Below are 57671 nucleotides of genomic sequence, written 5' to 3'. Positions count from 1 at the left end.
TAAATTTTGGGCACGAAGATTACTTCTGATTGTTGCTTCCTTAGCGTTAAACAGCCAACGCTTGCACTTACTATCTGTGAATAGGATATGTTCAAAATCTGCAATCGTATCTAGCTGATTTCTGGACAAGTCTATTTCTATTGTTGACAACTGACGATTCTCAAACGATGTAAGCTTTTTGGTTTCGGTCTTTTTCGTAAACAAGATTTCGAGCAATAATTCGCGACCACGACTATGGAGCACTAAATCTGGTCTAGCGTTGTGACTACGTTTTTCAAATTGAATCGAATCAACAATCACTTTCTTGCATGGAAAAATTTCCCGATTTTCAATCTCTCGAAGAGGGCCTTGAGTAGATTCGGAGATCGTCAGTTCTGGCGTGACAAAATATCTTTGAGCGGAAATTAACTCCTTAACTAACCAAAGCAGCATTGTTTCGACCGCATACGGACATTCCGTACCGGATTCGTGCGCAAAAGAGTGTGCTTTGAGTTCTCCTTGCCTAGCGATTAATGACTCACCGCATGACAAGCATTTGCACTTACATGCCTTGCCTCGAGATACAGTATTGACATGCGTTAGCTCCTCTGTCTCGTTCAAAGCATAGACCACCATACGCTGATGGATTGCGCTTAAAGAAATTGAAGAATTTAAAGCTTTGAATTTTTCTGTAATCATTTACGAGCGTGTATTTCTTAAAGGTGCTGCACTAATTCGGCATACGACGCCACGATGCGCCCAGCTACGCCTGCTGAATGTTCATGTATTTCCGACGTATGGAAAGTGCCCATGTGAACACCACGATAAGTGATTTGCACAAGCTTTTCACTTTCCGGGAAAGTTCCTATAGCATCTATCAAACATTCCGCAATAGAGGCGTCTCCTGTTTCCCTATTTATTTCTTCTTGGCCGAACTGTAATGACCATTCATAAAGGCCAACGTCATGGCGATGAATAACGATGTGCGGTGCATTCATGTGTTTCCTTTATATGGGAGTGAAGTCAAATACTCAATTGCATCATATGAAATAGTGCTTAGTAAGGTTTTCAGGAAGCTTCTTCACAGCTACTTAATAATTAATATGGTGGCACATGCAACCGTACTAATCACGCGCTTTTAAAATTTATGTCGAATATTTTAGTAGAAAAATTCGCGACCTCTCTAATAAGCTCAAGAACACTTCATCCCCCCGTGTCCCCTTTGCTTGCCATGCTTTGAGAAGCCAGCGGCTGCGAATGGTGCGCTTGTTTGGCCGAGTACGCATATGCATACGACGCCTACATAATTCAGGTTGTAAACGATGGCCTCACAATGAGGTGGTGACTGTACGAAATGGAACGGATAAGTACAGGGGCAAATCAACATGTACGAAAGTAAGCTTGTAAACGATTCGGACATACTTTATTATTCGGACATCCAATTCGTACACAAGGAAAGAACAATGTCCCGAGTCTTCGCTTACTGCCGAGTATCCACCGCCGACCAGACTACTGATAATCAGATTGTTGAAATTAAGGCGGCAGGGTTCAACATAGAAACACATCGCATCGTGCGAGAAACTATTAGTGGTTCTGTTGCTGCATCTGAACGCCATGAGTTCTCCCGCTTGGTAGACAAGATGGAAAACGGTGATGTGCTAATTGTTACGAAGCTAGACCGCTTAGGGCGTAACGCTATGGATGTCAGAGCAACAGTCGAGCAACTTGCAAAGCTTGGTGTCCGTGTTCATTGCCTAGCTCTGGGTGGTGTTGATCTGACTAGTCCAGCGGGGAAGATGACGATGCAAGTTATCAACGCTGTGGCTGAGTTTGAGAGGGACTTATTGATTGAGCGGACGAATGCAGGTATTAGCAGGGCGAAGGCCGAAGGGAAGGCGTTTGGCAGGCCGTCAGCGCTTTCAGACACGCAGCAACTTGAAGTGCTTCACAGATTATCTAAAGGGGATGCAGTGGCATTACTCGCTCGTGAGTACGAGACGACCCGGCAAACAATTATGCGTGTACGCAGCAAGGTGCTGTAAGCGGCTGCTAATGACCGAGTGGGCTGTTAGAGTGCTGATAAACTTCTACACTTCAGTCGTCACCTTCGTGAGATATCAATGATTACTCTGACTCCTATGTTGGTTCAATATTTGACTGGGTTATGTTGCCTTCGCACGACTCCAGAGGCGGTCGATATCATTCTCGGAGATATGGTACTAGACCCGGCTGCGGAGAAGAAGAGAGACGTCGATATTACTGTGACAATAGCAGGATCTGAAGGTTTAACACATGCTTTCAAGGCTTATGAAGTGAAGCGTGAGCGCACACCCCTCGATGTTTCTACTGTTGAGAAGTTGTGCATAAAATTGGCAGATATGCCCTCGGTCACACACCGAGCAATTGTTTCAATTTCAGGATTTTCAGAGGGAGCTAAGAAGAAAGCCGCCCATCATGGTGTAGAGCTTTACGAATTTAAGCCTTGGACTCGGCCACTTCAGGAGCAGTTTCCTGAACTTACTATGCAAGAGAGCATAGAGGAGCACTTCCAATTTAAAAAGGCACTTCTTTGTTGGATTGAACCCAGTTACGCGTTGGTATCGCACAGTGCAAAGAATGGCTTCTTGGTACAAAGTAGTGATAGGCTATTTGATAGCGAAGGGAAGCAACACGGAAAGTTTCAGACATTTGGCGAGTATCAGCACGAGTTACTACTGCGTTCAACTGAAATTTTATTTCCATTGGAGCCAGCAGCGACTGTTCTTAAAACCTTTCCAATTCCATTCTCAGTAGCTGAAGGAGCACGGTCTATGAGTCCGGCGTGGCCTCACACACATACATTCGATGTGGCGGGCGATGCGGTGTATATCGATGCGGGTGGCGACATCTGTCGACTCGATATCGTGACTATTAATGGACACCTTCAATGGCAGCGTAGTAACGACAAGCCGCTTTACTACATTCTTGAGAATGTAAAGAATGGTGAAGCTTTTGCTGGAGCCATTATTTCTGAAGAAATTCGTGATGGACATATGACCGCTCTTGTATTTTCGCCGCATACGCGCGAAATCGGCGTTCACTTTGTTCGACTCGCAGAGAAACATCTAAACTGCATTAGAAATCTCAAGCTTAAACTCCCAGAGGAGCCATCAGAAAGGGAGGCCTGATTAATTCTTTGTCGAAAACATAAAAATTAATATTAACATTCGACACGATAGTTGTTTTCTCTAGTGACGAAATCCAATATATGCTCTCTGGAGTTTCGATTCGAGACTTATTTTTGATGGGAGAAAGTCAGTACGAGCTTGATTATTTATTCAACACTTTTTATTCAACACTTGTAAACGGTAAACTGCGCTTGTATACTTTGTGCTTCACTACAATTAGTGAACGGGTTTAGCAGCCTGAAATTCATTCACAGCGCACTGATACATGATGTGTGATTACCCGTTGCTGTACCTTCTATGGGCGGCGATGGTGGGGAGGCTTCGGCCTGCTGGTTTTGCTGTGATGTTCCAGTCTGCTAACCCCGCTATCTGCTGCCCTCCTCATTTAGCAGTGGGGGGGAAGTGGCTTAACCACTCGATACAAGGTGCTTCTACATCATGGCAACACTACAAATCCGCAATATACAATTCACCATTGAACACTCTCAAGACCTTATATATATCCGCGTGGGTCGCCTTGAATTCTGCATAGAGCCAACACAGCACAAGCCATCAGGTAGCGGCTTTAGTCGCCTTATAGAGGCTTGGCGGGAACCTCATAGCAATAATAACGGCTACCACTCAGCTCAATATTTCACCTGCGGTAAGCGCATATTCTGGAGTGTTGCCTCATGCTGATATCTTTAGGAAAGTATGAAATATTTGCTTGCCGTGACAATTTCATCCGTCATTACGTACCAAATAGATTTATCGAAATATGCAAGGGCGAGGACGCAGGCCACTATGACATTTTGTTGTTGAGACGCTGGCAAATAATCCTCTCATACAAAGACGAAGAGCATGCATGTGACGTGGGGTGCTACCCGTACTAGCAGTGTAGATTGTCCGTAATAAAATAGTGATAAGTAAAAAATAGGTGCGTCAGGATGTCGCTGGATATTTCAGCGAGTTACTGATTGCACCTATTTTTGCTTGTGGCGCATCGGTTTCAGGTAAGCCCTAAAACCACACTAACGCAGTCAAACTCAAAATCAAGAAAATAGCGTCTAAACCCCGACTAACGCTACATCAAATTCTCTCGCCTCATTCTACTGGCGTTTGCTGACTGATATCTCATTCACTCCCTGTGTCACAGCACATCTGGAGACCACAATTTACCAACTTTAAGGAAGCTTATGGGCATATGCAAAGTCCCGGGGTGCAGTCTCGTCACGAACGGGTACAGCACCTACTGCGGAACACATAAACGATGTAATCGAAGGCAAGGTCATCCACAACAAAAGAGCGTTACGTTATATACACTCAGACCGTACATGGAGCGGGTGACAGCACGAATAGAGAAGAATCCAAGTAACCCAACTTGGTCGATTCTATGTGACCGCTGGGATGCTCTTATCGCGTCTGCGCAGGCGGCTGATGCTGAGTATCAGAGTGGCGTAGCGTTCAGTCGTAATGAGCGAGAAGCATGGAGCAACATCGAGAAAGTGGGTAATAGCGCAAATGCTATTCAGGTCGTTACTGCCATGCTTGCGATGTATTTAATGCGCAATGATTGCCCTCATCAATTTAAATCTGAAGAGGGATTTGATAGACAACTAGTGCGGCGATTGCGAGCATTAGCACCTCATTATTCAGGCGAATATTACGACCTGCACACAGGGAAAACTAAGCGTGTCTACCGTGACACCAGACCACGTACTGCGGTGATACTTACGAAGCTTATCAAGGATACTTTTGGCGCTGCGGGTTTGGTTGTGGCGAGGCTTGAGCAGCAGGAAATCAACAAGCGTCAAAACGACCAGAAGGCGCTACAAGAGGCGTTGCATGCACTTGCCTGAGTTGGTTATTGATAATGACAGCAATACGCGTGATGGCTGGTTTACGCCTTTCAGAATAACTACGTCGGCAAGCCTTAAATTGCTAATCAATGATGTAGCTAATGAGATTGGGAGTTACGAATCTGAACAAGGATTACGTAGACGTAAGCGAAAGCCAGCAGACCGCATGGTGTTTATGATGCAGATCGAAGCATTCATTTGTGACGCAGCATTGCATCATCTTGAAAAGCCGGGCGGTTATCTTAGTGTGACGCGCTCTAAGCGTAAGTTAGGCATCCGTGACCGCTACCGTTCCAGCGTTATGTCAGAGACGTTGCCTGACCTCCTAGACCGCTTAGGACAGCTAGGCTTGCTAGAAGTACATATAGGGGCGGTGAATGTCTTTGACCCTGTCAAGAATAAACAGACCACTTTCAGGGCAAGCGCGTTGTTGCTGGCAAGGTTAGCACCGCTGCAATTGAGCATTGCTGATTTTAGTGTTCATCAAGAAAAAGAGGTGATTGTATTGAAGCAGAGGCGGCTTAACTCGTTTGAAGCTGGCGCACCATTGCAGTATGCAGACACATCACTGACCGTCTCATATAGACATAACATGAACTTAATTAATGCATGGATTGGCGCAGCAGATATTGACTTCCTAAATGGGCATGGCGTGCTCAGACTGAATGAACGCAGACTACGCCGTGTATTCAATAACGGCAGCTTCACTCAGGGCGGTCGATTGTTTGGTGGATGGTGGCAAGATATGAAAAAGCTAAACCGCCGTGATATCTGTATTGAGGGTATCTCCGCTGTTACTTTGGATTTCTCGCAAGCGGGAGCAAGGATTATGTATGGTATCGCTGGCGCTGCGTGTGACCATGACCCGTATGCAGTGTCAGGATATGAACATCACAGAGACGGCATTAAGCGGTTGTTTGCTGCAATGGCTTTTTCATCTACACCGATAAAACGCTTTCCGAAGAATACGAAGAAACTGTTCCGTGGTGATATGAAAGTGAAGCAAGTAACCGAGGCCATACAAGCCCACAACAAGGAAATCTCACACCTGTTTTATACCGGCGTGGGTTTTGATGTGATACACCGTGAAAGTGAAATCATGGTGGAAATGCTGCTGACCCTGCAGGCGTTGGGAGTTGTTGCACTACCTGTGCATGATGCTTTGATTGTTGCTGAGGACAGAGTGGCAGAGGTCAAAGCTGTGATGTTGTCAGTGTTCCATGCTCAGACTGGGGTGGAGGGTAGTGTCGAAGTAGAGTGTCAATAGCTGCTAGGCCACTGCGTACCACTATCAAGATAAGCAAGCAGGACTCACCACAAGATAGCCAGTGGAAGCACTACTGTACATGCTTTAGCTTCATCACTGGTTAGCTTGTGTAGTGTCTATGGTGTTATGTCTTGTGGTGAGAGTGTAGGTCATACCACGTTGTACCACAGGCAGGATAGCCATAGATACACTATAGATATCTGCTGGTTACCTTTAGAGGGGGTCATAAGAATCTTTTCAGCAGCACATGTACCATCGAAAGCACTAACAAGTAATCACACATTCAAAAGGTCGCTTTCTCACGGCTGACCGCCAAAAACACCTCCTCATCAAGCAGCAGCATCCCGAACTAGACATTCGGTTCGTATTCTCACGTTCAAAAACAACCATCTCGAAAACCAGTAAGACCACTTATGGCGACTGGTGTTTGAAGTATGGGTTCAAGTATGCGGACAAGAGTATTCCTGATGCTTGGCTGAAAGAGAAACCAAAAATTAAGTAGTACACCCTTAAAGGAATCAACAACATGAACACAACTCAAGCAACTTTCACTTTCGTACCGGGATTGACTCTACGTGTAGTAACAGGCACTGACAACAACCCGTGGTTTGCCGCTAAAGATGTCTGCATGGCGCTTAGTGTAGACAACCCGACTAAGGCATTATCCCGTCTTAAAGATGATGAAAAGGGTCTTACTTTAATTCAGACCCTTGGCGGCAAACAGAAACTAACTGCCGTTACTGAATCTGGTCTGTACTCTTTAATCATGACCAGCCGCAAACCTGTTGCTCAAGAATTCAAAAAATGGGTCACATCTGTGGTCCTGCCTGCAATCCGCAAGGATGGCGCTTACATCATGGGTGAAGAAAAAGTGGCCACTGGTGAAATGTCCGAAGATGAATTGATCTTTAAAGCATTTACCGCTCTCAAGACAAAATCGGAACGCTTGATGCAAGAGTTAGCAGCCGCGCAACCCGCTGTTGAATTCCATGAAAATTACGTTGGCTCTGCTGGTACACAGACGCTTACTGAGGTAGCAAAGGGGCTGGGGATAGCTCCTAAGATGTTCTTCGATTTTCTTCAAAGTGACGGTGTTTTATACCGACGTAGTAAACACATGCCGTTGCTTCCTAAATCTTTGCATGCAAAGCGCGGCTACTTCGAAGTTAAGCAGGATGTAAGTAATTTAGGTTTCTCTAAGCCACAAACGCGTGTTACTCCTGCTGGCTTCGTATGGCTTTCGGAGCGCTATGGACACATCGGGCGTCAGCATTAAGTAACTGTTAGCAGAGGCGCTTTTGGCATGTGCTGGAGGCGTTTCTTTCACATATTATCCGAGCGTCCATGATGAGGTCTGGAAGGCCAAGATGCTTCCAGGTGACATACAGAAAATTGTGGAAGTCGGCCTTGAGTGGGTCAAGTGTAGTTTCCACAGCGAGTGCTATGGGGGTCTTACTGAGATTGCTTATAGATGAATCCTTTAGAGGTGGAGGGATTGCCGAACATCAACGTTGCACGTATTAAAAATATAATGGAATATGTAAACCGCATAGCAATAACTATAAAGAAGGATGACTGCGTATGGAACGGTATTTTATTGTCCACGGCGACAAAACTACAGTGGATGGCGTAGTGCTAGCGCTCCTTAATCCTGCAACAGACAGCGGTAGAAATATTGCCGTTGCCGGTGATAGTGTCCTCTGCCCAAAATGCAATACCACCGGGCGTATTTTCCCTACAGGGCCAAGATTGCCGCTCACCTTCTACGGTAATGAAGTCGCGCTTCATGGTGATTTGTGCCTGTGTAAATGTGAACCGCCACCACGGTTAATTGCTTCCCTTGGCAATGCACGCATGATTACAGAGAGTGAGGGGATTGGCTCTCAGGGAACTGGCCCGCGACCGAGTGACATAAGTACGGCTCAGGATACTCATCCCAAAAAATTTGATCAACATTTTCAACTTCATGATGAAAAAACTGGTGAGCCGCTAAAAAACCGGTTCTATAAAATTCATTACTCAAGTGGTGTGATTGAAGGAAATACGGATGACTCTGGCTTCACCAAAAAAATTGCATCTGATAAAGCTGAAGAAGTGAAAATTGAAATATTCGGGGAGGGTGTTTAAATGCCGTTACCATTAGCTCCTGTCGCCGTCGTAACAGCAGTAATGACTTTACGAAGCGATACCAAGCCTGTAAAGGTATATATCAAGAAGCCAAGAGGCACACTGTATTGGGGTGGTGCTGGACTTAACGGGCCGTATATTACAGATCAAATTCAAGCACTATTGAATGCTGGAATTCAGCACGTCTATCGAGGAGTCAATACAACAGGCAACGAAAAGACAGACGCCTTATGGACAGCAACTACTCTACGTTACGAGGACACCGATGAATGGACTATCAGCCGTGGCCTTGATAATCCAAGTGGGCAGTTCAATCTTATCGGCTACTCTTATGGTTCGTTACTTGCCGCCCAAACTGCAAATTTTTACGCGAATAACGGGCATGTTGTCGATCACCTAGTATTGATTGCTTGTCCAATAGACTCTAGATTTTTGAATTCGCTCATAATGAACAAAAACATTAAGAGTGTTATTAAAATTAATCTGACAGATGCTGATGACCCGCTCTATGCAGGAATGTCCGAAACAGAGTTAGTTACAAGTGCGAAAATTTTGATGGACCAAGACGCTGCTTCAGGTACTACCAAAGGGATTGGACATTTTTATTTTCGTCCAGACAGCCCCGAAGGTAAGGAGCGCCGTACACGGCTTGCAAAATACTTATATGATCAGGGACTGAGATGATGGCAATGATGAAATATTTCCTTTTCATTTTCCCAGCATTCATGCTCTATTCTCTAGAGAAATACAACCATCGTCCAGATTGGGGCTTCGGCTTTCTTTTTTTACTGGAAATCATAGCGTCTCAAGTTGTTATTTCCGCTATCGTTTTGGCTGGCATATACCTTACCAATAAACAGCAATTCCCCCCATTTCGAAAATTTAGTATTTGCTCGTTACTTGCATCTACCTTAATTGTTTTGTTGTCGTTTGTTTGAAATGTATTAACCACGTAGATTGTGCGAGAAATTATTTGAATAAACCTACGAAATATATAACTCTCACAGTCATTGCGGTGTTCGTATGGTTATTTTGTGGCTCAGTGATGATTATTGGTGAAAATGAAACCAACAAGGAACTGTTCATTAAAAAATACCCTACTTTTCAAATTTCATTTTTTGACCCATATAAATCTGAGCCAACAGGGGAGGAGCATGAATACACGAAACGGATGGACGCGAATGGAGATTGGCTTCCCGGTACAGAGGAACTCAACGAGTTTCTGACGTATTGTAAGTACCGTTATGGGATTACGGGTGATGACCCAATACAGGTGCGTTCACTGTGTAAAACTGCGAACTCAAAAAAATAATGAGCGTCTTCAAATACAGCTTCTTAGTGGCGTTGCTTTTCTTCTTCCTGACTGCCGTAGCTATCACTATTGATGGTTTTAATGATCAATTAAAAATCAGCGATGTTGCTATTGTCTTTGGCAATAAGGTAAATCCAGATGGTAGCGTTTCCCCTCGTTTAGCTGCTCGCTTGAACAAAGCAGTGGAGCTATACAATAGTGGCATTATCCCCAATTTGATAGTGAGTGGGGGTATTGGCAAGGAGGGTATAGACGAAGCAATCGCCATGAGGAAGTATCTAGTTGATCGAAAAATTCCTAGCACATCAATCTTGGTTGATAGTCAGGGGAATACAACAGCAGATACCGCCAAGAACAGCGCCGCCATGATGCGTCAACACGGATTTAAAAGCGCCTTGCTCGTGTCTCAGTATTTCCACATATCGCGTGCGCGTTTGGCGTTTAAACAATGCGGAATTTCAACGCTCTCCAATGCGCACCCTCGATTCTTTGAGTGGAGGGATATCTATTCACTAGCGCGGGAAGTTGTTGGCTTTTATTCCTACACTTTGAAAAATGACCAGTGCCGTAAACCATAAAAAATTGGTAATTATGACAAAAATTATTAAGAAGAAAGTTGCAGGAAAAACGATCACGGAAAAAGTGGAAATTGGTAGGTATGATCATGTTTATGAATCAACTGCGGCAAGTGGTGGGCCAATATTTTGGAAGCAAAGTGATGACTATTTAAATCTTACGAAATCGAAGCCATACAAATGAAGAAACTTATATTTTTCAGCCTATTATCTTTGTCGCTTTCTGCCTTTGCGGATATTCCTCCTGAAGCAGTACGCCACGCCTGTGTAACCGGCACATCTCAAAGTGGGGTGAAAATAAGCGCCATACCGTTTGGAGAAATAACTGAAGACGACAGTTATGCTGGTAAATACAGGGCCAAATACAGCACCTTTAAAGGGGTAGAAATTGGCTATGCAAAAAAAGATGGATTGACTTCGATTTTTTATGGGAAGCGATTTTCTCCGGTATCGGCTGCCGCTCTGATTAATGTAAGTAAAGTCGAATATAAAGGCATGCTTGAAAAAGGTGACGTAGAACTTGACCAGAATACTAATTGGTCATTGATAGCAACTACGGATAAGAAGCAGTATCTTTGTGCGGTCTTAAGCAGGCAAATGGAAAAAGCGCCACCGATGGCTTACATGCTTTCTATATCAACGAAACCACACCACCTGTACTTTCAACTAGGGCAGTAAACGGGAAAAATGAAATTCTTATTGGTGATTTGTTCAATGCTAATACTAGGTTGCAGTGAAAATCCAAGTGGCAAATGGATTGCGACAAAGGATATTCAAGCCTATTCGAGTGTCAATGGGCCGAAATTTTTTGTCATCAGCAAAGGTGAAATTTGTGCCAAGGGGAAATACTCATATGGAAAAGTAGATAGATACACCGAGGTCTCGTGCGTGAAGGGCAAAGGATGGATTACCGATGATGAGAGATTGAGCCAATCTTGACAGCAACTAAAGAGTAATTACTCCAAACGATAAATGAAGAAACGCTATTTCACGTTAGCCCTTTTTCAGCTCTTGCTTATTGTTTTAGCAGCTATTTTAAGAAGGTACTCTTGGGCGGAAATTGACTCTCAAGCGGAAGACGGAATGGGTGCTTATTCATTAACCATGAAATTTTCGATGTATATGCTTTTTGCATGGCTAGCGACAATTTTTATTTCGATGGTTTTTGCGATAAAAGACACTAAAAATAGAGCAATGATTATTTTATTTCTTGTCTTGCTCTTGCCATTTTTCGAGTTTTGGGGATGGTTCTTTTATTCATTTTGAGCCAGGCAAACTCTTTATTCCAAACAAAGCAATGAAGAAACGTTATTTCACGTTAGTCCTTTTTCAGTTCTAATTTAAATCGAGATAAATATGCACGACGGGCATGATGATAAAGACCATTTTTTCCATAGTAATCTCACCAGTAGCTACGTTCTAATTAAGCGTGATCAACATAATAATCGTTACGGTGCGCTCCTTTGCTACAACCTATCTGTGGGTGGGGCTGAGAAGCAAGAGGGCATTGCTGTTTTCCTCAGTCCGATTGATGCACACATTGAAGCACTTTCTTTGAACAAGGATTTTAATGAATGGGAGGTTACTCCCTTCCATCAGGCGTGTCCGAGAGAATTCATACAAACACACGACTTCAAACTAACCATTTATCTAGTCTATGCAATGGCCGCTACCAACGGAAAACTTGTCGGTTTCCGGGATGGTGGTTCTTACCCTTCTGGCTTACTTAAACCCTATCAATTTGATGTGTCACTGGAAGTAGTCAAGCAGGAATGTTTTACTGTAGTGTGCAACAACTTAGACGCTGTAGATGAAATTTACGGTAGATCGGGCATCCACAATTATTATGGAACGTTACTTGATATTGCTGAGTGGTCATATAGCGAGAAACTTGCAGCGGCAGAGCATGCCGTGAAGCTGTGTGAAATTACCTCTGATACGTCTGATATTAATCAATGCGGCTTGTATGACCCACTTGAAAAGAAGTGGGTATTTGTCGGTGATAAGGAAACTGAGTTATTAAATTGATGACGGATTCAATGAAAATCTCCAGCCTCACTACCAGCAAACGGCGGTGAGTCAGTTAACTTCGCAATAGGCGACCCCGGCACAACATTAGCTTCGATATTGTTATCCTTCAAAAACTGCCGAATCTGCGTGAGATAAGCAGGTGAGGCCGGAGCATCATTTCAAAACCGAGGCCGCCACCGCACCATCACCCAAGCCGTGCCAGTAGATCAGCAGGCCTCAGGTGCGTATAGCGCTTCAGCATCTGCATAGACTTATGACCTGTTATAGTCGCCACTTCCATCATGTTGAAGCCTTTTTCAAAGAGGCGAGAGGTGGCTTCGTGGCGCAGGTCATGAAAGGTCAAGCCTTCTATGTGACATCCTCTGCGGGCGGCTAAGAATTCTGCGGAGATATTATCTACATGCAAATTAAAAATAGGTATCTCGCTCTTGGATGAGTTCTGAGAGGCTGTGGCCGAAGTGATGGTACGAGTGTCTTTGATATCCTCTAGTGCTTTGAAAGCTCCCAGAGCACGAGATGATAGCGGAATGGTGCGCGACTCCCCGTTCTTTGTGTCATCTAAATAAATCATGCGAGTTGAAAGATTTACGTCCTGCCACGTAAGACCTGCCAACTCACCACGACGCATAGCAGTTTCAATTGCAATGATGACAATGTATTTAAGACGTAAGTTTTCATTTTGCTCACACCAATTTAATAAAGCCAGTTCTTCACCGTTGTATAGGCGTCTAGTGCGTCCTCTAGGTAGCTTGGGTTTGTGGATGACTTTGACCGGGTTGACTAGATGCTCTAGTCCCCAGTCCTTCCGGGCTACTTCGTATAGATGAGAAATAACAGCAAGTTCTAAACGAATAGTGTTGCCGCTAGCTGAAGCGAGGATACGGCTATCCCGATATTCGGCTAAATGTTTGCCACGAATGGAGGATAGAGTAAGGGAGGCTAAGGGCTGGCGTAACCATACCTTGATGCGGTTTAGCTCGCTATGAGCGCTTTTCTTGCGTGGAGTAACTGTTTCTGCGTAACGAGTCAGTGCGACGCTGAGAGGCAATGCATCGGCTTCCTTCAGAGCTTCGCCTAATCCTTGGAGTAGCTGCTGCTCTCGCTGTGCCGCCCATAGGACAGCCGCTGCATTTGATGAGAAGGTACGGGCTACCTCTGGATAGCCTTTGATGCGGACACGTGCTTGATATTTTGATGTGCCACGCTTACGGATTCGAGCCATGTTTAAGCCTCCTAGTTGGAGACCCAATGGGACAAAAACGGGACAAACTCTGGAGAATCAGCAATAAAAAAGCGGATTACATCGCTGTAACCCGCTTCAATACTGCTTATTCCTGGTGGCCCCCCGCAGAGTCGAACTGCGCACCAACGGATTATGAGTCCTGACATAAATTGAATATTCATGCGGGTTTGCGGCGATTTTTGCTCCGCAAATGACAAAAATTAGCCCTCTTGAAAGTTAGTGTTAGCGCGGCTCCGGGAATTTTTGCGGAGCAAATTTTCATAACTCCGCAGTACATATAACTGACTTAAACTTATTAAGTATGCAATTGGATAAGAGGATTTTTTTGAGGGCTGCAATGGGCTTTAATGGAATGGACGCTCTTTTCAGTTAAGCGGGATATCCCCGCTATTTTGGCACTTTGATGCCGTTTTGAAAGAGGGCGTCCATTCCATTAAAGCCGCTGCAATGTAGAGATTGCTGTCATTGGTTTTAGCCGTGGTACATATGATTGGCTCCAAAGGCATGAGAATACGATAATATTTGTTTATTCCTTTCTGTGCCAGCTCCCCCCTTTCATGGTCGTAATGTTCAATATGTATTCATTTGGCAGCAAAATTCACAATAAAATCAACAATTGGAAAGGCATCGTACCCTATTATGAAATGGATAAATGCAACTCAACTAGCGGAGTGGTCAAAGCAAATTAATGCTCGTGCTTCATTCATTGATATGGTCGCAGACCTAATAAGAGCTGGCGTACCTGATGCAGATCATTTTCGATTTCCAGGTGGAGACAAGGCCCAAGTACGGGGGTTTGATGGTGATTTAGAATGCGCGACTCAACTTCCTTACATTCCAAAGGGCTCTTCAAAATGGGAATTCGGGGTCTCGCCCGGTTCAGAGAAAGTGGAAAAAGATTATGTCAAGCGGACGACGAATACTCCGGAGAATATTCGTAAAGAGAACACTTTAGTTTTGGTAAGTCTACATACATGGGATAACGGGAATAAAAATTGCGCGATATGGCTTAAAGAAAAAAAAGATGAGAATGCGTGGCATGACGTAATGTTTATTGATGGAACGCAACTTGAAAGTTGGTTAGAGTTGCATCCTGCGGTTGCCGCGCGATATGCGCGAGGCGCACTGCGCCTGGCTCCACCCAGTGGGGTGCAAAGCATTGATGAGTTTTGGGATACATATAGCACGCGGTTCAAGCCAACACTAACAGAGGCAGTATTACTTTGTGATCGTGAAGATCAAGCAACAGCTATCTTGCAAAAACTTGCAGGAACACCCCAAGCATTTATGTACGGTGCGGAATCTTCTGACGATGTAATTGCTTTTGCTGTCGCTGCCATTCGAACTGCTGCTATCGAAACGAGGTATATGCTTGAAGCACGAACACTAATAGTAGAAAGTACCGATGCGGTTCGTTTTCTTGAGAAAAAGGAAGGATTAACCTTCATTACCCGAGGTCAAGCTGATATTCATGCTGGAATGCTAGGTAGGAATGCTCCAACGTTGTCTGCTGCAGTCGGGGTTCAAGCAAAGAACCAAGAGTCACTTGTTCGTCCAAGTGCATCATCCCTAGGCAAAGCTTTGCAGACAATGGGGTTCGCTGATGACGATGCGTATCAGCGAGCTCGTAATTGTGGTCGGTCTATAACAATTTTGCAACGCCAGATGACAAGCGGACCTATCAAAGATCCAGAATGGTTAGCATATTGTGAGAATTTATTACCGGCAATTTTCGCAGGGGGGTGGAGTACGAAGTCGTTACTTGATAAAGATATGCTTAAGGCACTGTCGGACATGCCAAGCTATGACCAATTTGAAAAAGGACTTCGACCTACTTTCAACTTGTCTGATCCACCGATTGATCGAGTTAATGATGTATGGCAAATCCGCTCACCAACTGACGCACTCCCTTACTTTTTTCATCTTATAGGTGAGCCTGAGTTAAAACGCTTCAAAGAGGCAGCGATCTCAGTATTTGGGCGTCCAATTCAGCAACCCACGGCAGACGAAAAATTTCAATTTAGTTATGAGGCTCCACAAGATTTCAGCTCCTGGCTACGCGACGGTTTAGCACAGACGATGCTCCAATTTGCAACGATTGCACAAGATGGGGGTATGGTAATAACGAACAAAACACCCCAAGAGTTCGTTAATGAAATAATCAGCGAACTTCCTGAGTGGGGGAAAAGTCATCAAACGATAAGAGCACTACGCCATCAACTATCAATCATTGCAGAGGCTGCTCCTAGCCCTTTCTTGTTAGCCCTTGAGTCCATGCTTGAGGGCGACGTCGCGGAAATTTCAAATATATTTTCAGAGTCAGAAGATTTTTTTGCACCTGCGAGTCTACATGTTGAAATACTTTTTGCGCTTGAAACCCTTGCTTGGGATGCAAAATTATTACCTCGCGTGAGTCTTGTGCTGGCGAAGCTGGCTAGTATTGATCCAGGTGGGAAGCTTATGAATCGACCGATAAACACACTGCGGTCAATTTTTTTGTCTTGGTCTCCGAATACGTATGCAACGTTGGATCAACGTACTCCGTGCATAGACAGCATAATTAAGAGCCGCCCTCAAATTGGCTGGAATCTGCTGTTGAAACTTTTGCCGTCCTCTTATGACACTAACGATCGAACGCGCAAACCACGGTTTCGCGATTCAATGCCGAGGAATCCAGAGAAATTGACGTACGGTGTAGTTTGGAAAAGCAATAGTTGGATTATTGAACGCGCTTTGCTCGAAGCTCGAAATGACGAAAATCGAATATTGGCTTTGATAGAACGAATGACATTTTTCCCCCCTCCTGAGCGTTCCAAGACTCTGGACTTGATAGATAGTTATCTCGTAGCACATCCGTCAGAAGAGGGGCATCCTGTTTGGTTTTCTCTACAGGATAAGGTACGTTGCTATCAAGCCTATCCGCAAGTAGAGTGGGCGGTACCTGACGACGAATTACAGACGTTCCTCGCTGTTCTTGAACGGCATGCGCCTCAAGATATGCTTGCCAAAATGAGATGGCTTTTTGACGACTGGATGCCGCAAGCTCTTGTTTTGGGTGAAAATCCAATAAACAAAATAGAGATAGCCAGAATTGAAGCTGTAGAAGAGATCAAAATCGCACTCGGTGTGCCAGGCATCATAAAATTAATCGAACGCGTAAAACTTCCTCATTTGATCGCGGCTACTCTCGCTGAGAGTAGCCTAAGTGTTGATGAATGTTTTGAACTTTTTAAGAAGCTTGTAGACGGTCGAGATAAATACATTGATTTCGCTAGAACTTTGTCAGGCATCGCTTCACAAAAGTACGATGTTAAATGGAATGATTATCTGGTTGATTATCTTCGTACTAATCCCATTGCCCCGGAAGTAGTGGCAAAGTTACTTTTGAATTGGCCTTGTACGCCAGTTACATGGCAAATCGTATCCTCTTTGGGGAAAGAAGTTGATGTTGCATATTGGAAAAAAATGGAGACGCTTCCGCAGAAATCGAATATGGATGATCTTCTCTTTGCAGTTAATAAATTTCGGACTTCGGGAAGAGCACTCGATGTTTTCGGTGCCGCCTTCAATCGAATATCTGAATTTTCAGGACCACTGATACTAATGTTACTTGATGAAGGTGTCGGAGAATTGAACGCTAATCCACAACGTGATGGAACGATGCTTTCATATCAAATACAGTGCGCTTTTGAGGTACTTCAACAAAAGACCGATGTAACTATAGAGGAGATCGCTCGACGAGAGTATGTGTACTTGCCGCTGCTGGGACGCAGTGGAAAGGAATTGTTATTACATGACTTAATGGCAAAGGATGCATCTTTCTATTTCGAAATTTTCTCTAGCATTTTTCGAGGAGATGATGAAGAACAAGAAGAACCGACAGAAATAGAAAAAGCTCGAGCTCGACTTTCGTATGATCTACTTTCGACCTTCCACACCATCCCAGGCGCATCCGCAGAGGGCGTAGATATGACGACTCTGAATGATTGGATTCATAAAGTTCGCAATCATGCCAAGGAGACGATGCGAGTTGATATCACAGATCAATATATTGGGACCTTACTTGCACACTGCCCGTTCGACCATATGGACAAACTGTGGCCACATACTTCGATGCGTTCCCTGCTTGAGGTGCTTAATAACGACGAGATAGAGCGTGGTATTGTAATTGAACGATTCAACATGCGTGGAGTTCACAGCAGGGCAATTGGTGAAGGTGGTGCGCAAGAACGTGAATTAGCTGCAAAGTACAGAAATTGGGCTGATGGCATGAATTCTTTCCGTCGCACCTATGCGATGCTGCAAAGCATTGCTGATGATTGGGATTCACAAGCAAGTTCTGAAGATGTGCGCGCGGAGCAAGAGAAGCTTAAGCGGTGAAACTCTCAGCTCAGAATAGGTTGCAATTACTACAGTTGAACCGAACTAGACTTGACCCGACAGTAGTGTCAGGTCAAGCCTGAGCTAGTACAGTTTAAATCTGTATTCTTGCATTTTATTTAGTAGGGCCAACTTTATCGCCTCTGCGATTACGGGTATATTGCTCGGTCATCGTTACCGACGAATGTCCAAGTTGTTTTTGTGCAGCACGAATATCGCCAGCCGATTCAGCTTTATCTGTACCGGCTTTTGCCCGTAAATCACGAAACTGAAATTCTGCGATATCTATTTTTGTAATCCCACGTGCTTTGGTAAAGCGTTGACGAAGAGCGTCTTGTGTTAAGGGTTTGCCTTTTTCATTGACAATCAATTGCGTGTAAATGATTTTCTGATTAATGCTGGTTTCGCGTTTTCTGGCAAGAATGCGATCAATGACAATCTTTAATTCGCCAATAATTTCAATACGCAATTTTTTCTTTACTTTGTTTTGTTTCAGCCATAATGCCCCATCTTTAATATCCGCTTCGTCGTACTTGACTGTGTCGGCAGGGCGCTGGCCGGTCAGATAGGCTAGATCCATTGCATCGCGAGTAGGTTGGTCGGCAACGTCATAGACCATTTTAAACACATCGTCTTCAACATAGACATCGCGTCCAGTTTCTTTGTACCCTTTAATTCCAGAGCATGGGTTTGAAGCGCTTGTTAGTCCCCAGTTACGTGCCATATTAAAAATATGCGAGAACAAAGCTTTTTCACGATTGGCACGGACTTGCCCTTCTTTTCCTGTAATCTCAAATGGTTTAAGGCCTCGTGAAACACGGTCTGTATTTTTGGCAATGATCAATTCACGAGATTTTTTTAAGCGCCAATCCATATATTGGCGTATGTGAACTGGCTGTATTTTGTCGATTAATGCAGGTGGTTGGTCAAAGAAATTATAAAGAAAATTAAGTTCGATTAAATTGTCGCTTTGTGTTCTTGGTGCTTTATCTTTCAGGACTTCTTTGATATAACGTTCGGCGACAAAGCGGAAAGTAATCATGCCAGACACAGGTGTTTTATTAGCCGTTAACTCCGACCACTTACGCACTGCGAGGGTGTAGTCTGGACCGAGCGGTATTTCTTTTCTTGGCGTGTTGCCAGTATCCAGATAATAGTAAATTTTTCCACTACGTTGTTTGCGCGACCGCATACCACGTGGCAGATTGAGATTCTTTGTCGGAATACGCCCCATATTAATGTAGTCCTTTCATGACATCTGGAGTCCATTCACGTTTTGGTTTCTCGGCGGTTTTTCCACCTTCAATAGCGATGCGGGTCACGACTGCATGGCCTGTTGCACTCACAAAAAACGGTATCCCCATTTGTCGTAATGCGCCAATTTGTTGGCTTTTCATTTTTCGACCAGTGAGAGCGGAAAGCTCACCACTTTCTAAAAACATACTCATTTTTTACCTCGTTTTAAATTGCCATAATTATTTCAGTACATGACATCACACCACCCAGCGTGCAGATAACGGGCTGTGACGTCAAGAAATTTGCGCGCGGCAATTTTGCTTTCATTTGTAATTTTTATGTTGTCGGCGTGGACGGCTGGTCCGGGGATACACCCTAAATACCAGCCATATTGTGTTTGTGGACAAACTACTATGCTTACGCTAGTCCAAGTAATGCTGCATCAATGGCATGCATAATGGGTTTGTATTGACTGTGATCATCCTGCAGGGTTTGCACATTTTTGATGCCAAACGTTGCTAGCAGTGCACTTACACAATCCTTGCCTTTGTCTTTCAATAATTCTTGCAATTTGGCGACAACATCAAGGTAGTTCGGACCATCCAAGACAGTGACCACTGGCACTGTTGCAATAAGCGCGGTAACGGCAGTTGCTGGTATCGCTGTTGGTTCTGACGTGACAGGGGCGACTGCCGATGCTGTTGGCTGTGCTTCGAGTTTCTGCGTTTGCTGTCGTGCAAAAATCCGCATCTTTGCTTCTTGTCGTAGCAAAAAATCTGCTGCACTCATTTCCTCTTTACCCTCAATGTCGGCATCAGGATCACCGGGCCTTACGCGCCATTCACTGTTATGCACATCACTTTTGAAGTAACGCGTACCGGGTGCATCGCCAAGAATGACTGATGTATCAATTATCTCTGCTGCTGACGTTAAGAATAATTGATCAATTAGTGGGGTAGGTTTCGCAGGCTGCGCAGCGGTGGCAATGGCTGGTGCCGCAGTCTTTTTGGTGCGGGTTTTCTTTTCAGTGATGGCGACTTCACCCACAGTAGCGGTGACGTCAGTGGTCATTTTCGCTGCTGATACAGGCACCAAACTGGTCGTTAGCACATCAATTAAACGATGAATGGTTTGATTTAATTCTTCGATTTTTGCTTCCAGACTCACGCTCACTCCCATGTGTTGCAGTTATTTCCAAGTGGAAAAGAGCGTGCAGTGTAGCGGGCATTAAATATAAAACGCAATATAAATGCAAAATATATTTAATAAATTGAATTTAAGATAAGCAAATGATAAAGTTCGATTCTTCGTGGCAATGCCATGTTTGTTTAGTTCAATTGTGTTGATGATTAAAGAAGGGAAGTGCCATGCAGACTGTTTCTATCAGTATCTTGAATCCAAATTTTCGCTATACCCCTGCTATGCATACCAACCTCCATGAGGCGTTCGAGCGCATCCGGCGCGAACAGGATATGCAAAAACCACCGTTGGTATTGCCGTGCTCAAGTGAGCAGACAGCATTGGTGTTGAATTAATAAAGGTAGGTCGCACTACGCAGGGTATGCGGCAGTTGAGATGAAGCGCGGCAAAGGTGGGGAGAAAGTGAAGAGAGAGGCAACCAAGCCGTAGATAACCGGCATGGTGATTGAAGAGGCTTATTTGGCTAATCGCAACAGGGTTTTAATGTAGTCCTCGCGGGGAACGCCGCCGTGTTCCATTGTATCGGCAAGGGCAAGCGCAATCACATCAGTGAGTTTCATTGGCGCTAATGTAATCGCTTCACCCTCACAGACACGACCGACTAAACGGATTAATTCTAAGGTCTGTGCGATATCAACGGGCGGCGCTGTATGGCCGGAAATAGGTTCATCCAATGTGCCCACGTCTAAGCCAAGTTTTTCTTCAAACAGGCGTGCGGTTTTGGAGGTGATGTTTTTGGACGGATGCGGCCCAAGCATTTGCACTAAAAAACTCGCTGTTGGATAGCCGAGTGCTTTTGAGGCATCAACAATGCCTTTATAGCGTCGGTTGATCAGATGCCGCAGATGATAACGGCGTATCTCGACCACTTCTTTCTGTCGTTCAGCGTGCTTGATTTTGACTTCCAAAATGTCCTCTCGGAGTGTGAATTTCGTATGTTATGGATAAAGCATAATTCATTTTGCGTTTTTAAAATGAATTTTGCAATAGTGAAGTGAAATTAAATCATGAATGACTTATTTTTTGCTGAAATTCATTATTTATTTAGCATTTATTCGTCTGAAAATGGCACGCTGCCCCATGAAATTAAAAACAATGCTCAGTGTATTGAGCATTGTTTAGCGAAATGATTAAACAGGTTTTATTATTCAATTACATAAGGGTTTGATATGGAAGTTTCAGTAGGTGCATTCCAGGCACAATCACAAAAGCAAATCGATGCTTACGCTACCCCTTATGTCGCTACAGAGCCACGTGTAGTGACATGCCTTATTACCTTGCTGCGCACATGCAGCCAAGGTGATCGTCAGCGTTTAGCTGATCTGGCCGGTACCAGTGTCAATTATTTGTATGGGCTTGGCAGTTGCGCCCGTGGCGGCATGTCTTCTCGGCTGGCTTTTGGGATTGAAGACGCGAGCATACAACTGCATAAAGAAACCCACGGACGCACACCGATAGTCTCTGCGCGTGAATTAAGCACGATGTGTTCACTGGTTGGTATGCGAAAGCATTAATCGCATGCGTTATCTCTCACTGTTCTCGGGTATAGAAGCGGCTAGCGTCGCGTGGCAACCATTGGGATGGGAATGCGTGGCCGTCGCCGAGATCGAACTGTTTCCGTGTTCGGTGCTGGCGCATCATTATCCCACTATCCCCAATCTCGGTGATGTCACCAAGATCACCGAGTTGGATATCGCGTTATTAGGCAACATCGACCTGATTGTATTTGGCTCACCCTGCCAGGATTTGAGCGTGGCAGGCAAACGACAAGGATTTACTCATGCAGATGGAAGCAGCACACGCAGTGGTTTGTTTTATACAGCCATCAATATTATCCAGTGGGCAAGAAAGCACTGCAATTTGCGCTACGCCCTATGGGAAAACGTCCCCGGCGCATTTAGCAGTAACGCCGGAGCCGACTTTGCAGCAGTGGTTGCACAACTGGCAGGTATGCGCGAACAGCCCAGCGCGCCACCGAAAGGCTGGGGATCGGAAGGTTGTGCTATCGGCGAAGAAGCAATGGTCGAGTGGTCCACTTTGGACGCGCAGTATTTCGGAGTGGCGCAACGGCGGCGTCGCGTGTTCGTTGTCGCAGATTTTGGAGCGTGGCAGGGTAGACCGCCGATATTACTTGAGCGCGACAGCCTGCGCGGGGATCATGCGCCGCGCCGAAGCACGGGGCAAGAAATTGCCAGCACCGTTACTGCTAGCACTCAAAAAAGTGACAGAGGAGACGGCTCTGACAATCTGATTGTCACCTGCCTGGCGACCGGTCAGGGTGGCGCAGAAATCACGCATCAGATAGCGCCGACATTAAGCTGCAATCATGAAGCGCCGATTGCAGTCTACGGCATACAAGGCAATGTCATTGGTCGGCAAGATCAACATGGCGGCAATGGTTTTGGGGTTTGTGAACACATCGCCCCCACTCTTACTACAACAGATCAACACGCTGTTGCTATCGGTTGGAGCGAAGAATTGACTGCCTCCATTGAGCTGGCAGGGACATTACAGCGTGGGGGTTCCGGTGGGCGGCACGATGGAGTAATGCAACCAGATATGACGGTACGCCGGTTGACTGAAGAAGAGTGCGAAGTGTTGCAAGGTTTTCCGCGTCATTACACCAAAGTCATGCATGGCAAGAAATTAGCATCCGGTGGTGTGCGCTACCGGGCTTTAGGCAACAGCATGGCGGTGCCGGTGATGGCGTGGATAGGCCAGCAGATTGCGTTTATGGAATTTTTTAAGGATGAGCGGCAATGCAGGTCACAGTAGCGCAAAAAATACGCATCCCTGCCGTAGTGCCGTTTTATCTCAACGGCAAACCTACGCGGAAATCTCCTCATCCAAGATCGCTCAGGTCGTCCCAGCTATCGAGAATGAAAATAACGCGCATGAAGGTGCGGGCTAAGGCTGTGCCGACAATTGAACGTGCACATTACCAGCGTGTCGTGTCACTGCCATGCGCTAACTGTGGAGTGGAGACATTTTCTCAAGCTGCTCACAGCAATCGCTACCAAGACGGTAAGGGTGCAGGGTTGAAAGCCAATTATCTTGCAACATTTCCACTGTGCTGTGATCGTCCTGGCATTGTTGGTTGTCACTTTAAGCATGACCAATGCATAGGTATGACGCGTGAAGAGGCCGATGCTCGCACGACCGGCTACATTGCTGATACGCATAGAAAATTAGGAATTGAGTGATGATCGAGCAAACAAATAAGCCTGAGAAAAAATCCCGTTACCGGAAAATAGAAGTTCGTATGTGGGGAGATGAGAAATTTCGGAATCTCACGCCGATACCGCCGTGCGGACAAGGGCTGTGGCTATTCCTGCTGACTGGACCGCATACTGGTCCGGTTCCTGGTCTTTTTCGTTCAGGCCGGGCAGCCATGGCGGAAGAATTAGATTGGGAGTTGGAAGACTTCGACAAAGCCTTCAAGGAAGCCTTATCTGAAGGTATTGTCAAAGCCGACTGGAAAGCTAAGGTTGTTTGGGTGCCGAACGCTATCAAGTGCAATAAACCAGAGTCACCCAATGTCGTGACATCTTGGGCATCAGAGTGGGATTTGATCCCTGAATGTGACCTAAAGTTGGAGGCATATGAATCCATCAAAGCCAGTATCCATGTGCTCGGAGAGGCTTTCGCCAAGGCTTTCGATAAGTCTTTCACGAAGCCTACGGTGAAGACTATGGCAAAGACATGTCCTAATCAGGAACAGGAACAGGAACAGAAGCAGAAGCAGGATGTAAAAGCTTCCGATCCTAACGGATCGGGCGGCCAGCCGCCGTCCCCGGAATCCGCAGGGCAAAACCCCGACACCAAAAAAATCGGAGAGAAGACGAAGCAGGAACTATGGCGCTGTGCAAAATCGCTGTTGGCACAAGGCGGCATGCCAGAGGCTCAGTGCGGCTCCTTCGTCGGCAAGCTGGTTGGCGACTACGGCACCGACATCGTTCTCGATGCTGTGCGAACGGCGGTAGTCGAGCAACCAGCGGACCCAGCTTCATTTTTGAAGGCGGTTTGCCAGAGGCTTAGCGGTGAACGCAAAACCGTATCGCCATGGTGGTCGTCCGAGGAATTGATTCTGGCGAAGGCGGCAGAGATGGGTCTCCAGGCAAGACCAGGCGAGCATACACCGGCTCTTAAGGCGCGGATCGAAGCTGCTATTGCCAATGGCGGCAAGGCTCCCGCCCCCCTTCTTGTTGCAGTGCCAAACCCGGTACCGGATGCGGTAGGCAAGCGTTCCCCAGAGGCCGTCAATGCCGGTTTGGCAGCAATGAAGGAAGCGGCGAGCAAGTTGAAGCGCGTTGCATGAACCGCCTGATCTGGGCATTTTATGAAAGTTGAAACATGACGACAATGGAACGACCTAATACCAACCTGGACGACATCGCTAACGTCATCGGCTTTAGTGCCACCTTACGCATCACCGCATGGTTCGGTGGCAGCAATTTATATATTCCCGGTCATGCTTACGAACAGCATGCGGTGGCAAAGCTGATCGGTCTAGCGGCGTTTAAGCGTTTGGTGGAAGAGTGGGGTAATGAACATCTGACGATACCGATCAATCGCGCTGATGAAGTCGATAGGCGTAACCGCCATATCAGTGACCTGATGGTACGGGGTATGGGGGCAAAAGAAATTGCATTTGAAACGGGTTTGCATGAACGACGCATTCAGCAATTGCGGCGTCAACTGGAAGAGAGTGGTTTAGTGCCGATGGTGATGTACACCAAACCGCCACAATATTTTAGCCCGCAAAACTGCCACTGAAAGTGCTCTGGAAAAGTGCCCCTAAGAAGGGCCGTACAAAAGGAGGGGAGTAGTAAATCAGGCAAAACGTGACATGCGCACTAACATCAACCTACCCGGGCGATGGCAGTGCGTGCGTTGATTGCAATCGTTGCCAGTGGCGTTAATTAAGATGCTGTGCAACGGTACAGCGCGTTAATTAAATTTGCTTCGGATCAATTGCCTGCAATGCCTCGCTAGCTTGCTGTAGCGCTTGCTTGGCATCATCTAGTTCTTGTGAATTGATCCCAATGGTAGTCAGATGAGAATCGATGCATTGATCAAGCAAGTTGAGATTATTCTGCACCGGCGTGCGATACAGTTGTCCGTAGTGTGTGAGAACATGGTGGCAGAAGTGTTGCATGTGAGCTATATTCAGAGCCGCCCCACTGTGTAAGTGCCGCATGTTGGTGATGATGTTCATTGCTTCGGAAAAACTGATACTCATAAAAACTGCTTCCCTTTTGTAAAGTATTCGTATTGATTCGTCGATACAATGACTACAACAGGTATCGGATAGATGCTGTTGACGATCAAGTGCTCTTGGTTTTTGATAGTGGAAAAATACGGCAGGTATTGCACCACAATGCGTGGTTAGTGTTGTGTGAGTCTCCGTGCATTTTATTGTGGAGCGGCACTATCGTCGAAGCTTGTTACGTAGCCTAGCTGTCATTTCTGACGGTTACAAAAAAGTAAAACTATCGTAGAAATCTGAGTTGGTTAGTCATTTCAAAATTGAACTGGCAAGCTTTTTTTGAAATAATTTATTGCAAGAAGATGGTGGCGGTGGTTCGTGGGTATCTTCGCTATTTCATAGAGGAGTGCGGTCGAAATTTGAAAATTATTTGCACAAGGATTGCGCATCGCTTGCTAAATTTTGGGTATCTATGCCGCGTACTACATCGCTGCATGTAGTGCGCTTGCATGCGTGAAGCACGCTGAATGCGGCATCGTCATTACTCATTCTTTGAGCGAAGTATCGGCAAAATATTTTGTGCGTGCGATCAAAAAACAACACATGCATACAAAAATAAGTGATCGTAGATTATTCATGCATGTTGAGTGTTTGATAGAAAAAAAACAGGCGCATGCCGCATGGGCAAGTCGATAGCACCTGAATTTTTTACACCGTTAAGTCTGTTTGATCAGTCGCAATATGAATAGCAGAATAATCGCCCCACCGGTGGCGGTGATGACCGAATCAATCCAGCCACTACTGATATGAATACCAAATTTCCCTGCAAGCCACCCACCAATAAAGGCACCAACTACCCCGATGATCATATCAATAGCGATACCGAAGCCCCCGCCTTTGACCACTACGCCCGCTAACCAGCCAGCGATGACACCAACGATTAACCAAGCAATTATTCCCATGAAATTTTCTTCAAAGTAAGTAAAAAGCGAACTATACGATGACGGTGGCGAAACGACCATTAAAACCAACCCCATTTTTGTTAAAAATTGATACACGTAAAAAAGCCTAAGGACCATACATCCGCATTGCTGCGAATAGACGGCCCCTAGGCTTTTTGCTTTGCCGCTGTAGTGCGGCTAAACAGTGTGTGACGAGTTACATTTTTGTACGACCATTACACGCTGCTAAAAATATTTCTTGGTTGACGTTGGCACGCTGTGCAAAAGAAAGAGAAATAAACGTGACGCATGATTTACGGGCTAATGCGGCGGCGTTGCGTGTGTCGTTTTCTAGTATCGCGTTTGCCGCTTTAAGTTCAGCGTGGAGTATGTCGGCTAAGTGTTGATAGTCTATTTTTCGCATGATGCTTTATACCTTATCCTCAATATCATAATGCACACTGCGTTCACCGTAAGTGCGGTGTATATCCTCTGCTGTCATGCCACGCGCACAGCGAACGATGCAGCACGAACCCAGGCCGTGGCCGGTGTCTTGATTGCACCACTGGCGACCTTTGATATAACCACCGCAGCAGCAACATAAAAGGGTTTGGGGTTTGCTTGTTGGCCGGGTCATTTTCTTTCCCGTGTAAATTTGTCGCTGGTGATTACATCACGCTCTGCCCAATAATCAGCTTCGTGTGTTTCTTTCGTATGCTGTTTAATCATTTCATCCATAAAATCATGTGTGACCTGCTGCAAGTAATCATCTGAATTTGATTCAATACCCCGTAGCACATAGTTATAGTTGGTAATGGCGTTATCACTATTTGATAACAGCGTTACACTGATGCCGACGTAATGCCATTCATCGTTACACCATGCGCGTAGATATTCAAAATCTTTCTCGACCGTGCGGGCGCGTTCCATGCCGACAGTGGCGGGATTTGGCAACCATTCGCCCGAACTCCACTTGTCGCGTCTGGCAATCTTCATGCTTGTAGCCACATCATAAAACCGATGCGATGCGCCGCCGTAAGAAGTGCATAAAATACGTTCACCCGGTCGCTTATCACGGCTAGTCCAGTCGCTGACAACGCCGTGACCTTCGCAATCTATCCATGGTAGAGCGGCGCTATCATCTCGCGTGATATTGATACGAAAGCGTAAGCCGCCTTTAGTGATAATGTCGCCGTCTGCAATGTCGATATGGCGGCTCATTTGACCGCCTCTAATTTGTGAACGTGAACAATACGCTCTGTGCGCTGCTTCTTTACTGCGGCTGGTACAAAGATATTCCAGGTCGCGCCGCATCTATTGCAACGCAAAAAATCTGATTTATAGGTATTACTAGATGAGCCGGTTGGACCGGTATCATTTGATCCACAATGCGGGCAAGTACCTGTCATTTTTTATTTTCCTTTTTGCGTTGTTCTTCTGCGTAGTCTTCTAAATCGTCAATATCAATTTGCAGTTCAATAGCAGCGGCGTTGCTGATTAGTTTGCTGATACGTTCTTCGTATTCAGGTTCTACCGGTGTGCCGTCTAGGCACTTCAAAATAAAATTAGTCATGCTATTTCTTGTTCAAATAAGCAAAGAAGTGGCACGCAAGACTGCCGTTTGCATGCTGGGGTTTGCGATAACCGCATGCTTTGGCGGCTTCATGTAATGCATTCAATTGAGGAAATCGCAGCGTAAAAAAATCATCATCAAAATTGATGTTGTGCTGTTGCTGCAAGTTGCTGCGGATGTTGGCTTTGTCGCGGCGCATGATTAATATTCCGTCGCGTTGGTGCAGGTGTAGGTTTTGCCGACATAGCAGAACTCGGACATATAGCCGTTTAACTCTTGGTCACGGGCGAAAGCGTCATAGTCGATATACATAGAGATTGCGCTGGGCAAGTCCTGTAAATAACACTCATCAAAGAATTCGCTAGCTGCATCGGATAAGCTGCATGTACTCAGACAAACATCATCTATTTTCTGTAATGCTTCGGTGAGACTGTGACCGTTATTGCAGAGATAAAAAAGTGCTGCTTGTTGCTCTATATCGAGATCAATAATTTGCTCAAACCAGAGATGTAGAGAACCTTGGCTAATGCTGCAGGCGTCGAACAGTTCGCCATCGTTACCACTGATGTACTGGATTTCGAATTCTTCTACCGGATAACCAAAGCTATCGCGTAGTGCTGCAGCTTTAGTTTCGTATTCTTCATAATCTTCAAAGAAAAAGCCGTCAACAGTGATGTTGTACGGTTGCGCGTAATACGTTGGCTGTGCGTAGCAGGTCATGTGCTGCGCTCCTTATGCAAACCAGCGTTTGATGATGGCAACTAAGCCAGTGTTGCGCGTTGCAGGTTTGGGATGACGTGCACCAGGTAGGGCGAACTGATGACCGATAAAGTCATAAGGTGTGTAGTGTTGGGTTGCTGTTGTATTACGCTTCGTATGCATGCGTGACTATCCCTTTAGTGAAAGTAAACAATGTGTGGTGCAATGGATACAGCGTGCATATCGTTTAGCGAAAAACTAAATATATAGAAGTTATAAGTTAAATGTGTTTAGCGTATGTTGACGCATAAAGAAACATTGATTTACTTAGCTAAAGGGAAGCCTGCAGCACAGAGCGAAACTCTTTTGAAATCTGAACGATATTTATTGACGACGGGGACCCTGACAACGTAAACTTTGGGTGCGGGGACGAAGAAGCGCGGTGGTTGAGAGTTTTGCTGAAAGTGAAACTTGATTAATCAAGTTGTTTAGCATAATAGACGCATTATATACATTTAAACGATAAACAACTACACTGCCGGATTATGCCAATAAACCGACAAAATGGAACTGCCAGACGCTCCCGCTCATCACGCCAAAAACAGCAGTTCTCATAGAGGGCACGGCGGTTCCCGCCGAAACGCTGGCAGAAAATCCGACACCCATATAAAACCAGAAACCGTCATCGACTACGACGAAGCACGGGCGCGTAACGAATCCATCAAAGCAGACTTGAATACACTTGAATTCAAGATTAAATCAAGTGAGTATGTGGCACGTAATGGTGTGCGTCAGGCATCGGCAACTGCTCTGGCATCGCTGGCACAAACGCTGCGCTCCGTTCCCGATAATCTGGAACGTAAACTCGGTATCACACCAGAAGTAGCCGAAGAGGTTGGTCGTCAGATCGACGCTGCTTTGCAAGACTTGGCAAATGAATTCGAGATCATGTGTGGCGACGATGAATAACGCAATCAGTGATGTGCGCAGTGATATGTTCAATGACCCTGATCAGCACTACAGCATCGCACTCGCCGATATTTGCAGCCCGCACACGGCCTTGCAACCGCCACGTCGCATTTCAGTAAGCCAAGGTGCCAAAGAAGCATTGTTCATAAAACAACCTGGCGGTTATGTTGGCCCGTGGTCAGCAGAAGAAACGCCATATATGGTTGAGCCGATGGATATGCTGGCAAGCCGCCGTCACGAAGCGGTGTGTTTCGTTGGCCCAGCGCGTACCGGTAAAACCTTGGGTTTGTTGGAAGGTTGGATGTCACACGCGATCACCAACGATCCTGGTGACATGCTATTTGTGCAAATGACACAAGACAAAGCACGTGAGTACAGCAAAACCCGTATCGACCGTGCCTTGCGTCATTCGCCTAATTTAGCTGCACTCAAAAGCGGCTCCAGCCAAGACGACAACACGCACGACAAGATGTTCAAGCACGGTATGTGGCTACGTATAGGCTGGCCAACGGTTTCGCAATTGTCGTCGTCTGATTATCGCTATGTCGCTCTGACCGATTACGACCGTATGGCAGATGACATCGACGGAGAAGGTTCTGGCTTTGCGTTGGGCTTAAAGCGCACCACCACCTTTTTAAGTCGCGGCATGTGTCTGGTGGAATCCAGTCCGGGGCGCGATGTGGAAGACCCCGGCTGGCGTGCCGTCACCAATCACGAAGCGCCGCCAACTTCCGGCATCCTCGGCATCTATAATCGCAGTGACCGTCGCCGCTGGTACTGGAAGTGTTTTGATTGTGCAGACTGGTTTGAAGCGAAACCGGGTTTGGAATTATTTCACTTGCCACCCGATGATGATCTGATCGATATGGTGCGCAGTGCCGATATCGACGCGCTGGCAAAAGAATATACGCGTGTGGTTTGCCCACACTGTGGCAGCATCATCCAGAGCAAATTCAAACATGAACTCAACATGCGCGGGCGTTGGCTGCAAGATGGTCAACATCTGACCAGTGATGACGAAATGGTCGGTACAGCCTTAACTTCCAGCATCGCCGGTTACTGGTTGGGCGGTGTGGCCGCAGCTTATCAACCGTGGAAATCACTGGTCACACGCCATCTGCAAGGCTTGCGCGAATACGCCTTATCGGGTTCCGAACTCACCCTTAAAACCACCGTCAACACCGATCAGGGTTTGCCGTACACCAGTCGTCATTTATTAGAAGCCGCACGTAATGCACTCGGCCCAGCTGACCGTAAAGAGAAATCGTTAGCGCGTTACATCGTGCCAGATGCAACGCGCTTCTTAATTGCCTCTGTCGATGTGCAGGGCGGCACCAACGCCAGATTTGTGGTGCAAGTACATGCTGTTGGTGAAAACTTTGAGCAATGGCTAGTCAACCGGTTTAATATCACCGAATCACGCAGGGAAGGGATGGGTAGTGGCTATGCGCCGATTGATCCAGCCTCCTATGCCGAAGACTGGGATCGCATCACCGAAGAAGTGATTCGCAGCACCTACCGCACCAGCATCGAAGGTAAAGAATTACGCATCAAATTAACGGTTGTCGATTCCGGTGGTGAAGATGGCGTGACAGACAAAGCCTATGCATGGTATCGCCGATTACGTCGGGATGGCTTGTACAGCCGCGTCATGCTCTATAAAGGCGCATCCAGCAAAACTGCGCCGATTATCAAACTATCCAAAGTCGGCAACCGCCATGGCAAAGAAACAGGTGATGTGGATTTGTATGTTTGCAATCCTAACTTGCTATCCGATGCAGTAGACACTGGCTTAAAACGCAAAGATGCGGGTGCCAACTACATTCATTTTCCGAGCTGGTTACCGCAAGCGTTCTTTGACGAACTCAATGCCGAAGTACGTGGTAAAGATGGCATTTGGAAGAAAATACGCAAACGCAACGAAAGTTTCGATTTGTGCCGCATGATACGTGCTGGCTGTTTGCGGCTGGGTGTCGATAAGATCAAAAATTGGCAGCGTGCGCCGCATTGGGCTGCACTGTTGGATGTGAATAGTGAAGTTGTGACGATGGAAGAACGGCGGGAAATGAAAGCTGCAGCACGTGACGTGCTGATCGCAGATCAGCCTGCGCGTCGTATGCGGAGGGTGGCTATGTCCCCTTATATCCGGTGATATGTTTCAAATTTTGATATGCCATTACATTTATGGTACTTTCCTAGCTAATTTCCATAAATACAAAAACTAGGGGCGACATGCAAATCATTGAGGCAGTTATTCATGGTATCAAAAAGGAAAAACATAAAGCCGATGTAACAGAACAACCAAATGACAAAACTCTTCCCATTGATGAGCTACTGAAAAAATTGTGTGAGGACGTATTAAAAATTTATGCAAAAACCACCAATAACTATGGGACATTGAGTGCAGATGATGTGTACTATTTTCCTCATGCAATGGAAAAGTACTATGAAAAAAAATCAACCGCCGTCGTGTTTACCAAAGAAGTTACACATTTAATTGCGATTGAAATGAAGAAATCTTCAGCATCTAATGGTGGTTATGTGTTATTCCTACGATATGACAATCAAGGGCGAGATTGGTTACTTGTTGTCATGCTGAAGTTGACATCACGTACAGGGATTAATGAAAATACTCTTGAGCTGAATGATTCAATTTCATTTGATCTTGAACACTTACATGAAGCAGCTCGCATTGATATAGAAAAATGGCGGACAAACGAGCAGCCGTATCTATCCTTCATTAAGCGCAGCAGTCGAACGGATGACGTCACTCAGTACTTTCGCAATGCGCTGGCCTGTACCGACTACACGGATTCAAAATCGCATACTACTCAAGCATTAGATGCAATAAAGGCTTATTGCTTATCACAGGAGTTTACCCCGGAGCAAACACGACAAGTGCGCCGAGCCGCATACGATCACTTTGATAACAAATGGAATGCAAATGAATCGGTTAACTTGATCACGTTATCAGCCATCATTAATAATGGTGAGCCGCAATCTTTTTTGGATTTTGTGAAAGAGAAGCAATACACAATTAATGAGCAATTTTCTCCACACAAGAAAACGTTTAGTAGATACAAGAGGATTCAGGGTGAGTTCGGCACTGTGAAGATCAGTTTTGAGGCGAATGATTTGCTTACTGGGGCAGTGAATTACGATGCGAAAAAGAAAATACTGACAATCAAAGATATTTCACAAAAACTCGCAAACGACATTAAGGATGCAACAGGTGATACAAGCAGCGATGGATCCTCTTGAACTTGCTATTTCGCTTTATAAAGAGCGGAGTTCAGCTTATGAGCGTGACATTAAGGTCATCGTTCCGACTGAGCTTGATTTTTTAAGCGTAGTAGCGACTTTAGAGAAGGCCAATTTACTCGTTGACACCGATCAAGCCAAAAGGGAGATCGAATTTGCGCTCCCATCATTAAATTCAGCGCCATTTTTCATTCATATTGCTGACTTATTGGCAACGCCTGAGCGACGTGCCACTATTCCTGAACGATTCTATATTGCAGAGATAGATTATCTTTATGGTAAAGATCACAGTGCAGTGCCAGCTATTATTCAAAACTATCTCGATACATCAAAGTTGTTGAAATTAATCAGCACTATTGCAGATCATATTGCTGATGATGGTGGTGATAAGCAGTACGTATTTTTGGGTAAAGAAAAAATTATTTTTACGGCAGATTATGTAGAGCGTGACTTGCGTGGTTTGGATGGTTTAACGCAATTTCAGCAAGATTTTTTTGAATCTGACATTCATGCAGAGCAAAAGAAAACGATTATACGTTCAGCACTACTAGAGATGTTTAAAGGTGCAAAAATGGTTCCGTTTGCATCGTTATTGCATTGTTATTCTTTGTTCATTGAAGAAGTTAGGAAAAGCTATGAGCTGTATGTTTCCGAGTTCTCATTTCATAAAATTAAAGCCGAAGTAGAAAAAGAGAAGTTGGATTTAACAACCAAGTTGAACAAAGTTTTTTCTGATATACAGAATCAATTATTGGCAATTCCGGCAGCATTAATTTTAGCAGGCGGCCAGCTTGATGATAGTCATAAATGGTCGTTAAAAAATTTATTAATTTGGCTGGGTTCGCTGGTTTTTACTATCTTAATGGTTATGCTTATTCGTAATCAACGACATACATTGGATGCGGTGAAGCAGGAAATTGAGCAGCAGTGGGCAGATATGAGCGGTAGGCATCAAGCTGTAGCGTATCGCTTTCAAGAAGCGTATACACAGCTCGATAAAAGATATTCTGATCAAAGAAAGTTATTGAAAAATGTGAAATATTTGGTTTATATTTCACTTGTGGTGACCAGCATTGTGTTGCTCTGGTATTCCTTTGATGTTGTCGCCTTATGGGAAAAAACGATTGAGGTGATGCAACATTACGCAAAAATTATACAGTCGAAAATCACGCAGCCCTAACCTCTGCTAATAAATCAGGATGGTAATCCTCCCGCACGCATAAAGGCATCGGTTGTACGCAAATATCAACTAACTGAAATGCGAAATTTCCACGCAGGTATCCCCACCGTAAAATCCCCATGATGTGCCCAAGTAAAAATCACACCGGGTACACTTATGGCGGTAACACAATCCGATATTGATAGTCTCAATGCTGCCATTGCATCCGGCACGCGGCAAGTCACGCTGGGTGGACAAAGCGTCACCTATCAAACCACCGAAAGCCTGATCAAGGCACGCGATAATCTCAAACAAGAATTGGTGAACCAGCAAGCAGTTGCTGGTGGTGCGGTACGCAGTAAGCGCTCAATGTTGTATTACGTTGGCCGTGGGTACGACTGATGGCGCGTAAATCTAAGCACAAGGTTGCTACGACAATGCTGCAACCCCAAGCGCGTTACGACGCTGCCGGTAATGGTCGTCGCATGCGTGGCTGGATGGCTCCATCGACTGGCCCGAATCGTGCCGTCGCTGGTATTCAAAACATCCGCAACCGTTCTCGTGATGTCACACGCAACGACTGGTCGGGTGAATCCAGTATTCAGAAGTGGACAACCAATCTGATTGGTATCGGCATTGTCCCGCGTTTTAAACGCATCCAAAACAAACAACGCAAGCAAGAACTTACCGATTTGTGGCAACAGTTCGTTGCACAGTCGGATGCCGATGGAATACTTAATTTTTACGGACAACAAACCTTAGCAGTACGTGCCTGGCTGGAATCGGGCGAGGTATTTGTACGTCGTCGTCCGCGTCGTCCTGATATGGAATTGGCAGTACCTTTGCAAATCCAGTTAATCGAAGCTGAATTTGTACCGATGTTGGATGCCGATAGCTGGCCGGGACTATTGCCGGGAAATCGTATTCGTAGCGGTATTGAATTAAGTGTTTCTGGTCGTCGTCTGGCATATTGGATGTATAAATCACACCCGGGCGATGGCGCGATGGGGGCAACGATAGACGCCAGCATGCTCATTCGTGTGCCTGCCGATCAGGTGAAACACGTGTTTGAACCGAAGCGTCCAGGTCAATTGCGCGGTATTTCAGCGATGGCCTCGGTACTGGCACGGCTGCGCAATATTGGTGATTACGATGATGCCGTCCTTGAGCGCCAAAAGCTCTCTAATCTCTTCGTCGGTTTTATTTCCCGCTCTTTACCAGAAGGCTTAGACCCAGACGTTGATCCGCTCACTGGTAGGCCGATAGAAGGCACAATCTCGTCGCCATTGGCGGGTCTGCAACCCGGCATGATGCAAGAGCTAGACCCCGGAGAAAACATCAACTGGAGCAATCCACCAGAAGCCGGTACCACCTACAGCGATTACATGCGCACCCAGCATATGGGCACCGCAGCAGCCTCTGGCATTCCATATGAAATCTTTTCCGGTGATATCAAAGAAGTGAGCGACCGTACTTTGCGAGTGCTGATCAATGAGTTTCGCCGCCTGGCGGAACAGCGCCAGTGGCAGATCGTGATTCCCATGTTATGCCAGCCAGTAATTGAATGGTGGGCAGAAGCGGCGGTACTGGCTGGCAAAATTTCATCCAACGAAATACTTGACGTCATCCGCGTAGAACATGCGCCACACGGCTGGCAGCACATCCATCCAGTGCAAGACCCGCAAGGTAAAAAACTGGAAGTCGATGCCGGTTTCCGTTCGCGTTCCAGCGTCATCGGTGAACGTGGTGACGATCCTGATCATGTGGACGATGAACGGCAGTGGGATATGCAGCGCGAGCAAGCACTGGGTTTGCACGCGTCGCAATTAACAGCACAAACAGCTAAGAAGCCAGATGACAAGAAGGAACAAAAATAAATGGACATGAATCAATTAGGTGATGTGGTACCGGGCGGCACATCAGGTGTGATCGGTAGTATCGCCGCTGCTGTGTTCGCTTGCTTTATTTTCCTGCGCAAATACCTCGCCAGTGATGCGGCTGCCCGTGCCGATGATCTGGGCAAAGTCAGTGCGCTTGATTTGTATAAACAATTGCTGGAATCGGAACGCACAGCCCGGATTTCTGCGGATGCGCGTGCTGATCAGTTTGCCAAAGAGCGCAATGAAGCGTGGCAAATGATGGGCGACATGCGTGGCGAGCTGATGGCATTGCGTGAAGAGGTAAAACAGTTGCGTGACCAGATCAATGCAGGACACAACTTGGGGCATTCCGAAACGGGTTACGAAAAATCGTCGCAGGGTAATCCCTAACGTTATCGCCACAATGAGCGCTAATCAATTTAGGGACACAACATGCGCACCTGGTACGCCTTCAATAACGCCGTCACCGATACTGCCGATATTTCCATTTTTGATGAAATCGGCATGTGGGGCGTGACTGCCAAAGATTTTATCAACGATCTCAATAAAGTCAGTGCCAAGGCCATCACTTTGTCAATCAATTCGCCCGGTGGTTCGGTGTTTGATGCCTTGGCAATTTTTAATGCACTTAAAACTTCTGGCAAAGAAGTCACCGTCCGCGTGATGGGGGTAGCAGCATCTGCCGCTAGTTACATTGCGATGGCTGGCAATAAAATCGTCATGCCAGAAAACACCTTCATGTTCTTGCATAACCCAATTGCCGGTATCTACGGCAATGCCGAAGCGATGCGTGATACCGCCGATGTGCTAGACAAAATCGGAGCCAGTCTCACCGCCACCTATGTCACACGTTCCGGTAAATCTGAAGAAGAGGTCAAAGCTATACTCGCAGCCGAAAGTTATTTAACAGCTGCCGAATGTGTAGAGATGGGGTTTGCCGATGTAATCGAACCAGCCATTACTGCACAGGCCAGCTTTGCACAAGAGCGCTTACCAGAAAACGTCAGAGCGATCTTCATGCAAGCTAAGCAGAATGTATCGGTGGTAGCTACACCGCCAACACCCGCCATGCCGTTCGTTGAACAAATTCACGCACTGGCGAGTGCTGCTGGTTTCGTTACCCACGCAGCACATTGGGCATTAGATGCCAGTGTAGACACGTTAGCCAAAGTCCAGGCCATCATCGCCGTCGCCAGCGAAATCAAAGCATTGTGCATCTTGGCGAAACAGCCTGATACGGCTGATCAACTGATACGCGCCAATAAAACAGTGGATGAAGTGCGAACACATCTTTGCACGGTATTGGCAGTAGCAGACGAACGCACCAATATCGATACCGCACTACATCACATGACCAAGAGTATCGCCCCCACACAAGAGTGCAACCCAGCGCTGGTCAACACCGCTGACATCTGGGCTAAGCGTCGATTAACTATTGGGAGTAAATAATGGCAACACCAAGTATGCAAAGCGTGACCTTGCAGGAAGGTCATCACGTCGGCGAATTCTTACTATCGGAAGGCAATGGCACGATTAGCCGTGAAGAAGGGATTCTTACTTTGACTGGTACCGCGCTGGTATCAGGTACGGTAGTAGCAAAGCTGGATACCGGTAAATACGTTGCCTACAACGCGAAAGCCAAAGATGGTGCGCAAGTTGCCAGTGCGGTTTTGTACAACAGTACGCCTGCGATCACAGGTGACTACAAAGCTGTGTTCATCGTGCGTAATGCCGAGGTGATGTCAATTGCCTTGACCGGCATTGATGCAGCTGCCGTTACCGCACTGCAGGCGACCAGCATAGTTGTGCGCTAATCCAAAAAAATATAAAAATCGAAACAGAAAGAACATCCCACCATGCCAACCTTAGATATTTTTAACGATGACGCCTTTAGTGTTCAGTCGCTGACCAAGGCGATCAACGACACGCCATTTCAGCCCATGAAGATAGGGCAAATGGGTATCTTCTCAGAAGAGGGCATCACCACCACAGCCGTGTCGATTGAAAAAGAAGGCACGACCTTATCGCTAGTACCGTCGGCAGCACGTGGTGCGCCAGGTGTGCCGATTGGTAACGACAAGCGCACCTTGATTTCACTGAACACGATCCACTTGCCACAACGTGCGAGTGTGATTGCCGACGAAGTGCAGAATTTACGTGCATTCGGCAGCGAGAGCGAAGTGCAATCAGTACAAACTGTGGTCAACAAAAAACTCGCGAAAGCGCGTCGCAATATCGACGTGACGATGGAATACCAGCGTATCGGTGCGATCAAGGGACAAGTGATGGATGCCGATGGTGCCACCGTGCTGGCTGATATGTTCAGTACCTTCGGTGTCAAACAAACCACCCATGCGATGGCATTGGGCAGTGACAGCACTAAGGTACGGATCAAGACAGTGGAGGCCAAACGCAAACTGGAAGAGGCGCTGGGTGGCTTGATGTATAGCGATCTGACTGCCTTGTGTTCGGCCAGCTTCTTCGATGCTTTGGTTGGTCATCCGGTAGTCGAAAAAGCCTATGATCGTTACCTGAACGGTGAATTTTTACGGGAAGACCAACGCAAGGGATTTTTCTTCGCTGGCGTGTATTGGGAAGAATATCGCGGCAATGTCGCCGGTCGTGATTTCATCGAGCTTGACACTGCTTACCTCATTCCAAGCGGTGTACCTGATCTGTTTATCACCAACTTCGCGCCAGCCGATTACATGGAAACGGTCAACACCAACGGTTTGCCGTACTACGCCAAACAGGAAGCGATGCGGATGAACAAAGGCGTGGAGATTGAAGCGCAATCGAATCCGATTTCGATCTGCACCCGACCACAAACGATTATCAAATTGTTCAAAGGCACAGCACCGTAATGTTGCCGGTATTTACCTCCATGACCAATAGTGTCCTTGCCAAGCTAGGTGAGGATGCGGTGCATCAGAGTAAAAATGGACAAAACCTGCCATGCCGCGCCAATGTCGAGCGCGGTGTGCAAATGGCGGGTTATGGAGATGACATGATAGTTGAACGCGATGTCGTCACCTTGAGCAAAGACTTGCTAGCGGTCGTCGGCGATACGCTGATAATCGGCGAAGATCATTACACACTAGATCATCTGTTCGCCGACAATGGCTATTCGGTACGCTACACCTTATTGGCTAATTCATTGGAAAACTGATGGCAAGCAGCAGATTTAATATCACCATCGACGCCAGCGGCATCACTGGGCTGGCGCAGTCGCTAGGCCAATTCGACAGCGCACAACTCGCAACAGTATCCTTGCAAGCCGTCAATACAGTAGCCAAACATACGTATGACACGGTGCGGCCACGGATGAATGCCAACATCAATCTGACCGACGCCTATCTGCAAGACCGTATGCAGCTACGACTGGCAACCAACCCGCTTAACCCCAAAGCGATCATCGCCGCACGCTATCGTCATACGCGACTCGCCAATTACGCCTCTAAACAATTGCTACAACCCGTTAAACATCCGAGCATTGCCAAAGGCGATCCCAGCCGTGGTATACCGAAAGGCATGAAAGCTGCGGGTATTTCAGTAGAGGTGACACGTGGTGGTCGCAAGGCGATTCCTAACGGTTTTACGATGCCACTTAATAACGGCAATGGTATCGGTGTGTTTACCCGTAGTCGCACTACCAGGGAAGTTAAACACCGCTACGGTCCATCGGTATATCAACTCTTTCGTACCAGTGTCGATGCAATGGTGGGAGATATCGAACAAGAGCTACAAGATGCCTTAATCGTGCAAGCAGAACGTGAATTACAGAAAGCATTCAGATGACGATTTATAGCAAGGCCAGTGATATTGCGATTGAGTTATCGAACCGGTTAGCGAGTATCACGATTGTCAATGGTTACCATACTGATATCGGTAAAGCCGTGTTTCGTGGTCGGCGCAAAATCGATGATCACCATATTCCGTGTGCGATTCTGATTGAGGGTGACGATACGCCGACTGATACGCCTGGCAGATTAACTGATGTGGCGATTAATCAGCGTTATATATTAGGCGGTTACGCAGCGTGTGATCCATATCATCCGAACGATAGGGCACATGACATCCTGAAAGATATCAAGCGTGCTGTTTTTAAAGAGGATGCCAAGCTAAGCGGTAAGGTGCGCCGTGTCACTTACCGTGGCCGAGATATTGGCCCACGGATGGATGGTGCGGCAATCGTGTTTACAGTGATTGAGATTGATGTGCAATTTGTGGAAAATTTGACAGACCCTTGAAGATTAGTTACACGAAATCTGTAATTTATCGAAGAAAGCCCTGTTTCGTTTTTTCGCATCATTTAACATTTTGTCGTAAGACATAATTTCAATGTAGCAGCCTCTCGTCTTATGATACAAAAAATAACCCTCATTATCAGCCATCGGAGTGAAATCACGATCTGATGCGATTTGCTTCATTTTTGGTGTTAGGCTACAAATGATGTATGCGTAGAATGGGATTTGCTGTGAATTTATCGTTTTACCCTTAAGGCTTTTGGCTTCTCCATCTTTGATTTTTCGTACATATCGAAGTACCTGTTCGACAGGGTCTTCGTCGTTAGGTGGGTATTCATTACGTTCTGGGCGTTTAAACTCGACAAGTACAATTGATTGAAAAGCACTTTCAGACTCAGAAAATGCTGTTGGTGAATTAAAGACCACTATATCAGGCTCATCTCCATCGGTAGAATTTACAACTTTCAATTTGCGAATTGGTAAATCGGATGCGAGGTGTGAGTGAAATGCTAATCGTTCGTCGATAACCCATAAATTTTGTTCTGAAAAGCCGACATCGTCAGATGTTGTACGCATCGGGAAAATCAGTTTGTGAACCAATTCTTCTTTAGCGTAGCGACCATTTTCCTGAATCTCTAAGGCGTCATCTAGTAAATCAAGAATGGTGCGGCGATGAATCACATATTTTGCGAGTGCCGCTTTCCCTAACTCATTTTCAGCAGATAAATAACTTTCGTAAAGATTGTTGTATTGTTCAGAATCGGTTGTAGCATCGGATGCTAAAGTGGTGATCTGCTTTGCGTCTTCTTTATGTTCTACTTCGATCTCTCGCTGCACTTTGAAAAGAGCAAGATCCAATGCATCGTCAGACAAATGCGGTGCTACGCGATCCAAATGAGATTCATATCGACTGTTGAGTATGAAACGATACTCTGGAGCTTTGCTAGCGACAAAATTTTCTACATTGCGACGTTTTTCGGTTTTTAAAGTTACCAAATATGGGGCCGCAACGTTTTTAAGCTGTTCACCAACAGCATCATATATATCTTGCTTAGTGAGCTCTTCTGGAAATTCAAGATCATCATCACGCATGAATAAAAAAGCTGTTCGCTCTGAGTTTACATTTTCATCTAAATAAGTACCAGAGATGTATGTGAGAAAAACGAAAGACTCACCTGCATCATCAACTAATCTAACGGTCAGGTCTGACACTAATGCGCTTGCTTTTTGCGAAAGCACTTCTCTACTATGAGCGCAGTATGAGACTGAATGTTGTTTGGATGCGCTCGAATGGTACTTAACAATTCGTGCAATAAAAGGCCATTCCTTAACTGTGAAATTGAGTTCAGTAACAGATGAACGAATTTCATCTGCAAATACTTGATTCACATTCAGTGATTGACTTCCTAAGTTGTCGTGGAGCCATATTTGAGGGCAATCCCCAGAGACGAAATAGATTAGAAGGTGATCTATTATTTTTCGGCTAATAGTCTCAAGGTTTTTCGGAAAATGTTTTTGATATTCCGAACGTAATGAAAGAAGTTTTACTGAGGTTCGGTACTGCTTTGATTTTGCCTTAATTACTTTTTCATTTTCGATACCACTCTTTGTTTTGAGAAAATCAAATTCACGTTGTGACCATTCGTCACCATCCAAGTAGTTGCTTTCTACACGCGCATTTTCAAAAACTTTAAGCCATGTGAAACGACCAATCCCTTTGTTGCCACGAGCAACTTTGTTAGTCGAGTCAGAGAGAAAAAATGCCTGATAATTTTGGTCATTAAATCCGATGCCTGTATCTGTGACGGTGATATTTTGAATCGAAGATGCAACATCATCTACACCATGAATATTGTGCTGACGCACATCGTGATCAATAGTTACATCAATACGGCTTGGATATGTTTTAGGGAGGTCAACCATTGCTTCAATTGAGTTGACCAAGCACTCAAAAATGGGAATGTAAGGCTGTGTTCTAGGTAGCTGTAAATTATTGATACGGCCAACGATATCTACTTGCATTCCTATCCCCCGGTGAATTTTCTTACATAATAAACGATTATCGCGTGAAAAATTCCAATATAGCGTTTAGAAAAACTGACATTAATCAGTTGAAAATTCATATGACGAAATCCCAGCGCAGGGATCACGCTTAAACTTGCGTCACACTCAATCTAATTAAATGGATGGAGAACAGCATGTCAGCACGCGGATTTTTAGGCGCAGGGGATTTATACATTGCCCGATATGATGCTACATTAGGCGACTTCGGTTCCTATCAAGGCCCATATGAAGCAACCAAGTTTGAAATCAAGCCCAAGGTTGAATTGAAGGAAATGACTTCGCGTGGTCGCTCCACTTATGGTCAGACCATCGAATCGGTAGCGCTGCAACAGCCTACCGAATTTACAGTCGAACTACCCGAGATCAACAAGGAATCATTGACGATAGCCTTGCTCGGTACCTCGACCGACATTAATCAGGCTTCCGGTACATTGACGGCAGAAACGCTGATCGTTAAGCAGGGCGCATGGGCACAAGTATCGAAGGGTAATTTGGCAAGTAAAGATATCAAGCTGACTAATGCGACTGGCGATAAGACTTACGCGCTGGGTGTGGATTACGATGTCAATTATCGTCTTGGCATGTTGAAGCCTTTGGCACTTGGCGCGATCAAAGATGGTGACACTGTTAAATTGACAGCGACGTTTAATGCGATGACCGGCACCAAGATTGCTGGTGGTACTAACGCACAAATCCGCGCACGCTTCAAACTCGATGGTAAAAATTTCGCTGACGATCTGCCGTGCATCGTGACCGTGCATGAAGGCATCATCGCCGCTGATTCTGCCTTCGATTTCTTGTCTGACGACTTCGCCAGCATTTCACTTCCCGGTCGCATGAAGACACCCAAAGGTAAAGGCGAACCGTTTACGGTGGAATTGCTAGACAGCGCTATGTAATATTCACTTCGTAGCCACTTCGGTGCGGCGCATTCGTTCTCGCACCAATCTTTCTCTATTTCGGATCTTCCCATGTCATCCAATAAACGTGATGTCGAGCTAGCGATTGCTGTCTCGACTACTGGCGTCGATAGTGTGCGCCAATTGCAATCGCAAGTCGAATTGCTTGCCAAGCAGGGTGGTGCGGCAGCACCTGAGTTTCAAAAGCTTGCCAATGAAATTAACCATTTGGCTGATCAAGCTAGTGCTCTCGATGTGTTCAATACTGTCGCCGATGATGTAGAACGGTTGGCACTAGCGCAGCGTGATACTGCTGAGAGAAGTCAGTTACTCGGTCGCGAGCTGGCGCAACTGACGAGTAAAACCACGCAATATCGCAGCGCCGAAGAGCAGACGTTGACCACCTTGTTAGCTGCACAACGTGCGCAAGCGACGATGCGCGACATGCTGGCAACGGTCAAGAATGAAACCGATGCTGCCGGTAAAAAGACTATTGAATATCAGCAATCGGTGCAAACGCTGACACGCTCGTTAATTGAAGGTCGCGCTGGTGTACGGGGTTTGGCAGAGTGCTATAAAGATGCGCAAGCTGCTAGCTATGCCGCAGCACTGGAGGAAAGCAAGTTTGCCAAGATTGTGGCCGTATCTTCAAAAGAATCGCAGAACGCCAGCGCCGAACTGGCAAAACGCAATGCGACGCTGCTGGATACCCGAAGTGCATTGGACGCGACCGGTGTGGCGAGCACTGATCTAGCTGCCGTGCAAAAGACGCTCATTACCGCTTTTGCCACCAGTGAAGCCCAACTACAAAAACTACTGCAATCTGAGATAGACGCCAAGCTTGCCGCCAAAGCGTTTGCTGATGAAGAAGATCGATTAGCGCGCATCGTGTTGGCGACGAAATCGGAGATGGCAAATGCTGCCCAGCATCAGCTGCTTGTAGAAAAACAAACCTACGCCGAGATGATCAACGGCCAGCAACAGGCCGCAGCTTCGGCGAAGGCGGCTGGGCAAGCCATCCAGAATGCATTATCGACAGTAGGAGTGCGCGCTGCCACAGATATTGCGCATGAGATCACCCAAGTACGCAGTGCGTTAGATTTGCTCAAGACCAGCGGCACGTTAACTGGTCGCGAATTAGATCGTGCGTTCGCACTCGGTAAAAATCGCCTGCAAGGATTAGAGCGTGACTTGCGCGCCGCCACCGGTCAAATGACCTTGATGGACAAGGCCACCAATGTTCTAAAAAGCACGGCTGGTCAATTGGCGGCGGGTTTCGGTTTGGCCGAAGGGGTACGTCGCCTGGCGGATAGTTTTTTAAGTGCTAACAAGGAAATCGAAACACTGCGACTAGGGTTAGGTGCGATACACGGCAGTTCCCTGATTGCTGCGCAGCAGATCGATTTCTTACGCAACACCGCCAATACTGCAGGTGTGTCGATAAGTAGCATCAGCGATTCGTTTGTCCGTTTCTCCGCATCGGCGCATGCCGCCAATATTCCGATTGCCACCACCAATGGTTTGTTTGCGGCGTTGACCCAAGCAGGGGCTACCTTGGGTTTGTCGGGTGACAAGGTATCGCACGCCTTGGATGCGTTATCGCAGATGGCAAGTAAGGGCGTGGTCAGTATGGAAGAGTTACGCCAACAGCTAGGTGATTCTTTACCTGGCGCATTGTCGCTCACTTCGAAGGGTTTGGGTTTGACCGATCAGCAATTAATAAAGCTGGTGGAAAGTGGTGGGCTGTTAGCGCGTGATCTGTTCCCAGCGTTGACTACTTCCTTGCAATCCATGTCTGGTGAAGTGAACACCTTGCAGTCGAAGTGGGAACGCTTAAAAAATGCCATGACCACCACTATGCAGGTGCTGGGTGATACTGGTGTGCTGGATGTGTTGAAACTGGCATTGCAAAGTTTGGGTGTGGTTGTCGGTAGCGTTGCGGTCGGCGTCAGTGTGCTGACCGATACTTTCATGACGTTCATCAAAGTGTTGGGTACAGTAGGCGCTGCAGTTACGACTGGCAATTTCAAAGACCTGGGAAATGAAATCAGCAACCTGATTGAGACTGCTGTGAGTCGACAAACTACCTTGATCGACTCGTATAAACAAGTGATAGGTGTGGCCGATCAGTCGGTCAACGCGCAACAGCAGTCAGCTGTTGCCGCTAATACCAACGCCACCGCACAAACGGCAGCGGCGCAAGGTGCGATGATCAATGCGAATGCGCAGCAGGTTGCTGGCAATGCTGCCCAAGTCGCCGGTACGCAGGCGGCGAGTGCTGGCGGCAGTTGGGTACAACTGTCGGTGCGGTATGCTGAATCGAGTAAAGAAGCCGAGCGCCGCATCGACGTGGCCGAGAAAGTCGTTAAGGCAGTGCAGGCCGAAGGGGAATCATCTATCGCCTTAAGCAATCTGGCCGGTGATCAAAAGTCATCATTGCAAGCGGCTACCGATGCTGCCACGGGCAACGCCAATGCCTTATCCAGCTTGACCACTAAGCGTCAGGAAGATATCAATAATATTGCCCAACAGGTCACCGCACTGTCAGCATTATTGGTTGCGCAGGGCGACCCCGATGGCTCACGCCAAAAGCAGATCGACGCGCTCACTAAAACCATCGAGCTACGTCAGGTGGAATTAGAGCGCGCGCAGCAAGCGACCAATCTCGCCAAGACCGAAGCGATGGCACGTGATGTGGCGACCAAATCCTATGAAGACAATGCGGCATCATTGGAAACTTTACGGCAAGCGGCGAGTAACACCAGGACCGCTTTGCAGCAGTTGGAAGTCTTGGAAGCGGCCGGGAAGGCGACACGGGAGCAGGTGGTGGATGCCACCCGTCGAGCAGCCAGTGCACAAGCTTTATATCGTGATGCGTTAGCTGACACCGCTGCGGCGATGGAGCGTAACGTGCAAGCATTGCAAAATAAATCGCAATTAGCGCAAGCGGCGATCAATGTGGACATCGCGCATGCTAAAACGGTGGAAGATGTCGCCCGTGCCGAGGGTGATCAAGCCGCTGTCATTGCACAGCAGATCATCCAGAAGCAATTAGCCATCAAAGCCACAGAAGCTAATATTGCCGCCACGTCACAAGAAACCAAAGCCATCATCACCAATGCCGAAGCGCAGCAAGCGGCGTTACTTGCCAGTGGTGAGATGACCGCACAAAAGCAATCTGAAATCGACAAGACCATCGCCAGCGCCAAAGCTAAGCGGTTGGAAGTGGATGCGACTCGTGAACACATCAAGCAGTTACAGCAAGAAATTACTAGCCTGGAGCAAGGCACTAGTACACGGCACGCACATACCGATGCGATCCGCGAACAAACCTCTGCCCGCGAAGCGGACATCATTGCGCAGGAAAAATCGCTCGCCCTTACCAAGCGCGAAATGGAACTGCAAGCAGCTAAGCGTGATGTACTCAATACCAATGGTGACAAGGTGAACATGTCGCAACCCACCATGCTCAGTATCTATAACCAGTTAAAGGGCTATGGCATGGAGGATGCGAAAGCGAAAGCGACCGCCCGAGAGTTCGCCGATGCCAACGGCAATATCCCGACCATGAGTAATCCCGGCCAGCGCAAATACGATGGCAGTTCCTTGTCGATGGCGGTGATGAAGGCGGCAGAAAAATCCATCTTCAATACGAATAATGCAGCGTCGATAGCAGGTAAAGAAACTGCTTTAGTCAAGCAGGGTGGCTACACCGTCAACGTCAACATGGGCGGCAAATCTTCCCTGGTTAATGTCGCTTCACAGTCGGATGCCGACAATCTTGCCAGATTACTTGGCACACTCGCTAGCGCTGCTACTCGCGCCAGCTAAAGAATAAAAACAGGACAACACTGTGATTCAATTATCTGATGGTATCACTTCACTGATGTTGCACGACGATCTATTGTGGGTAGATGAGCATAACTGGCACCCAGTTGAACAAAGCATCAATCGCACCATCACAGGCAGCTTGATCGTCAGCACCGCTCAGCGCATCGCTGGCCGTCCCATCACTTTGCAAAGTATTGATGATAGCAACGCCTGGCACACCCTGGCGCAAGTCAATCAATTGCGAAATTGGGCCGCAGTGGCAGGTTTGGCATTGACCCTTACACTGCGAGCAACTGTTCGGCGTGTACTGTTTGCCCATCACGAAGGCGCTGCTATTGAAGCGACACCGGTGGTGCATTACAGCGATGTAAGTAACGCTGATTTTTATCGCATTACCTTGCGATTGATTGAAATGTAGAGAAAACTAATCATGCCTATCCTTGCCGGTGACATTCAATTAATCGCTTCCAAGGTGATGGATGACAACGAAGAAGGCGGCGGTGCACCCACAGCGATTGCCATACACGATGGTGCCAGCAATGCGATCTTTCCTGATATCTCCGAGCTAGACCGCGCCGGTGGTCGGGTCAACTTGCGTAAAGTGTTTGCCAGTGTGCAGACCACGGACACCGATAGTTATTTGGGCGCTAACGTGGTGGTGGCTGTGCCACCGCAAGACCCGTTAGTTAGTGTGACATTATTTTCTACTGGGCAGGTATTCGACACCCGCAGCAATGCCCGTAATCGGGTCGAATCGTATTTGTCGTCTGGCTCCGAATGGCCTGCCTATTTGTTTGAAAATCATATCGCCGGTCAACGCTCGATCCAGTTATTCCAGCGTTCTAGCGAAACACTGCCGCCAGTCGGTCAAACGCTATTACTGGTACAAGACGAAGGGCAAACGACCGAACGTGCCCAGTACGTGCGCATCACCAAAGTGAGCGCCATTGAGCGCGCGTTTACGTATGATAACGACAAAGATTACAAAGTGCTGATTGTCACCTGTGGTCTGAGTGATGCCTTGCGCTATGATTTTAGCGGCAGCCCCGCCGCCCGCACTTTTATCAGAGGCCAGAATCGCACCGTGGTACGGGATACGGTGGTCGCCGATGCCGCCACCTATTGTGGCGTAGTGCCGATAGTTGAACTGGTCAATATCGGTGACCTCAAGGTTAAATGCAAAAGCATCTATACGCAGTTAGTCCCCAGCGCCCAAACCGAAACACCGATCATCGACGCCAATGCTGCCGGTGAGTACGATACCTTGGTTGATGCCTCCAATGGCATGGTGACGATCACCACTGCGCAACCGTTTAACGCGGCCACGAATCTGTATCTAGGCAATCCGGTAGTGCCGAACACATTGGCAATTAATTTCACTGGCGGGGTGCTCAATGATGTCGGTGGCATGCTGACCAATGGTGCCACTACGGTGGGGACGATCAATTATGCGAATGGCTTGATCACGTTTGCCAGCACCAGTCCTGCCTATGCGGGAGCCAAGACGATCACCTTTAAAGCAGCCGGTGCGCCATTGTCGCTGGCCGATTCTGCCGGGATTGCGGTCACCAGTATCAACCGGGCGTACAACTATGTGCTCACCATCTCGCCACCACCGGCACCGGGGAGTACACGGGTTGCTTATCGCGCCCAAGGTAAATGGGTGGATTTGCGCGACAACGGTGCCGGAATGTTGCGGGGTGCGGATGCGGCTTTTGGTTCTGGTACCGTCAGTTACAGCACCGGTACCATCGCCGTGACATTGGGGGCATTGCCCGATGTCGGCAGCACCATCATTGCTAACTGGGGTAGCAAGGCGAATTATCTGAATCGCGCTACCGCTGGCGTGGAGCCGACCAGTATCATGTTAGCTTGTGCTAATCGCGGTGTGATGCCATCATCGATAGTCATCACCTGGAATAATGGCAAAGATAAAACGGCGCTGGATAATGGCAACGGTGGTATCACGGGGGACGCGACTGGTACGGTCAATTACGTCACCGGTGAAATCAAACTGATCCCGAATCAACTGCCTGCCGGTGGTCAGACCTATACTGTGGCGTATACCTACGGTGAACCAGACAATGAAGTGTTCCCCGCGCCGATTCGTAATCCCGATGGTACCGTTAGTATCGCACTGGCGAAAAAGAACATCACGCCCAACACGGTCAGTCTGACCTTCAATCTCTTATATGAAAACTATGATCCAGTCGAATACACCATCGCCAAGACCGATCCGTATCTCACCTTAAAAGATAACGGCAGCGGCAGCTTATCAGATAGTACCGGCACAGCGCACGGCAGTATTAACTACACCACTGGCATAGTCACCTTTAAGCCCGACACTATCGTCAGCTTACCCAAAGCCCAATACGGTCATTTCCCGGTCGGTATTGACAAAGATGGCGGTTCCATCATGCGCTATCTGTTCACGGGATTTATCTATGTGCCAGTGGGTGCCTATATGCCGATGGATGAGAGTGCTTCAGTCAAAGTCAATTATCGTGCTGCATCAAGTAATACCAATGCGAAGGAAGACATTACCAGCAGCGCCTTAACGGTTGATTTAACCCGTCAGTTCAGTGAGGTCATTGTACCCGGCAGCATCCGTTTTAACTTTGGTGGCATGGATTACTTTGATCGTGCTGGTCGCCTGTATACCAATCTGGATGTATTGACAGGTAGTGCGAGTATAGCCGGGAGTATCGACTACGCTACCGGTAACACGACGATCACCAACTGGATGCCAGCTAACGCCAACCTCATCAGTGTTAAATCGTTATTGACCACTATCGCCGGACAACCAGTGGATCAGGCCGTATTCCGTGCGCCAGTGTCTCCGTTGCGCCCCGGCTCTTTGCAAATCGTCGCGACTCGTTTGGATGGTAGTCAGATCAATGTCACGGCCAATCCTGATGGGACCATTACTGGCAATAAAATCATCGGTCACGTCGATGTCGATACCGGGGTGATCAATGTGCGCTTTGGTATCTGGATCATAGCCGCTGGCAATGAAGGGCAACCGTGGTATGACGCCAGCGCCGTGATCAACGGTCTACTGTTTCGCTCTTATCCGGTGTTTGCCAGCAGCATCAAATTCAATGCGGTGGCGTATTCGTATTTGCCGTTAGATGCCAACATCCTCGGGATCGATCCGGTGCGCCTGCCACAAGATGGCCGGGTGCCAATTTTTCGCCCGGGTGGTTATGCGGTGATTGGGCATACTAAAATCAGTCAGCCGGTTACAGTCAGCAATAAGCAAACGATAGATGTAGCGCGAGTACGGTTGTCGCGGGTACGCGTGTTAGATAAAAATAAACAAGTGATCAACCTTGGCTACAGTGCCAATCTGGAAGCCGGTACCGTGACATTTACGGATGTCAGCACTTACGCCCAACCGATCACGATAGAAGACCGCATTGAAGACATGGCGGTGGTGTCAGATGCGCAGATTAATGGCGAGCTCAGTTTTACCCGCCAACTCAGTCATCATTATCCAGTCGGCTCTTACGTGTCCAGTGCCTTGATTGCAGGCGATATGAAGTCACGCGTAGCGACGCTGTTTGATCAGGCGACCTGGGATGGCGTGAGCTGGCGCGATGCGGTGGTAGGCAACGTCGCCACTGCGACCTATAACGATACCTTGACTCCAATACAAGTCTCCAACATCGGCACCGTTACTGAACGCTGGGTATTTCGCTTTACCAATACCAATGCCTTCGAGGTGATCGGTGAACATGTCGGCGTGATCGCCACTGGCACCACCGGTAACGACTGCTCTCCGATCAACCCAGCAACTCATCAACCGTATTTCACGATCAAAGCTAGCGGCTGGGGTTCAGGTTGGTCGGTCGGCAATATCGTGCGCATGAATACGGTGGGTGCATTGTTTCCGGTGTGGGTAGTGCGCACCATTCAGCAGGGAAGCGAAACGGTGCAAGACGATGCATTTACCTTATTAATTCGGGGTGATGTCGATAGACCCTAGCGTTACAAAAATACAACCAATATCAATCATACTGAAAGAGAAAAAATGTTCGACACCAGCGTAAAATATTTACACAGTGCGATGACGGATGCGCCCGTGCTATCCGGTACTGCAGGATCATTACTGGCGGCACTTGATGCCTGCCTGATCAATGGCATAGGGTTGCGCACCGCCACATCACTGGTAGTTGTCGATGGCATTGCCACCATTGCCGTCGCGACCAATCACAGCGCAGAAATCGGCACCGTGATTGAGGTGGCCGGTGCAACACCGACTACTTTGAATGGGCAACAGCGTGTTACCGGCATCACCACTAATGCGATCAGTTTTGCGACTACGGTTGCCAATACCACGGCGCTTGGCACCATCACCGTTAAAAATGCAGCACTAGCCTGGCGAAAAACTTTCAGTGATGGCAATCTGGCAGCGTATCAACCACAAGATGTGACGGCAACAAATTGCCTGTTGCGAGTCGATGACAGCGGCACCATGACGGCACGGGTAGCTGGTTTCGAGTCCATGAGTGATATTAATAACGGCACTGGAAAGTTTCCCAACACTGCACAAAAGACTGGTGGGCTGAACTGGGTAAAATCGACGACGGCAGATGCGGTAGCCAGGTCGTGGATGGTGTTCGGTGACAGCAAATGCGTGTATGTGTGCATCGCGGCCAGCTATGCTAATACCAATAATTACGCCATTTACCTGTTTGGCGATTTCACCTCCTACAAAAGTGGCGACGCCTATGGCTGTGCAATTGCAGGTGCCTTTGACGATCAGGTGTGGACAGGTTCACCCGCCTCGGGTTGCATGGGTTATAGCGTCGGCATGACTTCCAATGGCGTGTATGTGCCCCGTTCGCATACGGCCATCGGTGGCTCACAGCCGGTACTCAGAATTGGCGCATCGGCCATTTCCGGTAATTACAATGCCGTTAATGCTTCCGGTACCAGTGGTTATGCCTTCGGCAGCTTTCCGAATGGTGCGGATAATGGTTTGATGCTGTGCAAAGTATTGCTGTTTGTAGCAGGTGCATTTAGGGGGGAGACAGTTGGTATTTGGCACGCTATGCAAGATGTGGGTAATGCGTTTATGCCGAAGGATCAGGTAGCAGGTACCGGTGCCATGCGTGATAAAAAAATTATTGCCGTGCGATTGGGAGGAGTTGCCTCTGCCACCAGCGGCACTGTTTTCTTTGATGTGACGGGGCCGTGGCGATCATGACGGCAACCTCTTATCTCATCCGGTCACTTGGCAGCACCACGTTTGCAGCGAGCCCCTTGGATAAGGCTATCATGCCTCGTGTCGCGCCACGCGTGGCAATCTTTGCTTCGGCACCAAACTTGCTATCTGCCATGGCAAAGCGAGTCGATAAGCCGGTGCGCTATCGCGACATGGAATATGCCGGACGTGGCACTATCTCTGGCACTGTGCTTGAGAAGGGCGTGACCAATACCCCAGTGCACAGGCGTGTGCGCTTATTCCGCGATCGCGATGGCTTGTTGATTCGTGAGACCTGGAGCGATGTAGTGACTGGCACATTTACGTTCGCCGATATTGATGAACGTCACACCTATTCCGCATTAACGATGGATCATCACCACCACTTTAGAGCGGTGGTGGCTGACAGGGTGACACCGGAGGTAGCCGCATGACGGTGACGATTTCGGCTGTACATAATACCGCCCGCTTAAACGGCACCTTGACGTTTCTCAATAGCGGCAACGAGCCTGCGCGTATTCGTATTTATTCGGCACCGCAGCCAGCCAATGGCGCTGAACCCGATGGTGTACCACTGGTGGAAATGGCATTAAGGAAACCAGCCGGAACTGTGGTCGATGGTGTACTGACATTGGCAACCGCAGTGGACGCCATGATTATGCAATCCGGTGTGGCGACGTGGGCGCGGGTCATCAATGGCAATAATGAACTTGCCTGGGATTGCGATGTCACCGATAGTAAAGGCAATGGCTTTATCCAACTGCCATCGACCACCTTGTATGCTGGTGGTGTGACGCGTCTGGTGCTTGGTACGATAGTCTAACAACGTGGAACTCGTCTTTAGCGATCCGCTGGCTATCAAGCAGCCATTGGGGTTGGTGTTTGGTGAGATGGGCAGTACGCCAGAGCTACCGAAATTAGTTACCCTCAATGGGGCGTTGCCCAGCATGTCAGGCAACATGCAAATGACTACCGTGACGAATGCGGTGGCTATTGGGGTGTTGCCGACGATGACTGGCAGGGCAACGATCACAGTGCTGGTCGATGTGATGATCAATAGTCGCTTACCGACACTGACCGGCGGTGTAGCGGTGAAATATGTATCAGGCGCAGTGCGGCCCACCGTAGCCGAACCGGTGAATTACTGGCAGATGACACAGCCTGCCAGCATTACCGTACTTGATAGTCGTCACGGTATTTTACGCACGCATGCAGTGCAAGCGAACGACTGGCGACAAGCAAGATCGGCAACGACGGGTATCTTGTCATGCAAACCGAAGACGGTCTTTTCGACACCGTTGTTGTGCTGCTTAGCGCAACACGATGCGGAGCGTCTGGCTACCATCACGCATAACGTCATCTCACAAGATGGTCTGCATGATCGCCGCCCAAGTGCGCTCACAACATTTCAGCAAGGCAGCGTAACCGCATCAAGCGCCAAGCAATCACCTTGGCAGTGTGCTTTACGTGCGAGCCGTAATCAGATCGCAGGACGTTGGCAGAGTGCGGGTACATACTCGCTTCAACAGTCGGAGTTTGCCAGATCAGGGTGGTCATTACCTATTGGTGTCGGGACTAAATTCGAAGCAGCAATGCGACCACAGGCAGGAATGTTGTTATGGCCGGTAACGCCAGTGCTTGATCCCTGTTACGTACCACCGTTAGGGTGTGCGGTGCAATTGTTATTCATTGATACTCATGGTGATACGCAGCTGGTCTTCATCTGTCGTCAAGAAACTGATCCAGCACAAACCATCGTCGTACCAAAGTTAAGGGTATATGTCGTGATCAATAGTGCAGCATTAATCCGAGTAGATGGCAACATTGATTTGCCGACATTGGGCATGACGCTGGCAATTGATTATGAATCATGGACATGGAGTTTTACGGCGTCATTACCAGAGCGCACATTGCGTGATCTGGAACCTGGTCGTGATGGTGATCCGGTGGAAGTTGAAGCATTGATCAATGGTGCACCGTACCGCTTTATTGTTGAATCGCTCAGCCGTGAACGCACCTTCGGTCAGCGTAGTGTCAAGATAGCAGGGCGTGGGAAATCGGCATTGTTGGATACGCCATATGCACCCAATAGCTATTTCATGAACCCACAGGCACGTACTGCGCAGCAGTTAATGGGTGATGTGTTGACAGTAAATGGCGTACCGCTGGACTGGCAAGTTGATTGGCAACTCACGGATTGGTTAGTGCCAGCTGGTGTCTGGTCACATCAAGGGAGTTATATTTCGGCGTTAAACAGAATAGCATCGGCAGCGGGCGGTTATATTCAACCACATGCGACTGAGGCGCAATTGCGGATTTTGCCGATCTATCCAAAGCCTGCATGGGAGTGGGGTGGTATTACACCGGACTATGAGTTGCCAGCAGATGTGACGACGCGAGAAGCGATTGAATGGAAAGAAACACCGCGCTATAACCGTGTATTTGTGTCTGGTATCAGTAATGGTGTGCTGGGGCAGGTGACGCGACAAGGAACGGCAGGTGACAACATCGCTACCATGGTCACGGATAGTTTGATTACTCATGCTGATGCTGCGCGTCAGAGAGGGGTTGCGATTTTATCTGACACCGGGCGTCGCGCCGATATCACCTTGAAGCTACCGGTATTGAGAGAGACGGGCATTATCGTTCCCGGTAAGTTTATCGATTATGAAGATGGCAGTACCAAGCGACGCGGCATTGTGCGTAGTACGGCAGTCGATGTTGGGCGACCGGAAATCTGGCAATCAATAGGGGTGGAGACAAGAGAGGTGAGTCGTGCGTAATCCCTACAAAGTCTTACTCGGCTTATTACCCAATCCGCCGCTAATGGTTGGTACGGTAATTGCTGTTGATGGCGGTACTGTAACATTTCAGTTGCCAGGCGGTGGCATCACGCAAGCCAGAGGTGACGCCATCATCAACACACAAGTATTTATCCGGGATGGCGTGATCGAAGGCGCGGCTGAAAATTTACCAATTGAAATTATCGAACTATGAACGTGACAAAAATCAGAACGGTCAATGATTGGCATGCCATCCTCATTTCTTGCCAAGTGAAACCTGCAACCGCACAGCGTTGGGCAGCGGTGTTTGCAGCGGAGATTTCGAGTAGGACTTTTTCGTTAGGTGATAGTGAAATTGATGATTTTTTAGGGCAGGTGCTGCATGAAAGCAGTATGCTGGAACGCCTGGAAGAAAACCTGTTCTACACCACACCGGAGCGCATCGTTGCAGTCTGGCCGCATCGGTTTGGCACTAACGAACAAGCTCTGCCGTATCTGCGTAATCCAGTGGCACTGGCGAATAAAGTGTATAGCAATCGCTTAGGTAACACGACACCAGGTGATGGCTACCAATATCGTGGTCGGGGTTTGCTGCAAGTGACTGGTAAAGACAATTATGCCGTGGTTGGTAAAGCGCTCAAACTCGATTTAGAAAATACACCTGATCTGTTGGCGCAACCTGTAATCGCACTTCGCGCCTCTATCGCTTGGTGGGAAGGTAATGTACCCGATTGCATCATGGGCGATCTCGTGAGAGTGACTAAGCGTGTCAATGGCGGCATCAACGGCTTGGCGCACCGTGAGTTACTTACCAGCGCAGCAATGAGGATGATCGTGTGATTAGACTGGACGTGATGTACCCGGTCTTTTACTAAGTCTGCGTTTTATGGCCTTAGCTTCGTTTTTCTTTTTGTTTTCAAGATCATCGTAGATGGCAAATGCCCTGTCTCTGATATTTAAAACGACAAAGAAACCAAGCATTATCACAGCCAAAGCACCGATAAAAAACATGATGCTGCGGAACTCGCAAAGTTGGGTACTTAAGTCATGTAATGAGAGTTCTCGGTGTGCCCTTAAGTATTTGGCGGCAAGAGGAGCTAGCGAAAAGGCGGAGAGTCCTCCTGCTATTGAAAGCGCAGTGTAGGTATTGATAAAACTATCCGCAAGTTTTTCTGCGCTCTTATCCGAGCCTTTGCGTGTATTTTGCAAAAGTTTTTCCATGTTTTTTTCATGCATTTTTCCAAAGTAGGCAGTAATTTTACTTTCAAGTTTCACGCGAATTTTGTTCATTTGAATTTTCAGTTTCAGATTTTCACTTGCAAACAAATTAGTTAAAGCACGTGATGCGGGCCAATGTGCTTTTCGCCTCACCCTTATTCAATCAAGGGGCGGGTCTGTGATGCAGGCCGTTTAGGGTTACTGATAAATTGTCGTGCACAGCCTCGGCACTTAAATACAGGCCTGCGATCTGGAGACCATCCCTTAACATACACATCTCCACTTGCACACAATGGGCATGATGTACCGGCAGGCACTGGTGGCAGTGGAATTTTGGACGCGTGTTTTGATTGGTTGGGGTTCTTGGGCGGATACATAAAGGCGCTTCGGCAATCCTTGCAGCGATATTTATACCGACCATCTGGATGTTTTTCTTGCAGTAAATTTTTGCTGGTACAGGCAGGGCAACAGATGCTGTCGGGAATCGGTAATGATTGTCTGCGTTCAACATGTAAAGCAAAACTATGCTGACAGCTATTGCATTTTATCGTAGGGTTATCCGGGGTATTACGACGCCAAAAAATTAAGTCGTCGCTATCGCAACGCATACAGCGTATCCCTTGCTGTGCCGGGGTAATACCAAATCGAAAGGATGGGCGTGAGGTCAGTGGCCGCACATCGAGTTCGTCTATCAATGGCTGCAAGCGCGCAATATAAGTATGCACTTGCTTTTCTATGCTGCACCCAATGACATGGGTTGTGCGGCTAATTTTCCATGTTCCCCACAATACCAATGCCGTTGCATATAGCCGCCGATAGTGTTCGGAACGCAGACGATGGAACGGGGTGCTATGCGTAGCAGAAAAATGACTACTACAAGCCGTACACCCATAATACTGTTCGCTAGACACGCAATATCTTTTTTGTATGCTGGTGCTGTTGCACATCGGGCACACCGTGGGTTTATAACGATGCGGCCAATAGGCATCCAAGCGCTGTATCAATTGGCGCAATGCCGGTTCTTCTTGCCATATTTGGGCCGCCTTTTGTTGATCTTCTGCCGAGTTATGACCAAAGGTTTCTTCAAACCACGATGGTAGCGATTTGATCACTGCCTCTTTGGTGATCAAGCGCACTGCAGGCGTTTGGAGATAGCGCAAAAATTGCGGGGAAATAAATGGCGTGATGAGCAATTCTTCTATGAGTGGCGCTAAACGTCGAATATAGCCATATAGTTGCGTGGCATGCTTCGACAGACCAACGATTGGGAGCGCTTGCATCACTTTCCACGGCCCAAACAAAATTAATGCCACGGCATATAAACAGGGGTAATTATTTTTCCGTATTTTTCCAAAAGGCGTGCCTTCAGTGCCG

The 57671-nt window shown here is 47.2% G+C and carries 63 protein-coding genes and 1 pseudogene (1 of these 64 running past the window's edge); 45 read left to right on the top strand and 19 right to left on the bottom strand.

Features of this window, described 5'->3' with window-relative positions; translation table 11 throughout:
• Positions 1-678 carry the 5' portion of a competence protein CoiA family protein gene (locus GEV47_RS17050; RefSeq protein WP_153236004.1) on the bottom strand. The gene continues 444 nt to the left of window position 1, outside the view, so the window shows 678 of its 1122 coding nt (coding positions 1-678); it begins with the start codon at positions 676-678; its stop codon lies beyond the left edge, outside the window.
• A gap of 17 nt (positions 679-695) precedes the next feature.
• Positions 696-977 carry a hypothetical protein gene (locus tag GEV47_RS17045; RefSeq protein ID WP_153236003.1) on the bottom strand — a complete coding sequence of 94 codons (282 nt, stop codon included), beginning with the start codon at positions 975-977 and terminating at the stop codon, positions 696-698.
• A gap of 465 nt (positions 978-1442) precedes the next feature.
• Here GEV47_RS17045 and GEV47_RS17040 point away from each other — a divergent pair, with 465 nt between their 5' ends.
• From GEV47_RS17040 to GEV47_RS16975, 14 genes are all read left to right on the top strand, one after another.
• The gene (locus tag GEV47_RS17040; protein WP_153236002.1) at positions 1443-2021 is read left to right on the top strand and encodes a recombinase family protein; all 579 of its coding nucleotides are present in this window, start codon (positions 1443-1445) and stop codon (positions 2019-2021) included.
• A gap of 78 nt (positions 2022-2099) precedes the next feature.
• Positions 2100-3146 carry a hypothetical protein gene (locus GEV47_RS17035; RefSeq protein ID WP_153236001.1) on the top strand — a complete coding sequence of 349 codons (1047 nt, stop codon included), beginning with the start codon at positions 2100-2102 and terminating at the stop codon, positions 3144-3146.
• Positions 3147-4468: 1322 nt separating this feature from the next.
• A complete protein-coding gene (locus tag GEV47_RS17030; RefSeq protein WP_228124776.1) occupies positions 4469-4984 on the top strand; it encodes a hypothetical protein in 516 nt (171 codons plus the stop codon).
• Entirely contained in the window at positions 4971-6251 is a 1281-nt protein-coding gene (locus tag GEV47_RS17025) for a hypothetical protein (protein ID WP_153235999.1), read from the top strand. Before GEV47_RS17030 ends, GEV47_RS17025 begins: the two co-directional genes overlap by 14 nt.
• 274 nt (positions 6252-6525) lie before the next feature.
• A complete protein-coding gene (locus tag GEV47_RS19875) occupies positions 6526-6753 on the top strand; it encodes a hypothetical protein (protein ID WP_407646291.1) in 228 nt (75 codons plus the stop codon).
• 24 nt (positions 6754-6777) lie between these two features.
• Complete coding sequence (locus GEV47_RS17015) at positions 6778-7527, top strand: BRO family protein (RefSeq protein ID WP_153235998.1); 750 nt, start codon at positions 6778-6780, stop codon at positions 7525-7527.
• A gap of 305 nt (positions 7528-7832) precedes the next feature.
• The gene (locus GEV47_RS17010) at positions 7833-8378 is read left to right on the top strand and encodes a PAAR domain-containing protein (RefSeq protein ID WP_153235997.1); all 546 of its coding nucleotides are present in this window, start codon (positions 7833-7835) and stop codon (positions 8376-8378) included.
• Positions 8379-9062, top strand: coding sequence for a thioesterase domain-containing protein (locus GEV47_RS17005; protein ID WP_153235996.1), 684 nt, complete (start codon positions 8379-8381; stop codon positions 9060-9062). It begins immediately after the preceding gene.
• Positions 9063-9351: 289 nt separating this feature from the next.
• Positions 9352-9690, top strand: a complete 339-nt coding sequence (locus GEV47_RS17000) for a hypothetical protein (protein ID WP_153235995.1) — start codon at positions 9352-9354, stop codon at positions 9688-9690.
• Entirely contained in the window at positions 9690-10268 is a 579-nt protein-coding gene (locus GEV47_RS16995) for a YdcF family protein (protein WP_153235994.1), read from the top strand. The genes GEV47_RS17000 and GEV47_RS16995 overlap by 1 nt, the downstream gene beginning before the upstream one ends.
• 13 nt (positions 10269-10281) lie before the next feature.
• Complete coding sequence (locus GEV47_RS16990; RefSeq protein ID WP_153235993.1) at positions 10282-10449, top strand: hypothetical protein; 168 nt, start codon at positions 10282-10284, stop codon at positions 10447-10449.
• On the top strand, positions 10446-10943 hold the full coding sequence (locus tag GEV47_RS16985) for a hypothetical protein (RefSeq protein ID WP_153235992.1): 498 nt from the start codon (positions 10446-10448) through the stop codon (positions 10941-10943). Before GEV47_RS16990 ends, GEV47_RS16985 begins: the two co-directional genes overlap by 4 nt.
• A 294-nt stretch (positions 10944-11237) precedes the next feature.
• Complete coding sequence (locus tag GEV47_RS16980) at positions 11238-11531, top strand: hypothetical protein (protein ID WP_153235991.1); 294 nt, start codon at positions 11238-11240, stop codon at positions 11529-11531.
• A gap of 90 nt (positions 11532-11621) precedes the next feature.
• A complete protein-coding gene (locus GEV47_RS16975; protein ID WP_153235990.1) occupies positions 11622-12293 on the top strand; it encodes a hypothetical protein in 672 nt (223 codons plus the stop codon).
• An 8-nt stretch (positions 12294-12301) separates the two neighbouring features.
• Here GEV47_RS16975 and GEV47_RS19935 read toward each other — a convergent pair.
• Together GEV47_RS19935 and GEV47_RS16970 are read right to left on the bottom strand one after the other, a co-directional pair.
• Positions 12302-12433, bottom strand: a pseudogene (locus GEV47_RS19935) (hypothetical protein); the annotation flags it as partial.
• A 47-nt stretch (positions 12434-12480) separates the two neighbouring features.
• A complete protein-coding gene (locus GEV47_RS16970; RefSeq protein WP_153235989.1) occupies positions 12481-13518 on the bottom strand; it encodes a site-specific integrase in 1038 nt (345 codons plus the stop codon).
• Positions 13519-14124: 606 nt separating this feature from the next.
• On the opposite strand from GEV47_RS16970, the gene GEV47_RS16965 reads away from it, so the two are divergent.
• Entirely contained in the window at positions 14125-17919 is a 3795-nt protein-coding gene (locus GEV47_RS16965) for a hypothetical protein (protein ID WP_153235988.1), read from the top strand.
• A 115-nt stretch (positions 17920-18034) separates the two neighbouring features.
• On the opposite strand, the gene GEV47_RS16960 is transcribed toward GEV47_RS16965, so the two are convergent.
• From GEV47_RS16960 to GEV47_RS16950, 3 genes are all read right to left on the bottom strand, one after another.
• Positions 18035-19153: a tyrosine-type recombinase/integrase gene (locus GEV47_RS16960; protein ID WP_153235987.1), complete on the bottom strand. Its 1119-nt coding sequence runs from the start codon at positions 19151-19153 to the stop codon at positions 18035-18037.
• 1 nt (position 19154) lies between these two features.
• Positions 19155-19367 (bottom strand): DUF4224 domain-containing protein, encoded by a 213-nt coding sequence (locus tag GEV47_RS16955; RefSeq protein ID WP_153235986.1) that lies wholly within the window; start codon positions 19365-19367, stop codon positions 19155-19157.
• Between the two features lie 205 nt (positions 19368-19572).
• The gene (locus tag GEV47_RS16950; RefSeq protein ID WP_153235984.1) at positions 19573-20322 is read right to left on the bottom strand and encodes a hypothetical protein; all 750 of its coding nucleotides are present in this window, start codon (positions 20320-20322) and stop codon (positions 19573-19575) included.
• A gap of 200 nt (positions 20323-20522) precedes the next feature.
• Here GEV47_RS16950 and GEV47_RS16945 point away from each other — a divergent pair, with 200 nt between their 5' ends.
• Entirely contained in the window at positions 20523-20690 is a 168-nt protein-coding gene (locus GEV47_RS16945) for a hypothetical protein (RefSeq protein ID WP_153235983.1), read from the top strand.
• 120 nt (positions 20691-20810) lie between these two features.
• On the opposite strand, the gene GEV47_RS16940 is transcribed toward GEV47_RS16945, so the two are convergent.
• Entirely contained in the window at positions 20811-21263 is a 453-nt protein-coding gene (locus tag GEV47_RS16940) for a hypothetical protein (protein WP_153235982.1), read from the bottom strand.
• 261 nt (positions 21264-21524) lie between these two features.
• On the opposite strand from GEV47_RS16940, the gene GEV47_RS16935 reads away from it, so the two are divergent.
• From GEV47_RS16935 to GEV47_RS16910, 5 genes are read left to right on the top strand one after another with little or no spacing between them, the layout of a single operon-like run.
• Complete coding sequence (locus GEV47_RS16935) at positions 21525-21869, top strand: hypothetical protein (RefSeq protein ID WP_153235981.1); 345 nt, start codon at positions 21525-21527, stop codon at positions 21867-21869.
• Positions 21870-21873: 4 nt separating this feature from the next.
• Entirely contained in the window at positions 21874-23130 is a 1257-nt protein-coding gene (locus GEV47_RS16930) for a DNA cytosine methyltransferase (RefSeq protein WP_153235980.1), read from the top strand.
• Positions 23115-23558: a hypothetical protein gene (locus GEV47_RS16925; protein WP_153235979.1), complete on the top strand. Its 444-nt coding sequence runs from the start codon at positions 23115-23117 to the stop codon at positions 23556-23558. The genes GEV47_RS16930 and GEV47_RS16925 overlap by 16 nt, the downstream gene beginning before the upstream one ends.
• Entirely contained in the window at positions 23558-24673 is a 1116-nt protein-coding gene (locus tag GEV47_RS19630) for a hypothetical protein (protein ID WP_228124775.1), read from the top strand. The genes GEV47_RS16925 and GEV47_RS19630 overlap by 1 nt, the downstream gene beginning before the upstream one ends.
• A gap of 35 nt (positions 24674-24708) precedes the next feature.
• A complete protein-coding gene (locus GEV47_RS16910) occupies positions 24709-25131 on the top strand; it encodes a hypothetical protein (protein WP_153235977.1) in 423 nt (140 codons plus the stop codon).
• Positions 25132-25309: 178 nt separating this feature from the next.
• On the opposite strand, the gene GEV47_RS16905 is transcribed toward GEV47_RS16910, so the two are convergent.
• The 3 genes from GEV47_RS16905 to GEV47_RS19625 form a co-directional block, all read right to left on the bottom strand.
• Positions 25310-25597: a hypothetical protein gene (locus GEV47_RS16905; protein ID WP_153235976.1), complete on the bottom strand. Its 288-nt coding sequence runs from the start codon at positions 25595-25597 to the stop codon at positions 25310-25312.
• Positions 25598-26280: 683 nt separating this feature from the next.
• The gene (locus GEV47_RS16900) at positions 26281-26526 is read right to left on the bottom strand and encodes a GlsB/YeaQ/YmgE family stress response membrane protein (protein WP_153235975.1); all 246 of its coding nucleotides are present in this window, start codon (positions 26524-26526) and stop codon (positions 26281-26283) included.
• Between the two features lie 196 nt (positions 26527-26722).
• Positions 26723-26929 (bottom strand): hypothetical protein, encoded by a 207-nt coding sequence (locus GEV47_RS19625; RefSeq protein WP_228124774.1) that lies wholly within the window; start codon positions 26927-26929, stop codon positions 26723-26725.
• A gap of 30 nt (positions 26930-26959) precedes the next feature.
• Between GEV47_RS19625 and GEV47_RS16895 the strand changes: the two genes are divergently transcribed.
• A complete protein-coding gene (locus tag GEV47_RS16895) occupies positions 26960-27109 on the top strand; it encodes a hypothetical protein (RefSeq protein ID WP_153235974.1) in 150 nt (49 codons plus the stop codon).
• Between the two features lie 29 nt (positions 27110-27138).
• Here the strand turns inward: GEV47_RS16895 and GEV47_RS16890 are convergent, their stop codons facing one another.
• From GEV47_RS16890 to GEV47_RS16870, 5 genes are all read right to left on the bottom strand, one after another.
• Complete coding sequence (locus GEV47_RS16890; RefSeq protein WP_153235972.1) at positions 27139-27726, bottom strand: hypothetical protein; 588 nt, start codon at positions 27724-27726, stop codon at positions 27139-27141.
• A 184-nt stretch (positions 27727-27910) separates the two neighbouring features.
• Positions 27911-28078: a hypothetical protein gene (locus tag GEV47_RS16885; RefSeq protein ID WP_153235971.1), complete on the bottom strand. Its 168-nt coding sequence runs from the start codon at positions 28076-28078 to the stop codon at positions 27911-27913.
• A 1-nt stretch (position 28079) separates the two neighbouring features.
• Entirely contained in the window at positions 28080-28277 is a 198-nt protein-coding gene (locus GEV47_RS16880; protein WP_153235970.1) for a hypothetical protein, read from the bottom strand.
• Between the two features lie 2 nt (positions 28278-28279).
• Positions 28280-28798: an antirestriction protein ArdA gene (locus GEV47_RS16875; protein WP_153235969.1), complete on the bottom strand. Its 519-nt coding sequence runs from the start codon at positions 28796-28798 to the stop codon at positions 28280-28282.
• 12 nt (positions 28799-28810) lie between these two features.
• Positions 28811-28960 carry a hypothetical protein gene (locus GEV47_RS16870; protein WP_153235968.1) on the bottom strand — a complete coding sequence of 50 codons (150 nt, stop codon included), beginning with the start codon at positions 28958-28960 and terminating at the stop codon, positions 28811-28813.
• Positions 28961-29341: 381 nt separating this feature from the next.
• Here GEV47_RS16870 and GEV47_RS16865 point away from each other — a divergent pair, with 381 nt between their 5' ends.
• The 13 genes from GEV47_RS16865 to GEV47_RS16805 all read left to right on the top strand — a co-directional run bounded on the left by GEV47_RS16865 (position 29342) and on the right by GEV47_RS16805 (position 40296).
• Positions 29342-29746 carry a DUF1441 family protein gene (locus GEV47_RS16865; RefSeq protein ID WP_153235967.1) on the top strand — a complete coding sequence of 135 codons (405 nt, stop codon included), beginning with the start codon at positions 29342-29344 and terminating at the stop codon, positions 29744-29746.
• Positions 29739-31898, top strand: a complete 2160-nt coding sequence (locus GEV47_RS16860; RefSeq protein WP_194270693.1) for a phage terminase large subunit family protein — start codon at positions 29739-29741, stop codon at positions 31896-31898. The genes GEV47_RS16865 and GEV47_RS16860 overlap by 8 nt, the downstream gene beginning before the upstream one ends.
• Before the next feature lie 80 nt (positions 31899-31978).
• A complete protein-coding gene (locus GEV47_RS16855) occupies positions 31979-33007 on the top strand; it encodes a nucleoid-associated protein (RefSeq protein ID WP_153235965.1) in 1029 nt (342 codons plus the stop codon).
• Positions 32994-34187, top strand: coding sequence for a hypothetical protein (locus GEV47_RS16850; RefSeq protein WP_153235964.1), 1194 nt, complete (start codon positions 32994-32996; stop codon positions 34185-34187). The genes GEV47_RS16855 and GEV47_RS16850 overlap by 14 nt, the downstream gene beginning before the upstream one ends.
• Positions 34188-34343: 156 nt before the next feature.
• Positions 34344-34568 (top strand): phage head-tail joining protein, encoded by a 225-nt coding sequence (locus tag GEV47_RS16845; RefSeq protein ID WP_153235963.1) that lies wholly within the window; start codon positions 34344-34346, stop codon positions 34566-34568.
• Complete coding sequence (locus GEV47_RS16840) at positions 34568-36043, top strand: phage portal protein (protein ID WP_153235962.1); 1476 nt, start codon at positions 34568-34570, stop codon at positions 36041-36043. Before GEV47_RS16845 ends, GEV47_RS16840 begins: the two co-directional genes overlap by 1 nt.
• Positions 36044-36436, top strand: coding sequence for a chemotaxis protein (locus tag GEV47_RS16835; protein ID WP_153235961.1), 393 nt, complete (start codon positions 36044-36046; stop codon positions 36434-36436).
• A 42-nt stretch (positions 36437-36478) separates the two neighbouring features.
• Positions 36479-37495 carry a head maturation protease, ClpP-related gene (locus GEV47_RS16830; protein WP_153235960.1) on the top strand — a complete coding sequence of 339 codons (1017 nt, stop codon included), beginning with the start codon at positions 36479-36481 and terminating at the stop codon, positions 37493-37495.
• Positions 37495-37860, top strand: coding sequence for a head decoration protein (locus GEV47_RS16825; protein ID WP_228124773.1), 366 nt, complete (start codon positions 37495-37497; stop codon positions 37858-37860). Before GEV47_RS16830 ends, GEV47_RS16825 begins: the two co-directional genes overlap by 1 nt.
• Before the next feature lie 42 nt (positions 37861-37902).
• Positions 37903-38910, top strand: a complete 1008-nt coding sequence (locus tag GEV47_RS16820) for a major capsid protein (RefSeq protein WP_153235959.1) — start codon at positions 37903-37905, stop codon at positions 38908-38910.
• A 20-nt stretch (positions 38911-38930) separates the two neighbouring features.
• Positions 38931-39215 carry a hypothetical protein gene (locus GEV47_RS16815; RefSeq protein ID WP_153235958.1) on the top strand — a complete coding sequence of 95 codons (285 nt, stop codon included), beginning with the start codon at positions 38931-38933 and terminating at the stop codon, positions 39213-39215.
• Positions 39215-39844 carry a phage tail protein gene (locus tag GEV47_RS16810; protein WP_153235957.1) on the top strand — a complete coding sequence of 210 codons (630 nt, stop codon included), beginning with the start codon at positions 39215-39217 and terminating at the stop codon, positions 39842-39844. Before GEV47_RS16815 ends, GEV47_RS16810 begins: the two co-directional genes overlap by 1 nt.
• On the top strand, positions 39841-40296 hold the full coding sequence (locus GEV47_RS16805; RefSeq protein ID WP_153235956.1) for a hypothetical protein: 456 nt from the start codon (positions 39841-39843) through the stop codon (positions 40294-40296). Before GEV47_RS16810 ends, GEV47_RS16805 begins: the two co-directional genes overlap by 4 nt.
• Positions 40297-40299: 3 nt before the next feature.
• Here the strand turns inward: GEV47_RS16805 and GEV47_RS16800 are convergent, their stop codons facing one another.
• The gene (locus GEV47_RS16800) at positions 40300-42315 is read right to left on the bottom strand and encodes a Shedu immune nuclease family protein (protein WP_153235955.1); all 2016 of its coding nucleotides are present in this window, start codon (positions 42313-42315) and stop codon (positions 40300-40302) included.
• A 176-nt stretch (positions 42316-42491) separates the two neighbouring features.
• Here GEV47_RS16800 and GEV47_RS16795 point away from each other — a divergent pair, with 176 nt between their 5' ends.
• From GEV47_RS16795 to GEV47_RS16750, 10 genes are all read left to right on the top strand, one after another.
• The gene (locus tag GEV47_RS16795) at positions 42492-43256 is read left to right on the top strand and encodes a phage tail tube protein (protein WP_153235954.1); all 765 of its coding nucleotides are present in this window, start codon (positions 42492-42494) and stop codon (positions 43254-43256) included.
• Between the two features lie 72 nt (positions 43257-43328).
• Positions 43329-47087 carry a tape measure protein gene (locus GEV47_RS16790; protein WP_153235953.1) on the top strand — a complete coding sequence of 1253 codons (3759 nt, stop codon included), beginning with the start codon at positions 43329-43331 and terminating at the stop codon, positions 47085-47087.
• A gap of 22 nt (positions 47088-47109) precedes the next feature.
• The gene (locus tag GEV47_RS16785) at positions 47110-47505 is read left to right on the top strand and encodes a hypothetical protein (protein WP_153235952.1); all 396 of its coding nucleotides are present in this window, start codon (positions 47110-47112) and stop codon (positions 47503-47505) included.
• Positions 47506-47517: 12 nt separating this feature from the next.
• Positions 47518-51075: a hypothetical protein gene (locus GEV47_RS16780; protein WP_153235951.1), complete on the top strand. Its 3558-nt coding sequence runs from the start codon at positions 47518-47520 to the stop codon at positions 51073-51075.
• 45 nt (positions 51076-51120) lie between these two features.
• A complete protein-coding gene (locus tag GEV47_RS16775; protein ID WP_153235950.1) occupies positions 51121-52299 on the top strand; it encodes a hypothetical protein in 1179 nt (392 codons plus the stop codon).
• Positions 52296-52730 (top strand): hypothetical protein, encoded by a 435-nt coding sequence (locus GEV47_RS16770; protein WP_153235949.1) that lies wholly within the window; start codon positions 52296-52298, stop codon positions 52728-52730. The genes GEV47_RS16775 and GEV47_RS16770 overlap by 4 nt, the downstream gene beginning before the upstream one ends.
• Entirely contained in the window at positions 52727-53119 is a 393-nt protein-coding gene (locus GEV47_RS16765) for a hypothetical protein (protein WP_153235948.1), read from the top strand. Before GEV47_RS16770 ends, GEV47_RS16765 begins: the two co-directional genes overlap by 4 nt.
• A gap of 4 nt (positions 53120-53123) precedes the next feature.
• Complete coding sequence (locus GEV47_RS16760) at positions 53124-55079, top strand: hypothetical protein (RefSeq protein WP_153235947.1); 1956 nt, start codon at positions 53124-53126, stop codon at positions 55077-55079.
• Complete coding sequence (locus GEV47_RS16755) at positions 55072-55293, top strand: hypothetical protein (RefSeq protein ID WP_153235946.1); 222 nt, start codon at positions 55072-55074, stop codon at positions 55291-55293. The genes GEV47_RS16760 and GEV47_RS16755 overlap by 8 nt, the downstream gene beginning before the upstream one ends.
• A 2-nt stretch (positions 55294-55295) precedes the next feature.
• The gene (locus GEV47_RS16750) at positions 55296-55919 is read left to right on the top strand and encodes a glycoside hydrolase family 19 protein (RefSeq protein ID WP_322741683.1); all 624 of its coding nucleotides are present in this window, start codon (positions 55296-55298) and stop codon (positions 55917-55919) included.
• Here GEV47_RS16750 and GEV47_RS16745 read toward each other — a convergent pair whose 3' ends face one another.
• Together GEV47_RS16745 and GEV47_RS16740 are read right to left on the bottom strand one after the other, a co-directional pair.
• Complete coding sequence (locus GEV47_RS16745) at positions 55920-56369, bottom strand: hypothetical protein (RefSeq protein WP_153235944.1); 450 nt, start codon at positions 56367-56369, stop codon at positions 55920-55922.
• Positions 56370-56452: 83 nt separating this feature from the next.
• Positions 56453-57671 (bottom strand): hypothetical protein (locus GEV47_RS16740; RefSeq protein ID WP_228124772.1); only part of this gene is annotated, 1219 nt, incomplete at its 5' end.

The sequence above is a fragment of the Glaciimonas soli genome, assembly GCF_009497155.1.
Classification (GTDB): Bacteria; Pseudomonadota; Gammaproteobacteria; order Burkholderiales; family Burkholderiaceae_D; genus Glaciimonas; species Glaciimonas soli.
The sequence above is the reverse complement of the archived record's forward strand: the minus strand, read 5'-3'. Positions and strand labels throughout refer to the sequence as shown.

Bases quoted from the DNA above. Each gene is read 5' to 3' on its own strand.
- GEV47_RS17045 (WP_153236003.1), bottom strand. From the start codon at position 977: ATGAATGCACCGCACATCGTTATTCATCGCCATGACGTTGGCCTTTAT.
- GEV47_RS17040 (WP_153236002.1), top strand. From the start codon at position 1,443: ATGTCCCGAGTCTTCGCTTACTGCCGAGTATCCACCGCCGACCAGACT.
- GEV47_RS17035 (WP_153236001.1), top strand. From the start codon at position 2,100: ATGATTACTCTGACTCCTATGTTGGTTCAATATTTGACTGGGTTATGT.
- GEV47_RS17025 (WP_153235999.1), top strand. From the start codon at position 4,971: ATGCACTTGCCTGAGTTGGTTATTGATAATGACAGCAATACGCGTGAT.
- GEV47_RS17015 (WP_153235998.1), top strand. From the start codon at position 6,778: ATGAACACAACTCAAGCAACTTTCACTTTCGTACCGGGATTGACTCTA.
- GEV47_RS17010 (WP_153235997.1), top strand. From the start codon at position 7,833: ATGGAACGGTATTTTATTGTCCACGGCGACAAAACTACAGTGGATGGC.
- GEV47_RS17005 (WP_153235996.1), top strand. From the start codon at position 8,379: ATGCCGTTACCATTAGCTCCTGTCGCCGTCGTAACAGCAGTAATGACT.
- GEV47_RS16995 (WP_153235994.1), top strand. From the start codon at position 9,690: ATGAGCGTCTTCAAATACAGCTTCTTAGTGGCGTTGCTTTTCTTCTTC.
- GEV47_RS16990 (WP_153235993.1), top strand. From the start codon at position 10,282: ATGACAAAAATTATTAAGAAGAAAGTTGCAGGAAAAACGATCACGGAA.
- GEV47_RS16985 (WP_153235992.1), top strand. From the start codon at position 10,446: ATGAAGAAACTTATATTTTTCAGCCTATTATCTTTGTCGCTTTCTGCC.
- GEV47_RS16980 (WP_153235991.1), top strand. From the start codon at position 11,238: ATGAAGAAACGCTATTTCACGTTAGCCCTTTTTCAGCTCTTGCTTATT.
- GEV47_RS16975 (WP_153235990.1), top strand. From the start codon at position 11,622: ATGCACGACGGGCATGATGATAAAGACCATTTTTTCCATAGTAATCTC.
- GEV47_RS16970 (WP_153235989.1), bottom strand. From the start codon at position 13,518: ATGGCTCGAATCCGTAAGCGTGGCACATCAAAATATCAAGCACGTGTC.
- GEV47_RS16960 (WP_153235987.1), bottom strand. From the start codon at position 19,153: ATGGGGCGTATTCCGACAAAGAATCTCAATCTGCCACGTGGTATGCGG.
- GEV47_RS16955 (WP_153235986.1), bottom strand. From the start codon at position 19,367: ATGAGTATGTTTTTAGAAAGTGGTGAGCTTTCCGCTCTCACTGGTCGA.
- GEV47_RS16945 (WP_153235983.1), top strand. From the start codon at position 20,523: ATGCAGACTGTTTCTATCAGTATCTTGAATCCAAATTTTCGCTATACC.
- GEV47_RS16935 (WP_153235981.1), top strand. From the start codon at position 21,525: ATGGAAGTTTCAGTAGGTGCATTCCAGGCACAATCACAAAAGCAAATC.
- GEV47_RS16930 (WP_153235980.1), top strand. From the start codon at position 21,874: ATGCGTTATCTCTCACTGTTCTCGGGTATAGAAGCGGCTAGCGTCGCG.
- GEV47_RS16925 (WP_153235979.1), top strand. From the start codon at position 23,115: ATGCAGGTCACAGTAGCGCAAAAAATACGCATCCCTGCCGTAGTGCCG.
- GEV47_RS19630 (WP_228124775.1), top strand. From the start codon at position 23,558: ATGATCGAGCAAACAAATAAGCCTGAGAAAAAATCCCGTTACCGGAAA.
- GEV47_RS16910 (WP_153235977.1), top strand. From the start codon at position 24,709: ATGACGACAATGGAACGACCTAATACCAACCTGGACGACATCGCTAAC.
- GEV47_RS16905 (WP_153235976.1), bottom strand. From the start codon at position 25,597: ATGAGTATCAGTTTTTCCGAAGCAATGAACATCATCACCAACATGCGG.
- GEV47_RS16900 (WP_153235975.1), bottom strand. From the start codon at position 26,526: ATGGGAATAATTGCTTGGTTAATCGTTGGTGTCATCGCTGGCTGGTTA.
- GEV47_RS19625 (WP_228124774.1), bottom strand. From the start codon at position 26,929: ATGCGAAAAATAGACTATCAACACTTAGCCGACATACTCCACGCTGAA.
- GEV47_RS16895 (WP_153235974.1), top strand. From the start codon at position 26,960: ATGCACACTGCGTTCACCGTAAGTGCGGTGTATATCCTCTGCTGTCAT.
- GEV47_RS16890 (WP_153235972.1), bottom strand. From the start codon at position 27,726: ATGAGCCGCCATATCGACATTGCAGACGGCGACATTATCACTAAAGGC.
- GEV47_RS16885 (WP_153235971.1), bottom strand. From the start codon at position 28,078: ATGACTAATTTTATTTTGAAGTGCCTAGACGGCACACCGGTAGAACCT.
- GEV47_RS16880 (WP_153235970.1), bottom strand. From the start codon at position 28,277: ATGCGCCGCGACAAAGCCAACATCCGCAGCAACTTGCAGCAACAGCAC.
- GEV47_RS16875 (WP_153235969.1), bottom strand. From the start codon at position 28,798: ATGACCTGCTACGCACAGCCAACGTATTACGCGCAACCGTACAACATC.
- GEV47_RS16870 (WP_153235968.1), bottom strand. From the start codon at position 28,960: ATGCATACGAAGCGTAATACAACAGCAACCCAACACTACACACCTTAT.
- GEV47_RS16865 (WP_153235967.1), top strand. From the start codon at position 29,342: ATGGAACTGCCAGACGCTCCCGCTCATCACGCCAAAAACAGCAGTTCT.
- GEV47_RS16860 (WP_194270693.1), top strand. From the start codon at position 29,739: ATGAATAACGCAATCAGTGATGTGCGCAGTGATATGTTCAATGACCCT.
- GEV47_RS16855 (WP_153235965.1), top strand. From the start codon at position 31,979: ATGCAAATCATTGAGGCAGTTATTCATGGTATCAAAAAGGAAAAACAT.
- GEV47_RS16850 (WP_153235964.1), top strand. From the start codon at position 32,994: ATGGATCCTCTTGAACTTGCTATTTCGCTTTATAAAGAGCGGAGTTCA.
- GEV47_RS16845 (WP_153235963.1), top strand. From the start codon at position 34,344: ATGGCGGTAACACAATCCGATATTGATAGTCTCAATGCTGCCATTGCA.
- GEV47_RS16840 (WP_153235962.1), top strand. From the start codon at position 34,568: ATGGCGCGTAAATCTAAGCACAAGGTTGCTACGACAATGCTGCAACCC.
- GEV47_RS16835 (WP_153235961.1), top strand. From the start codon at position 36,044: ATGGACATGAATCAATTAGGTGATGTGGTACCGGGCGGCACATCAGGT.
- GEV47_RS16830 (WP_153235960.1), top strand. From the start codon at position 36,479: ATGCGCACCTGGTACGCCTTCAATAACGCCGTCACCGATACTGCCGAT.
- GEV47_RS16825 (WP_228124773.1), top strand. From the start codon at position 37,495: ATGGCAACACCAAGTATGCAAAGCGTGACCTTGCAGGAAGGTCATCAC.
- GEV47_RS16820 (WP_153235959.1), top strand. From the start codon at position 37,903: ATGCCAACCTTAGATATTTTTAACGATGACGCCTTTAGTGTTCAGTCG.
- GEV47_RS16815 (WP_153235958.1), top strand. From the start codon at position 38,931: ATGACCAATAGTGTCCTTGCCAAGCTAGGTGAGGATGCGGTGCATCAG.
- GEV47_RS16810 (WP_153235957.1), top strand. From the start codon at position 39,215: ATGGCAAGCAGCAGATTTAATATCACCATCGACGCCAGCGGCATCACT.
- GEV47_RS16805 (WP_153235956.1), top strand. From the start codon at position 39,841: ATGACGATTTATAGCAAGGCCAGTGATATTGCGATTGAGTTATCGAAC.
- GEV47_RS16800 (WP_153235955.1), bottom strand. From the start codon at position 42,315: ATGCAAGTAGATATCGTTGGCCGTATCAATAATTTACAGCTACCTAGA.
- GEV47_RS16795 (WP_153235954.1), top strand. From the start codon at position 42,492: ATGTCAGCACGCGGATTTTTAGGCGCAGGGGATTTATACATTGCCCGA.
- GEV47_RS16790 (WP_153235953.1), top strand. From the start codon at position 43,329: ATGTCATCCAATAAACGTGATGTCGAGCTAGCGATTGCTGTCTCGACT.
- GEV47_RS16780 (WP_153235951.1), top strand. From the start codon at position 47,518: ATGCCTATCCTTGCCGGTGACATTCAATTAATCGCTTCCAAGGTGATG.
- GEV47_RS16775 (WP_153235950.1), top strand. From the start codon at position 51,121: ATGTTCGACACCAGCGTAAAATATTTACACAGTGCGATGACGGATGCG.
- GEV47_RS16770 (WP_153235949.1), top strand. From the start codon at position 52,296: ATGACGGCAACCTCTTATCTCATCCGGTCACTTGGCAGCACCACGTTT.
- GEV47_RS16765 (WP_153235948.1), top strand. From the start codon at position 52,727: ATGACGGTGACGATTTCGGCTGTACATAATACCGCCCGCTTAAACGGC.
- GEV47_RS16745 (WP_153235944.1), bottom strand. From the start codon at position 56,369: ATGAACAAAATTCGCGTGAAACTTGAAAGTAAAATTACTGCCTACTTT.